At 72.9% G+C, this 55,693-nt stretch carries 52 protein-coding genes, 3 tRNA genes and 3 pseudogenes (2 of these 58 cut by a window edge); 24 read left to right on the top strand and 34 right to left on the bottom strand.

The features are described 5' to 3' along the window. The 4 genes in view from OG552_RS11180 to OG552_RS11165 are tightly spaced (each overlapping or abutting the next) and all read right to left on the bottom strand, a layout consistent with a single transcriptional unit that may run on beyond the window. Positions 1 to 1,649 carry the beginning of a DUF5682 family protein gene (locus OG552_RS11180; RefSeq protein ID WP_329131789.1) on the bottom strand. Its footprint begins 1,912 nt before the window's first position, so 1,649 of the gene's 3,561 nt are visible here — the first part of the coding sequence; it begins with the start codon at positions 1,647 to 1,649; the stop codon falls past the left edge of the window. Further along, positions 1,636 to 2,787: an ATP-binding protein gene (locus tag OG552_RS11175; protein WP_329131787.1), complete on the bottom strand. Its 1,152-nt coding sequence runs from the start codon at positions 2,785 to 2,787 to the stop codon at positions 1,636 to 1,638. Before OG552_RS11175 ends, OG552_RS11180 begins: the two co-directional genes overlap by 14 nt. Then, entirely contained in the window at positions 2,784 to 7,925 is a 5,142-nt protein-coding gene (locus OG552_RS11170) for a hypothetical protein (protein WP_329131785.1), read from the bottom strand. The genes OG552_RS11175 and OG552_RS11170 overlap by 4 nt, the downstream gene beginning before the upstream one ends. After that, positions 7,922 to 8,815, bottom strand: coding sequence for a DUF4132 domain-containing protein (locus tag OG552_RS11165; RefSeq protein ID WP_329131783.1), 894 nt, complete (start codon positions 8,813 to 8,815; stop codon positions 7,922 to 7,924). Before OG552_RS11165 ends, OG552_RS11170 begins: the two co-directional genes overlap by 4 nt. A 311-nt stretch (positions 8,816 to 9,126) precedes the next feature. Here OG552_RS11165 and OG552_RS11160 point away from each other — a divergent pair, with 311 nt between their 5' ends. The 4 genes from OG552_RS11160 (at position 9,127) to OG552_RS11145 (ending at position 13,215) form a co-directional block, all read left to right on the top strand. Continuing rightward, positions 9,127 to 9,873 (top strand): sirohydrochlorin chelatase, encoded by a 747-nt coding sequence (locus OG552_RS11160; RefSeq protein WP_329131781.1) that lies wholly within the window; start codon positions 9,127 to 9,129, stop codon positions 9,871 to 9,873. Between the two features lie 58 nt (positions 9,874 to 9,931). Further along, positions 9,932 to 11,260, top strand: a complete 1,329-nt coding sequence (locus OG552_RS11155) for a deoxyguanosinetriphosphate triphosphohydrolase (RefSeq protein WP_329131779.1) — start codon at positions 9,932 to 9,934, stop codon at positions 11,258 to 11,260. Positions 11,261 to 11,491: 231 nt separating this feature from the next. Further along, positions 11,492 to 12,754 carry an NAD(P)/FAD-dependent oxidoreductase gene (locus tag OG552_RS11150; protein WP_329131777.1) on the top strand — a complete coding sequence of 421 codons (1,263 nt, stop codon included), beginning with the start codon at positions 11,492 to 11,494 and terminating at the stop codon, positions 12,752 to 12,754. 17 nt (positions 12,755 to 12,771) lie between these two features. After that, positions 12,772 to 13,215 (top strand): GNAT family N-acetyltransferase, encoded by a 444-nt coding sequence (locus OG552_RS11145; protein WP_329131775.1) that lies wholly within the window; start codon positions 12,772 to 12,774, stop codon positions 13,213 to 13,215. Here the strand turns inward: OG552_RS11145 and OG552_RS11140 are convergent. After that, positions 13,212 to 15,158 carry a glycoside hydrolase family 9 protein gene (locus OG552_RS11140; RefSeq protein ID WP_329131773.1) on the bottom strand — a complete coding sequence of 649 codons (1,947 nt, stop codon included), beginning with the start codon at positions 15,156 to 15,158 and terminating at the stop codon, positions 13,212 to 13,214. The genes OG552_RS11145 and OG552_RS11140 overlap by 4 nt on opposite strands. A 131-nt stretch (positions 15,159 to 15,289) precedes the next feature. On the opposite strand from OG552_RS11140, the gene dnaG reads away from it, so the two are divergent. Both dnaG and OG552_RS11130 read left to right on the top strand, forming a co-directional pair. After that, complete coding sequence (dnaG, locus tag OG552_RS11135) at positions 15,290 to 17,209, top strand: DNA primase (RefSeq protein ID WP_329131771.1); 1,920 nt, start codon at positions 15,290 to 15,292, stop codon at positions 17,207 to 17,209. Positions 17,210 to 17,478: 269 nt separating this feature from the next. Further along, on the top strand, positions 17,479 to 18,735 hold the full coding sequence (locus OG552_RS11130) for an RNA polymerase sigma factor (protein WP_443070910.1): 1,257 nt from the start codon (positions 17,479 to 17,481) through the stop codon (positions 18,733 to 18,735). A gap of 56 nt (positions 18,736 to 18,791) precedes the next feature. Here OG552_RS11130 and OG552_RS11125 read toward each other — a convergent pair whose 3' ends face one another. The 4 genes from OG552_RS11125 to OG552_RS11110 form a co-directional block, all read right to left on the bottom strand. Continuing rightward, positions 18,792 to 20,708: an ABC transporter ATP-binding protein gene (locus tag OG552_RS11125; RefSeq protein WP_329140721.1), complete on the bottom strand. Its 1,917-nt coding sequence runs from the start codon at positions 20,706 to 20,708 to the stop codon at positions 18,792 to 18,794. Between the two features lie 44 nt (positions 20,709 to 20,752). Beyond that, complete coding sequence (locus OG552_RS11120; protein WP_329131769.1) at positions 20,753 to 22,489, bottom strand: ABC transporter ATP-binding protein; 1,737 nt, start codon at positions 22,487 to 22,489, stop codon at positions 20,753 to 20,755. A 353-nt stretch (positions 22,490 to 22,842) separates the two neighbouring features. Further along, complete coding sequence (locus tag OG552_RS11115; RefSeq protein WP_329131767.1) at positions 22,843 to 24,288, bottom strand: FGGY family carbohydrate kinase; 1,446 nt, start codon at positions 24,286 to 24,288, stop codon at positions 22,843 to 22,845. 166 nt (positions 24,289 to 24,454) lie between these two features. Beyond that, positions 24,455 to 24,748, bottom strand: coding sequence for a YtxH domain-containing protein (locus OG552_RS11110; protein ID WP_329131766.1), 294 nt, complete (start codon positions 24,746 to 24,748; stop codon positions 24,455 to 24,457). Positions 24,749 to 24,925: 177 nt separating this feature from the next. Here OG552_RS11110 and OG552_RS11105 point away from each other — a divergent pair. From OG552_RS11105 to OG552_RS11095, 3 genes are all read left to right on the top strand, one after another. Further along, positions 24,926 to 24,998: transfer RNA gene (locus OG552_RS11105), tRNA-Asn, on the top strand. Positions 24,999 to 25,003: 5 nt separating this feature from the next. Next, a tRNA-Asn gene (locus tag OG552_RS11100) sits at positions 25,004 to 25,076 on the top strand. Between the two features lie 156 nt (positions 25,077 to 25,232). Beyond that, positions 25,233 to 25,309 (top strand) — tRNA-Ile (locus OG552_RS11095). Positions 25,310 to 25,607: 298 nt separating this feature from the next. On the opposite strand, the gene OG552_RS11090 is transcribed toward OG552_RS11095, so the two are convergent. Then, on the bottom strand, positions 25,608 to 25,748 hold the full coding sequence (locus OG552_RS11090; protein ID WP_329131764.1) for a hypothetical protein: 141 nt from the start codon (positions 25,746 to 25,748) through the stop codon (positions 25,608 to 25,610). Positions 25,749 to 25,790: 42 nt separating this feature from the next. Continuing rightward, positions 25,791 to 26,285 carry a hypothetical protein gene (locus tag OG552_RS11085; protein ID WP_329131762.1) on the bottom strand — a complete coding sequence of 165 codons (495 nt, stop codon included), beginning with the start codon at positions 26,283 to 26,285 and terminating at the stop codon, positions 25,791 to 25,793. A gap of 369 nt (positions 26,286 to 26,654) precedes the next feature. Here OG552_RS11085 and OG552_RS11080 point away from each other — a divergent pair, with 369 nt between their 5' ends. Further along, positions 26,655 to 27,413: an XRE family transcriptional regulator gene (locus OG552_RS11080; RefSeq protein ID WP_329131760.1), complete on the top strand. Its 759-nt coding sequence runs from the start codon at positions 26,655 to 26,657 to the stop codon at positions 27,411 to 27,413. A 153-nt stretch (positions 27,414 to 27,566) separates the two neighbouring features. Here OG552_RS11080 and OG552_RS11075 read toward each other — a convergent pair whose 3' ends face one another. The 7 genes and pseudogenes from OG552_RS11075 to OG552_RS36420 all read right to left on the bottom strand — a co-directional run. After that, the gene (locus OG552_RS11075; RefSeq protein WP_329131758.1) at positions 27,567 to 27,878 is read right to left on the bottom strand and encodes a putative phage holin; all 312 of its coding nucleotides are present in this window, start codon (positions 27,876 to 27,878) and stop codon (positions 27,567 to 27,569) included. Further along, positions 27,878 to 28,096: a DUF7620 family protein gene (locus OG552_RS11070; RefSeq protein WP_329131756.1), complete on the bottom strand. Its 219-nt coding sequence runs from the start codon at positions 28,094 to 28,096 to the stop codon at positions 27,878 to 27,880. The genes OG552_RS11075 and OG552_RS11070 overlap by 1 nt, the downstream gene beginning before the upstream one ends. After that, entirely contained in the window at positions 28,056 to 28,364 is a 309-nt protein-coding gene (locus tag OG552_RS11065) for a hypothetical protein (protein ID WP_329131754.1), read from the bottom strand. The genes OG552_RS11070 and OG552_RS11065 overlap by 41 nt, the downstream gene beginning before the upstream one ends. Continuing rightward, positions 28,357 to 28,728, bottom strand: coding sequence for a hypothetical protein (locus tag OG552_RS11060; protein WP_329131752.1), 372 nt, complete (start codon positions 28,726 to 28,728; stop codon positions 28,357 to 28,359). Before OG552_RS11060 ends, OG552_RS11065 begins: the two co-directional genes overlap by 8 nt. Positions 28,729 to 28,764: 36 nt before the next feature. Next, positions 28,765 to 29,625, bottom strand: a complete 861-nt coding sequence (locus tag OG552_RS11055; RefSeq protein WP_329131750.1) for a GH25 family lysozyme — start codon at positions 29,623 to 29,625, stop codon at positions 28,765 to 28,767. 54 nt (positions 29,626 to 29,679) lie between these two features. After that, positions 29,680 to 29,973: a sialidase family protein gene (locus OG552_RS11050; RefSeq protein ID WP_329131747.1), complete on the bottom strand. Its 294-nt coding sequence runs from the start codon at positions 29,971 to 29,973 to the stop codon at positions 29,680 to 29,682. Between the two features lie 82 nt (positions 29,974 to 30,055). Then, positions 30,056 to 30,328, bottom strand: a pseudogene (locus OG552_RS36420) (exo-alpha-sialidase); the annotation flags it as partial. On the opposite strand from OG552_RS36420, the gene OG552_RS11045 reads away from it, so the two are divergent. The 3 genes from OG552_RS11045 (at position 30,270) to OG552_RS11035 (ending at position 31,546) form a co-directional block, all read left to right on the top strand. Next, positions 30,270 to 30,437, top strand: coding sequence for a hypothetical protein (locus OG552_RS11045; RefSeq protein WP_329131745.1), 168 nt, complete (start codon positions 30,270 to 30,272; stop codon positions 30,435 to 30,437). The pseudogene OG552_RS36420 and the gene OG552_RS11045 overlap by 59 nt on opposite strands. 390 nt (positions 30,438 to 30,827) lie before the next feature. Further along, positions 30,828 to 31,211 (top strand): type II toxin-antitoxin system RelE/ParE family toxin, encoded by a 384-nt coding sequence (locus OG552_RS11040; protein WP_329131743.1) that lies wholly within the window; start codon positions 30,828 to 30,830, stop codon positions 31,209 to 31,211. Continuing rightward, positions 31,208 to 31,546: a helix-turn-helix domain-containing protein gene (locus tag OG552_RS11035; protein WP_329131741.1), complete on the top strand. Its 339-nt coding sequence runs from the start codon at positions 31,208 to 31,210 to the stop codon at positions 31,544 to 31,546. Before OG552_RS11040 ends, OG552_RS11035 begins: the two co-directional genes overlap by 4 nt. A gap of 92 nt (positions 31,547 to 31,638) precedes the next feature. On the opposite strand, the gene OG552_RS11030 is transcribed toward OG552_RS11035, so the two are convergent. The 5 genes from OG552_RS11030 to efeU all read right to left on the bottom strand — a co-directional run bounded on the left by OG552_RS11030 (position 31,639) and on the right by efeU (position 37,845). After that, the gene (locus tag OG552_RS11030) at positions 31,639 to 32,814 is read right to left on the bottom strand and encodes a sialidase family protein (protein WP_329131739.1); all 1,176 of its coding nucleotides are present in this window, start codon (positions 32,812 to 32,814) and stop codon (positions 31,639 to 31,641) included. Positions 32,815 to 32,911: 97 nt separating this feature from the next. After that, a complete protein-coding gene (locus tag OG552_RS11025; protein ID WP_329131737.1) occupies positions 32,912 to 34,081 on the bottom strand; it encodes a sialidase family protein in 1,170 nt (389 codons plus the stop codon). Between the two features lie 197 nt (positions 34,082 to 34,278). Then, a complete protein-coding gene (gene efeB / locus OG552_RS11020) occupies positions 34,279 to 35,595 on the bottom strand; it encodes an iron uptake transporter deferrochelatase/peroxidase subunit (RefSeq protein WP_329131735.1) in 1,317 nt (438 codons plus the stop codon). Between the two features lie 92 nt (positions 35,596 to 35,687). Further along, complete coding sequence (gene efeO / locus OG552_RS11015; RefSeq protein ID WP_329131733.1) at positions 35,688 to 36,872, bottom strand: iron uptake system protein EfeO; 1,185 nt, start codon at positions 36,870 to 36,872, stop codon at positions 35,688 to 35,690. 112 nt (positions 36,873 to 36,984) lie between these two features. Next, the gene (efeU, locus tag OG552_RS11010; protein ID WP_329131731.1) at positions 36,985 to 37,845 is read right to left on the bottom strand and encodes an iron uptake transporter permease EfeU; all 861 of its coding nucleotides are present in this window, start codon (positions 37,843 to 37,845) and stop codon (positions 36,985 to 36,987) included. Positions 37,846 to 38,071: 226 nt separating this feature from the next. Here efeU and OG552_RS36415 point away from each other — a divergent pair. After that, positions 38,072 to 38,368: pseudogene (locus tag OG552_RS36415) on the top strand (SCO2400 family protein); the annotation flags it as partial. A 2-nt stretch (positions 38,369 to 38,370) separates the two neighbouring features. Here OG552_RS36415 and OG552_RS11005 read toward each other — a convergent pair. Both OG552_RS11005 and OG552_RS11000 read right to left on the bottom strand, forming a co-directional pair. Further along, on the bottom strand, positions 38,371 to 38,772 hold the full coding sequence (locus OG552_RS11005) for a hypothetical protein (protein ID WP_329131729.1): 402 nt from the start codon (positions 38,770 to 38,772) through the stop codon (positions 38,371 to 38,373). 54 nt (positions 38,773 to 38,826) lie between these two features. Continuing rightward, on the bottom strand, positions 38,827 to 39,258 hold the full coding sequence (locus tag OG552_RS11000; protein ID WP_329131727.1) for a MarR family winged helix-turn-helix transcriptional regulator: 432 nt from the start codon (positions 39,256 to 39,258) through the stop codon (positions 38,827 to 38,829). Positions 39,259 to 39,368: 110 nt separating this feature from the next. Here OG552_RS11000 and OG552_RS10995 point away from each other — a divergent pair, with 110 nt between their 5' ends. Both OG552_RS10995 and OG552_RS10990 read left to right on the top strand, forming a co-directional pair. Continuing rightward, the gene (locus OG552_RS10995) at positions 39,369 to 40,376 is read left to right on the top strand and encodes an NADP-dependent oxidoreductase (protein WP_329131725.1); all 1,008 of its coding nucleotides are present in this window, start codon (positions 39,369 to 39,371) and stop codon (positions 40,374 to 40,376) included. A gap of 76 nt (positions 40,377 to 40,452) precedes the next feature. Continuing rightward, a complete protein-coding gene (locus OG552_RS10990; RefSeq protein ID WP_329131723.1) occupies positions 40,453 to 40,881 on the top strand; it encodes an organic hydroperoxide resistance protein in 429 nt (142 codons plus the stop codon). Positions 40,882 to 40,997: 116 nt separating this feature from the next. Here the strand turns inward: OG552_RS10990 and OG552_RS10985 are convergent, their stop codons facing one another. Then, positions 40,998 to 41,624, bottom strand: a complete 627-nt coding sequence (locus OG552_RS10985) for a TetR/AcrR family transcriptional regulator (protein WP_329131721.1) — start codon at positions 41,622 to 41,624, stop codon at positions 40,998 to 41,000. 147 nt (positions 41,625 to 41,771) lie between these two features. Here OG552_RS10985 and OG552_RS10980 point away from each other — a divergent pair. Further along, positions 41,772 to 44,263 (top strand): annotated as a pseudogene (locus OG552_RS10980) (glycoside hydrolase family 3 protein). Between the two features lie 41 nt (positions 44,264 to 44,304). Continuing rightward, positions 44,305 to 44,955 carry a hypothetical protein gene (locus OG552_RS10975; protein WP_329131719.1) on the top strand — a complete coding sequence of 217 codons (651 nt, stop codon included), beginning with the start codon at positions 44,305 to 44,307 and terminating at the stop codon, positions 44,953 to 44,955. Positions 44,956 to 44,985: 30 nt separating this feature from the next. On the opposite strand, the gene OG552_RS10970 is transcribed toward OG552_RS10975, so the two are convergent. Further along, positions 44,986 to 45,933, bottom strand: coding sequence for an SGNH/GDSL hydrolase family protein (locus OG552_RS10970; RefSeq protein ID WP_443070909.1), 948 nt, complete (start codon positions 45,931 to 45,933; stop codon positions 44,986 to 44,988). Between the two features lie 257 nt (positions 45,934 to 46,190). Here OG552_RS10970 and OG552_RS10965 point away from each other — a divergent pair, with 257 nt between their 5' ends. Continuing rightward, on the top strand, positions 46,191 to 46,685 hold the full coding sequence (locus OG552_RS10965) for a DUF3145 domain-containing protein (protein WP_329131716.1): 495 nt from the start codon (positions 46,191 to 46,193) through the stop codon (positions 46,683 to 46,685). Between the two features lie 22 nt (positions 46,686 to 46,707). Continuing rightward, a complete protein-coding gene (locus OG552_RS10960; protein WP_329131714.1) occupies positions 46,708 to 47,616 on the top strand; it encodes an NAD(P)-dependent oxidoreductase in 909 nt (302 codons plus the stop codon). 60 nt (positions 47,617 to 47,676) lie between these two features. Here OG552_RS10960 and fabF read toward each other — a convergent pair whose 3' ends face one another. The 5 genes from fabF to OG552_RS10935 form a co-directional block, all read right to left on the bottom strand. Then, on the bottom strand, positions 47,677 to 48,945 hold the full coding sequence (gene fabF, locus OG552_RS10955; protein WP_329131713.1) for a beta-ketoacyl-ACP synthase II: 1,269 nt from the start codon (positions 48,943 to 48,945) through the stop codon (positions 47,677 to 47,679). 82 nt (positions 48,946 to 49,027) lie between these two features. Continuing rightward, positions 49,028 to 49,273: an acyl carrier protein gene (locus tag OG552_RS10950; protein ID WP_311296563.1), complete on the bottom strand. Its 246-nt coding sequence runs from the start codon at positions 49,271 to 49,273 to the stop codon at positions 49,028 to 49,030. A gap of 92 nt (positions 49,274 to 49,365) precedes the next feature. Continuing rightward, a complete protein-coding gene (locus OG552_RS10945; RefSeq protein WP_329131707.1) occupies positions 49,366 to 50,400 on the bottom strand; it encodes a ketoacyl-ACP synthase III in 1,035 nt (344 codons plus the stop codon). A gap of 12 nt (positions 50,401 to 50,412) precedes the next feature. Then, positions 50,413 to 51,342 (bottom strand): ACP S-malonyltransferase, encoded by a 930-nt coding sequence (locus tag OG552_RS10940; protein WP_329131705.1) that lies wholly within the window; start codon positions 51,340 to 51,342, stop codon positions 50,413 to 50,415. 89 nt (positions 51,343 to 51,431) lie between these two features. After that, entirely contained in the window at positions 51,432 to 52,637 is a 1,206-nt protein-coding gene (locus tag OG552_RS10935) for a PucR family transcriptional regulator (RefSeq protein ID WP_329131703.1), read from the bottom strand. A 104-nt stretch (positions 52,638 to 52,741) separates the two neighbouring features. On the opposite strand from OG552_RS10935, the gene OG552_RS10930 reads away from it, so the two are divergent. Beyond that, a complete protein-coding gene (locus OG552_RS10930) occupies positions 52,742 to 53,392 on the top strand; it encodes a pirin family protein (protein WP_329131701.1) in 651 nt (216 codons plus the stop codon). On the opposite strand, the gene OG552_RS10925 is transcribed toward OG552_RS10930, so the two are convergent. After that, positions 53,304 to 53,492, bottom strand: coding sequence for a hypothetical protein (locus OG552_RS10925; RefSeq protein ID WP_329140719.1), 189 nt, complete (start codon positions 53,490 to 53,492; stop codon positions 53,304 to 53,306). The two genes, OG552_RS10930 and OG552_RS10925, sit on opposite strands and share 89 nt — an antisense overlap. Here OG552_RS10925 and OG552_RS10920 point away from each other — a divergent pair. Next, the gene (locus OG552_RS10920; protein WP_329141387.1) at positions 53,454 to 53,936 is read left to right on the top strand and encodes a hypothetical protein; all 483 of its coding nucleotides are present in this window, start codon (positions 53,454 to 53,456) and stop codon (positions 53,934 to 53,936) included. The two genes, OG552_RS10925 and OG552_RS10920, sit on opposite strands and share 39 nt — an antisense overlap. Positions 53,937 to 53,964: 28 nt before the next feature. On the opposite strand, the gene OG552_RS10915 is transcribed toward OG552_RS10920, so the two are convergent. Then, on the bottom strand, positions 53,965 to 54,780 hold the full coding sequence (locus OG552_RS10915; RefSeq protein WP_329131700.1) for a serine hydrolase domain-containing protein: 816 nt from the start codon (positions 54,778 to 54,780) through the stop codon (positions 53,965 to 53,967). Between the two features lie 81 nt (positions 54,781 to 54,861). Here OG552_RS10915 and OG552_RS10910 point away from each other — a divergent pair, with 81 nt between their 5' ends. Both OG552_RS10910 and OG552_RS10905 read left to right on the top strand, forming a co-directional pair. Beyond that, positions 54,862 to 55,332 carry a MerR family transcriptional regulator gene (locus OG552_RS10910; RefSeq protein ID WP_329131698.1) on the top strand — a complete coding sequence of 157 codons (471 nt, stop codon included), beginning with the start codon at positions 54,862 to 54,864 and terminating at the stop codon, positions 55,330 to 55,332. Next, positions 55,332 to 55,693, top strand: the beginning of a protein-coding gene (locus OG552_RS10905; protein ID WP_329131697.1) for an aldo/keto reductase. Its footprint extends 664 nt past the window's final position; 362 of the gene's 1,026 nt are visible here — the first part of the coding sequence; it begins with the start codon at positions 55,332 to 55,334; its stop codon lies beyond the right edge, outside the window. The genes OG552_RS10910 and OG552_RS10905 overlap by 1 nt, the downstream gene beginning before the upstream one ends.

Raw genomic sequence — 55,693 nt, 5'->3', positions numbered from 1 at the left:
TCCGCGGCCGGTCCCGGCAGGCCGCAGGAGGCCGCGTCGGTCAGCCCGGTCAGCACCTCCGCCGCCGCCGGGCCGCCGTCCCGCCGCTCGTTGCGGGCCCGCTGCCGCAGCAACCCCTCGGCGGCGAAGGGGAGTTCGGAGCCGTGCACAGCGGTCGCCTCCAGCATCGCCGCGGTGGCGGGCGTCCACTCCACCGTCCAGCGGGTGCCGATGCCGGCGGTGCCGCCGGTCCCCGCGGTGGGCGCCGGTTCGCCGTACGGCACCCCGCAGACCACGAGCTGCCGCAGTGCCAGCTCCCGGCGGCGGTCCAGCGGCGAACGGTACGGGTCAAGCCGCAGCTCCCGCCGTTCCGGTGCCCCGGGCGCCGGCAGACCCAGCTCGGCCAGCAGGCTCTCCACGGCCGGTCCGAGCCCTGACCGCGGGGTGCCGGGAGCGGGCCTGCCGTGCCGGGTGCCGACCAGTACCTCCTCCAGCGCCCGCGCCACCACCCGGCCCCGCCCGAGCAACTGGCCTTGCGTCAGCACCGTCCGCACGGCCTCCAGCAGCTCACCGCGCCCGGCTGCGGGCAGCCCGCGCAGCGAGGCCAGGTCCCGGGCATGCCGGACCACCTCACGGGCGTCGGGCGGCCCGCACGGGTGACCCGCGGCCCGGACCGCGGCGCAGATCCGCACCGCGGTCCCCAGCAGCAGCGCGTCCAGCCGCTCCGGGTCACCCGCCGCCCGCACCACGCCCAACTGCCACTCCGGGTCGCGGATGCCCGCCGGATAGCCGGACCGCTCGTCCAGCAGCGGGTAGGTGTACGGCACCAGGGAGGTGGCCACCTCCGCGACGTCATCCGGCCCGGCAGGATCGTCCGGCTCCGTGCCGCCCGCGCCCGGCACCAGCGCCGGGCCGTGGAACGCCCCCACCACCGCTGCCGCCCTGACCCCGGGCCTGGCGGCCAGCAGCCGCCGCATGTGGGCCTCGCGCCGCAGGTCGTACGGGTCGAGCCGGCCGCCGCGCGCCGCGTCCTGGCGCAGCGCCCACCCCAGCAGCAGCGCCGCCCGGCGCAGGGCCTCCGCCGTACCGCCCGGTGCCGCGGCCTCCACCAGCCGGTTCCACAGGTCGTCCTCGGCGCGCCCCCCGGCCCGCTCCCGCAGTGCCCGCTCCAACGCCCGCTCGGGCCACGCCCCTTGCGCCCCTTGTCCTCCTTGCTGCCCTTGCTCTCCTTGCTCTTGCTGCCCGCCGTCCGCCTCCCCCTGGCCTGCCCGGCCGTCCCCCCGGGCGCCCAGCGGCAGGTCGAACGGCACCACCGGCACCCCCGCCTCCGCGGCCCAGCGGATCGCCACCAGCTCCGGCGAGAAGTCGGCGAACGGCAGGAACACCAGCCCGCGCGGCCCGTGCCCGGCCAGCGCGACCGGCTGAACGGTCGCCGGGTCGGCCAGATACGGCAGCCACCGCGCGAACTCCCCCGGCAGCTCCACGAAGAGCACCTCGGGTGCCGCCGCGGCCAGCAGCTGCGGCACCGCGGCGGCCAGCGCGGGGGAGTGGTGCCGCACCCCGATCAGATACGGCGCACGGCACCCCGCCAGCGCCTCCGCGGCGTCGGCGGGTGCACCCCCCTCCGGTGCACCCGCCTCCAGCGCACCGGGCCCGTCAGCCGAGCGCATCGCGCAGCTCCCACAGCGTGCGCCACAGTGGCGCGCCCTGCTCGGCCCGGCGGCGGACCGGCCCGTCCCAATAGGCCAGCAGCCTCGGGTGGTCCGCCGGGTCGTCCTTGCGGACCGTCCCCAGCAGGTGCCCCGGCAGGGTGCGCAGGGCGTCCCGGCCGTCGGGCAGATACGCGGCGGCCAGCCCCATCGAGGTGGCGACGTGCACCGCTTCCGCCGTGCTCATCACCGTCGAAGGCCGCTCGACGTCCCACCCCTCGGCGCTGCGTCCGGTCCGCAGGTCCCGGAAGGCGGTGACCAGTGCTTCGAGCACCGCCCGGTCGACGGTGAACCGCGCTCCCGAGCGGGCCAGCGCGGTCACCGCCTGCCCGCGTACCAGTTCGGTCTCCGCGTCCAGGTCGGTGATCGGGCCGACCGTCTCGAAGTTGAAGCGGCGTTTGAGGGCCGCGGACATCTCCGAGACCCCGCGGTCGCGGAGGTTGGCGGTGGCGATGACGGTGAAGCCGGGCACCGCGTGCACGGTCCCGCCGTCCGCCTCCGCGGTGCCGGCCAGCTCCGGCACCGCCATCCGCCGCTCGGAGAGGATCGACACCAGCGCGTCCTGCACCTCCGGCAGGCAGCGGGTGACCTCCTCGATCCGGGCCACCGCGCCGCGGGTCATGGCGGTGAGCACCGGGGACGGCACCAGCGCCGCGCTGCTGGGGCCGGCGGCGAGCAGCATCGCGTAGTTCCAGCCGTACCGCAGCTGGTCCTCGGTGGTGCCCGCGGTGCCCTGCACGGTGAGCCCGCTGGTGCCGCAGACCGCGGCTGCCAGCAGCTCCGACAGCATCGACTTGGCGGTGCCCGGCTCGCCCACCAGCAGCAGCCCGCGCTCCCCGGCGAGGGTCACCACGCACCGCTCCACCACCGCCCGGTCGCCGACGAACTTGCGTGCCACGGTGAGCCGGGCACCGTCCGAGGCGCGCAGCAGCGGTTCGCCGCCCGACCCGCAGACGAAGGTCACCACGGCCCGCGGGGTCAGCCGCCAGCCCGGCGGCCGGGGCCCGTCTTCATAGCCGGCCAGGAAGGCCAGCTCCGCGGCGTACCGGTCCTCGGCCGGCTCGATCTGCCGGGCGCCGCTTCCGTCCGCGCCGCTCATCGCCGTCCCCCTCGCGGTCCGGTCCGCCGGGCCGCGAACTCCTCGAAACCGGGCGCGTCCCCGTCGGCCACCCGCTGCCACGCCTGCCGGAACAGCTCGGGCACCGGGCAGTCCGGCACCACGAAGCCGTCGTCCGCGCCCGGCGCGGACCGGAAGAGCGCGGTCTTCCAGGTCTCCAGCGGCAGTTGCGGCGCCTTGTGGTCCAGCCAGCCGCCGGGCAGGAACAGGGTGCGGCCGGCCCGGGGCCGCCGGGCCTCCACCACCAGGTCACCGGCGGCCAGTTCGGCCCGGGCCTGCTTGCTCCGGGCCGGCTTCCAGCCGGTCCAGGCGGTGACATTGCGGTCCGTCGGGTCGGGCAGCGCCAGCAGCATCAGGTAGAGCGCGGCGGCGTCCTGCGACAGACCGAGCCGCTGCGCCGCCGCCGTGACCAGCTCCGGCGCGCTGTGCGCCGGGTACTGCGCGGCGCCCGCCGGGCCGTCCGCCGCCACCAGTGCGTCCAGGCCGTCGCCGAGCACCTCCCGCAGTGCCCACAGCAGCGGGCCGGGGTTGAGGCCGGTGAGCAGGGTCAGCGCCGAGTGGCCGGGGCCGCCTTCGGGGGACGCCCCGGGCAGCAGCGCGGCCGGCCGCACCCACACGTCGTCGTGCTCGCGCCCGTAGCGCGCCGGGACCAGCACGATCGCCGGCCCGGCCGGCAGGGTGCCGTCCGGCCCGTGACCACCGGTCCGCGGCAGCCCGTAGGCCTCCCGGACCCGGTGCGAGGACGGTTTGCCCTCCGAGGTCCAGTCCACCGACAGGTCGAGCAGCAGCTGCTCGTCCGCCAGCCGGGAGCGCAGCGCCGTCAGGGTCTCGGGCAGCGCCGCCCGCAGCGGGTCACCGTACGGCAGCCGGTAGGCGAGCCAGCGCAGCGCCGAGACGTAACCCATCAGCTCCCGGCCCGACAGCAGCTGGGCCGGGTCGTCGGCCACCAGGGCCCGGTTCGCGTCGAGCCGCTGCCGGGTGCGGCCGGTCAGCTCGGGGCGCGACCGGGGGTTGAGGGCCGCGGTCAGCTGTTCGCCGATGGACGTCTCCCGCTCGGCGCGCTCCAGCAGTTCGATCGGGACCGGCCGCAGCCGGCCGTGGATGGCGATCCACTCGTCGGCCAGGGCGTCCGGGTCGAAGCCGTCGGCCCACAGCCGTTCGACGGCCGCCGGGTCGGCGGGCATCAGCCGGGCCAGCAGGCGGATGCGGTGTTCCCCGCTGAGCCGTCGCAGGGCGTCGCGGGCGGTGACCGCCCGGGTGGGGCGCAGTCCCGCGAGGGCCAGCGTCTCCGGTCCCGGGATGCCGTCCCTGCCGTAGCCGGTGATCTCGGGCAGGCCGAGCAGCAGCAGCGCCGCCAGTGACACGTCCACCCCGGTCAGGGCCGCGAAGCGCTCGGCCGCTCCGTGCCGGTACGGCACCGGGCCGCGCTCCGCGGTGAGCGTGATCAGCCGGGCCAGGGCGGCGGTCCCCGCCGGGTCGCCGGGGGCGCCGATGACCGTCGACTCCTTGAGGTCGAAGCCCTCCCAGGCCCCGAACCCCTGCTCCGGGTCGTGTTCGACGCCCTGCCAGTGCCGCCCGTTGTCGTGGACGTGGGTGCAGGTCAGGAGCAGCAGGGTGCGGTCACCGGCCCGGAGCACCTGGCCGGCCCGCTCCACGCGGGTGTCGCCCGGCTCGCAGAGCGACACCACCCGCAGCCGGCCGCGCGGATCGGCGTACGGGGCCGGGCCGTCGAGCACCGCCTGCAGGAACTCCAGCACCGCCGCCCGGTCCTGGTCCGAGGTACCGGCCGCCGCGGCCCGCGCCGCCGCGGCGGTGAAGCCGTGGCCGAGCAGCGGCAGCCAGTTGACGTTGGTGCCCCGCATCGCCGTGAACGGGGGGTGCCCGTCCGCGGTTTCCGCGGGGACCGCGGCGGCGCCGCTCAGTGCCCGGTGCAGGGCCAGGACCTGCCCGATCGCGGCGGTGCTCTGATCGGTGTCGCTGCCGTAGTAGCCGTAACGGCCGCCGCTCGCCAGGCCCCTGAGCGCATGGTTCAGCGCGCCGTCGTGCGCGTGCCGCACCCGGGGCGCGGCGTCCTGCGCGGACGCCGGCGCGGCGGCCTTCTCCTTCTTGCCGGCGAAGGCGGCGACCCAGCGGGTGAGCCGGGCGGCCTCCATGGCGAGTGCGGCGATGCCCTCGACCAGGGCCGGGTGGCTGATGCCAGGCAGCAACGCCCGTACCGCCGTGGCGGCGGTCTCCTCCTGCGGGGTCGGGAAGGGAGTCGGGACCCGGACCGGTTCCGTGGGCGGGCCGGGCATCGCCGCGATCAGCGCGGCGGCCTGGGCGTCGGTGACCGTCCGGAGCACCGCGGAGCCGGCCTCGTCCCGCGCCCGCAGCGCGTGCCAGTACCAGACCGGCGGCACGATCGCGGTCCCCCTGGCGTACCGGCCGCCGGCCGCACCGCCCTCCACATGGGCGAGTTCGAGGCCCTCGGCGTCGTACAGCCAGACCGAGTCCGTCCGGTGGCCGGAAACCCGTGCGTGCAGGGCCGCGCCGCCGGGCAGCCGCAGCGGCGGCAGCGGCGAGCCGCCGCTGATCACCGGGGTGCCGTCCGGGAGTTCCTCGCAGGGCCAGTCCGGGCCGTGGGTGCCGTCGACCGAGCAGGCGGTCATCGTGCGGGCCGCCGGGTCGTACCGCACCCACCAGCCCAGCAGGCCGTCCTTGCTGCCGAACGGCGAGCCCTCAAGGCCGGGCCGGACCGGCAGCAGCCGGCAGGACGGCGGCAGCAGCCGGGCACCCCGCGGTCCTTCGGCGAGTGCGCCGTCGAAGAAGGCGGGCACCGAGGCGCGGCCCCGGGTGGCGGTCGCCGGGTCGTACTCGTACCAGTGGTCCTCGTGCAGCACCCAGTAGGAGATGCCGTCCGAGGCGACCGGCCGGCGGTCGCCGAAGGAGGTGTCGCCCACCTGCATCGGCCGGGTGCCGTAGAACCGGCCGCCGCCGGGCAGGGGCACCGACACCGTGCCGGAACCCTGGGCCGGGGCTTCCAGCGTGCCCTTGGGCCGGAAGGTGTCCGCGGGCCGGCCGGACCAGACGGCCCGCCGCGCGTCGCCGTGCCCGGAGGCGACCAGCCACTGACCGTCCAGCCAGCGGAAGACCGGCGGCATCCAGCTGTACGGGTTCGGCGCCGGCAGCGTCAGCGTCCGGTCGTCCAGCACGCCCTCCGGGCCGATCGCGAGCACCCGGGTGTCCTCCGCGACGATCAGCGCGGGCCAGGCGTCCTCCAGCCGGTACCCGTGGTCGCGGTTGGTACGGCCGGGGCGGAGCCGGGCCGGCGCTTGGTCCAGGGCGGGCCAGCCCAGTTCGTCGAGGATGCCGGCCCGCAGGGTGCGGGCGAGCACCGGAGCCACGTCGAATGCCGCGATCCGGGCGGCGGCCACGGGCGCGGCGGCCAGGGCCGAGGGGATGGTGAAGCCGCTCACCCGGGACAGCAGCCGGTCAAGGCCCGGGAGCCCGAGCGGCTGTTCCAGCTCCGCCGCCCGGTCGGTGAGCCACTGCCCGACCACCGGGCCGAGCACCGGGCCCGACGCCAGCCGGTGCAGGGCCGCGGCGGCACCGCGGCCACCGGCCGCCTTCTCCACCGCGGCCGGCAGCAGCGGACCGAACCGCGGATCGGCGACCACCGCGGCCAGATCACGGCGGCCGGGCGTCGCGTCGTCCAGCCATTTCCGCAGATTGAGCGTGGTGCCCCGGCCCGGGCCGGTGACCGGCACGCCGTGTGCCAGGCACGCGTCCAGCAGGTCCAGGTCCACCTCGGTGTGCCCGCGGTCCCCGCCGAGCCGCACCGGCTCCCGCTCCGCGGCCAGTTGGGCGGCGAACCGCTCGACCAGCTCCAGCTCGCGGGGCATCCGCTCCTGCCGCCGCCAGTAGCCGCGCTGCCGGTGCGCCGCCCAGGTGCCGAACCAAGCGGCGGCGGTGGGCGGCTGCTCCCCTGTGGCAGCCGCCCCCGCGCCTCCCCCCGTCCGGGCGAGCAGCGTGAACGCGCCCGCGGCTTCCAGGATCTCCAGCCACGTCTCGTCGAACGCGGCCGTGTGCTCGCCGCCCGCGGTCGGCAGCAGGTGCAGCAGCCGGACCCGGACCGCCGGGTCCTGCCGGGCCGCGGTGACCAGCGCGCCGCGGGCGCTCTTCCAGAAGGACATCGCGGCGCGGGCCACCGCCGACGACTTCAGCAGCTCCGAGACCAGCGACACCTCCTCGGCGGCGGCGTCGCGCCCGGCCGCCTTCGCCAGCCGCCGCAGATCCTCCAGCAGGCCCGCGTACGGGCTCAGACCGGCCGCGCCGCGCTCCACGCAGAGCAGCCGGAACTCCTCAAGAGCCGTCTGCGGGGTGAGGCGTTCGGCCAGGCCCTTCGCCTGCTCCCGGAGCGTCTTGCCGCTGAGCGCGCCGGCCGCGGCGAACTCCAGGAACACCTCGCGCAGCCGCTCCTCGTCCACCGCCAGCGCGTGCCGCCGCTCGGCGTCGCGCGCCTTGCCGAAGAACGCCGACGCATAGGTGGTGGCCTCCGCGCCCAGGAAGTGCCGGGCCACCTCCTCGTAGTACGTGGGCAGGAAGTGCGGTACGGAACGGTCGAGCCGGGTGGCCAGTTCCTCGAAGCCGTCCTTGGCGTGGCCGGGCTTGGTGACCGCGATGCGGGCCAGCCGCTCCATCTCCTTGACCACGGCCAGCGCGTGCCGGCCGTTGGCCGGGTCGTGGACCAGGGCCCAGGCCGGGAAGCCGAGCGCCTGCCGCTTCACCCGCCCGACCCGCACGCCCCGCCCGCCGGAGCCACCGGCCGCCGCCGCAGAGCCGGCGCCTGACGTGAAGTCACCTGCCGTGGCGTCACCGCCCGACCCTGAGTCACTGCCTGCCCCAGAGCCGTCGCCCGACCCGGAGTCACCCGCCGCCGCGGGCTCCCCGCCGAACCCGAGGAATTCCAGCGCGAGATCCTCCGCCTCGCCCAGCGCCTCCGGAACCAGCCGCACCACGACCCGGTCGTCCAGTGCCGGGTGCCGGTACCCCCGGGCCACCAGCACATCCCCGGCGGCCGCCTCCGGTGCGCCGCCGAGCGGCAGCACCGCCCCCGCTTCCAGCAGATCCCGCTCGTTCACCGGTCCCCCGCCTCTTCCTCGTCCTTGTCCACGACCCGCCCCGCGTACAGCAGCGACGCCATCCGTTCCCCCTCCGACCAGGCCACCGGGCCGACCTCGCCGAGCCGCAGCCGGTTGCCGTCCGGCCCGCGCCACTCCAGGTCACCGGTCACCGCTTCGGCCTCCGGATAGTCGGCGCCGAGCCACAAGGACGCCTCCACCGTCCGGCCGGCCTCGGTCACCTGGCAGGTGGCGTTGCCACCGCGCACCCGGTAACCGTGCTGGACCGCGCGGGCCGTGGCGTGCCGCAACTGGTCGAACCGGCCGCCCGCGTACGCCGTCAGCGCGTACGCCGCCGGATCCACGTCGTCGGCCCGCCGCCACACCTCGCGGAAGAGCTGCCCGAGGCTCTGGCGTACGTCCAGCTCGGCCGCGAACTCCCGGAGTTCGTCCAGCCCGGCCGGCTCCACCAGCAGCACCGGGTGCGGGATCAGCACCGATTCCGCTTCCAGCCGCACCGAGTCCCCGTCGAGGTCCACCACCCCGAGCCCCCGCTCGCGGTCGGCGTCCCGCAGGAATCCCGCCCTGGCCAGATCCGGGGTGCCGTCCGCGGCCACCGGGGCGACCACCAGATCGCGGAGCACCTGCTGCCAGGCGGCATCCGGCCAGACCTCGGCCAGCAGGACGGCGGGCACCGGCAGCGAACGCACCAACCAGCCGTCCACCTGCGCCAGACACTCCCGCTCGTGCCGCTGCAACCACTCCGCGAGCTGCCGCAGCCGCAGCACCTCGGGGTCGTCCCGCAGCTTCCCCGGCACCTGCTTCAGTGCCCGTCCGGCGGCGTTCCGGCACACCACCTTCACGCCCTCCAGCGTGACGGCGTATCCGTCCGCCGTCTCGATCCACCCCATGACCCGCGCCCCTCCCCGGTCCCGCGCAGCCGTCACCTCGACGGCCTTCAAGCGGTTCCGTTCACGGTCCCGCCTGCGATGTCGATCACACTAGAACCCCCCACTGACAACGGCCCTCCGCCCGCCTGCTGACCCCTCGTCACCTGCGGTTTCTCCGCTGATCCCGGCGGCACCCGGCCCCGGCCGCGCAGCCGCGCGGCCCCCGCCGCCCACGGAACTCACAGCCGTCCCGGCCCGCCGCTGAGCCCACCGATACGCGCTGTCGCCCACCCCGCAACGGCCCGGCAACCGCGCCCGTCCACGCTCACCCCATGACCTTCCGCCGTCCCGCCCTGGTCGCCGTCGCGCACGGCAGCCGCGACCCGCAGGCGCTGCGGACCGTACGCGCGCTGCTCGACCGGGTACGGGCCCGCCGCCCCGGCCTCGACGTCCGCCTCGGCCACATCGAGCTGAACGAGCCGCTGCTCGCCGACACGCTCGCCGGACTGCGCGGCGGCGCCGTCCTCGTACCGCTGCTGCTCGGCCGCGGCCACCACGTCACGGTGGACCTGCCGCGGGCGCTGGCCGCGGCCGCCCACCTGCGGGGCACGGTCGCCGCGCCGCTCGGCCCGCATCCGCTGCTGGCGCAGGTGCTGCACGCCCGCCTGCTGGAGGCGGCCAAGCCCGGCGAAGGACCGCCCGAGGCCGTGGTGCTGGCCGCCGCCGGGTCCCGCAGTCCCGGGTCGGCCGCCGGCACCGCCCGTACCGCCGCCCTGCTCGGCGCCCTGCTCGGCGGCATCCCGGTACGGCCGGCCTTCGCCTCCGCCGCCGCCCCGACCGTCCCCGAAGCGGTCGCCGCGTTCGAGGCCCGCGGTCTGCGCCGGATCGCCGTCGCGAGCTGTTTCACCGCCCCCGGCCGGTTCGCCGCCCAGGTCCGGGCCGCCGCCCCCTGGATCGCCGCGGCGCCGCTGGGCGACCACGAGGCCATGGCCCGGCTGGTCCTGCACCGCTACGACCGGGCGGCCGGCGCCCCGCTGCCTCCGGCCGCGCCCGCTGCGGGGGTTTACGTCCGGATGTGACCCATCCGTACACGTACGCGTCGCCGCGACGTCAGTGCGGGCGGTTACCGTCGTGATTATGGAACGCGAGAACCGACCGGCCGCCGTGGCCACCGCGCACCCCGGACCGTACGAGCGCTACGGACCGTACGGCTCGGCGGACCTGGAGCGCTATGTGCCCGAGCCGGACAAACGCCCCGGGCGCACCGCGTTCCAGCGTGACCGGGCCAGGGTGCTGCACTCCGCCGCGCTGCGCCGGCTGGCCGGCAAGACCCAGGTGGTCGACCCCGGGGCGAGCGGCGCCGCGGTCACCGACACCAGCCCGCGGACCCGGCTCACCCACTCGCTGGAGTGCGCGCAGGTCGGCCGCGAGCTGGGCGCGGCGCTCGGCTGCGACCCGGACCTGGTGGAGACCGCCTGCCTGGCGCACGACCTCGGGCACCCGCCCTTCGGGCACAACGGCGAACTGGTGCTGGCCGAATTCGCCGCGGACTGCGGGGGGTTCGAGGGGAACGCGCAGAGCCTGCGGCTGCTGACCCGCATCGAGCCCAAGCGGTTCGTGGCCGCGCCCGAGGGCGGCGTGGTCAGCGTCGGCCTCAATCTCACCCGGGCCGCGCTGGACGCGGCCACCAAATACCCCTGGCCGCGCGGCGGGCACCCGACCGCGCCGGGCAGCCCCAAGTTCGGGGTGTACGAGGACGACCTGCCGGTCTTCGGCTGGCTGCGGGACGGCGCACCCGGCGACCGGCGCTGCTTCGAGGCGCAGGTCATGGACTGGGCGGACGATGTCGCCTACTGCGCGCACGACGTGGAGGACGCCCTCCAGGCGGGACACATCGACCCCCGGGCGCTGCGCTCGGCCGCCGACCGCGCCGAGGTGTTCGGCTGCGCCGCCGCGCGGTACGCCCCGCCCGGCACCGACCCGGCCGAGCTGGCCGCCGCCCTCGACCGGCTGCTCGACCAGCCCTGGTGGCCGCACCGCTACGACGGCAGCGCGCTGGACCAGGCGCGCCTGAAGGACGCCGCCTCCCAGCTCATCGGCCGTTTCTGCCTCGCCGCAGAGAGCGCCACCCGCGAGCGGTACGGCACCGCCCGGCTCACCCGGTACGGCGCCGAGCTGGTCGTCCCGCACGAGCAGCGCCTGGAGTCCGCGGTGCTCAAGGCGGTCGCCGACCGGTATGTGATGCAGCGCGCCGCGCAGGCACGGCGGCGCGCCGAGCAGCGGGTCGTCATCGGGGAGCTGGCGCAGACCCTGCTGGAGCGGGCACCGTACGGGCTCGACCCGCAGTTCCGCGCCCTGTTCGAAGCTGCCGCCGACGACCGGGGACGCCGTCGCGCGGTGGTGGACCAGATCGCCTCGCTGACGGACGCGGCGGCGACCGCGCTGCACGCCAGACTCACCGACTGAAGTCACGCACGCCTCTTGCGCCCCGGCGGTTTCGGTGCCCGCCGGGCGGGATGCGATGATCACCGGGTGCCCACGCGACCCGTCCGCGGTGCTCCGCTGAACTGGACACAGCGCTTGCGGCATATGAACGGCGCACAAACGGAACGGCGCGGCGCTCTTCCGGACGGACCTGACGTGCGGGACGCTCGCGTGTAACGAACGACCGGCAAAAACCGGCAGGGGAGGCGCACAGTGGTGGACGCACACCAGACCTTCGTGATCGTCGGAGCGGGGCTCGCCGGGGCGAAGGCCGCGGAGACGCTCCGGTCCGAGGGATTCACCGGCCGGGTGATACTGATCGGCGACGAACGCGACCACCCCTACGAACGCCCACTGCTCTCCAAGGGCTATCTCACCGGCGGCTCCGAGCGGGACGCCGTCTTCGTCCAGCAGACCGGCTGGTACGCCGAGCACGACGTCGAGCTGCACCTCGGCCAGCCGGTGGTGCACCTGGACCGCGCCGCGCACACCGTCACCCTCGGCGACGGCACCACGCTGCAGTACGACAAGCTGCTGCTCGCCACCGGTGCCGAGCCGCGCCGGCTGGACATCCCCGGCACCGACCTGGCCGGCGTGCACCACCTGCGCCGCCTCGCGCACGCCGACCGGCTGAAGAACGTGCTGACCAACCTCGGCCGGGAGAACGGCCACCTGGTGATCGCCGGGGGCGGCTGGATCGGCCTGGAGGTGGCCGCCGCCGCCCGCGGTTACGGCGCCGAGGTGACCATCGTCGAGCCCTCCCCGACGCCCCTGCACGCGGTGCTCGGCCCGGAGCTGGGGTCGGTCTTCACCGATCTGCACGCCGAGCACGGCGTCCGCTTCCAGTTCGGCCGCAGGCTCACCGAGATCACCGGCCAGGACGGCATGGTGCTGGCCGCGATCACCGACGACGGCGAGGAGCACCCGGCCCACGACGTGCTCGCCGCGATCGGCGCCGCGCCGCGTACCGCGCTCGCCGAGTCCGCAGGACTGACGCTGGCCGACAGGTCCCAGGGCGGCGGCATCGCGGTCGACGCGTCGCTGCGCACCTCCGACCCCGACATCTACGCCGCCGGTGACGTGGCCAACGCCGAGCACCCGCTGCTGGGGGAGAGGCTGCGCGTCGAGCACTGGGCGAACGCCCTCAACGGCGGCCCGGCCGCCGCCCGCGCCATGCTCGGCCAGGAGGTGGCGTACGACAGGATTCCGTACTTCTTCTCCGACCAGTACGACCTCGGCATGGAGTTCTCCGGGCACGCCGCCCCGGGCGGCTACGACCAGGTGGTCTGCCGCGGGGACGTCGGAAAGCGGCAGTTCATCGCCTTCTGGCTGCGCGACGGCCGGGTGCTGGCCGGGATGAACGTCAATGTGTGGGACGTCACCGAGGCGATCCAGCAGCTGATCCGCTCCGGGCGCCCGGTGGACCCCGACGCCCTGGCCGATCCCTCGGTCGCGCTAGCCTCTCTCCTGGACTGACCAGGAAGGACACCCCCATGCGGACCGCCGTCGTACCCGTCGAGGAGATCTTCGCCCTGCGGTGGGCGGTGCTGCGCACCGGGATGCCGCGCGAGACCGCCGTCTATCCGGAGGACTCGCGCGGCGACACCTTCCACATAGCGGTGTACGACGACGCCGGAGCGGTCAAGGGCTGTGTGACCTTCTTCCCCGACCCGCTGCCCGGCGACACCGCCCTCGCCTACCGCTTCCGCGGCATGGGCAGCTCACCCGAGGTCCGCGGCCAGGGCTTCGGCGCCGCCGCCCTCAACGCCGGCCTGCGCGAGGCCGCCGCCCGCGGCGCCGCACTCGGCTGGTGCAACGGCCGCGTCTCCGCCACCGGCTTCTACGAGCACCTGGGCTTCACCGCGACCGGCGAGGAGTTCAGCATCCAGCCGAGCGGCCCGCACTACGTCTTCGTCACCAAGGACCTCGACCGCTAACTCCGGTACCCCCGGCTCAGCGCGAAGGCCAGCAGGCCCGACGCGTCCATGTCCAGCGCCGGCTCCGAGCTCTGCCAGGACCTGACGTCGTCCACGTAGGTGCTGCCGTGGCCGGTGAAGGCGCCGAACGGGTCCCCGGCCGGCGGGCAGGGCCGCATCCCGTCCAGGTAGTCGCCGAGGCCGTCGGCGAACTGCCCGGAGCCGTTGGGCCCGTTGACGATCGCGCCCACTTCCAGCGGCCGCTTCCCGTTCAGGCTGCCCGCGAGGTTGCCCAGCTCGCCAGCGGTGCACTCCGGGAAGGTGCTGCCCTCGCCGACCATGAAGGACGTGCCCCAGGCGTTCGCGCCCAGCAGCCAGTCGAGCTGCTGCGTACCGAACCGGTCGTACGAGCTGTCGCCGGTCACCGCCTGGTACAGCCGCACGGTCGCCGCCAGACCCATCGTGTGCGAGTCCGCGTCGAAGTCGTCGTAGACGGCGCCCGCGTGGAAGGGATCGGCCGCCGCCCGGTCCCGCCCGGTGTCCAGCTGCCCCCGCACGAAGCCGATCAGCCCGCCGTACGACACCGCCAGGCCCTTCGGCTTGCCCGCCGCCTTCACCGCGCGGGCCAGATCGAGGTCGGCGAGCGCGCTGGTGTCGTACATGTTGAGGGTGTCCGCGCCGTCCTCGCGCTGGTGGCCCTTCGCCCAGCCCGCCGCCTGTGCCAGCCAGGCCGAGGCCCGGTGGTCGCCCAGCCGCTGGGCCGCGAGGGCCAGTTCGGCGCCGCCGAAGGCCAGGTCGTCCTGCCAGCTGGTCTCCGGGTAGTAGCCGTACGGGACGGTGGTGACGAGCTGCCCAGGCCGGGTGTCGGCCAGGCCGTAGATCTGCGCGGCCGTCGCCAGATAGCCGCGGGCCCTGGTCCGGTCGCTCGCAGCGAACCGCTGCGCGGCCAGCGCGAAGTCGGCGGCGAGCCGCCCGGCCTGGTTGGGGCTGATCAGCGAGCCGGGGGCGGCGGCCCGGAAGACCGGACGGTTCCGCAGCAGCGGATCGGCGCTGTCGGTGTCGTCGAGTTCCGGCAGCCGCCACACGTCGTGGTCGCCGACGACGCTGCCGTCCTCGGTGCCCGAGCCGATGCCGACCTGGATGTAGAGGGTGCGGGTCTTCTCGTCCCACATCTTGTCCAGCCAGTCCAGACCGTGCTGCGCCTCCTCGCCCAGCGCGGACTTCGGGCCGGCGCCGGTGCGCAGCGCGGCGATCTGGAGCGCCGCGACGGCGTACGAGGTGGTCTCGGTGAACTTCAGGTAGTCGCCCGCGTCGAACCAGCCGCCCGAGACGTCCACCGGCCCGCCGAGCTTCCGCGGCGCGGCGGTGATCGTGTCGCTGTCCGGATCGGTGAAGGACGGCCAGGCGTAGACCGATGCCCTGGCGTCGTTCAGGTGCGACGGTTCGCGCCGCAACTGCCCGGGGATCGTGTCCGCGCCGTCCCGCTGGGCCTGGAAGAAGGCGGTGGCGTCGGCGGCCGGCTTCCCGGACACCTCGGCGGGGGAGCCGATGGTGAACCGCGGGGAGGTGCCGGTGGCGGCGCCGCTGACCACCAGGTGGTAGGTGCCCGGGGTCCGTACCGCGCTGAAGTCGATCAGGTAGACGGCCCGGTACGCGGTGTTCCACGTCCCCAGGCTCGCCGTGGTCCGCCCCGACGCGACCGCCCGCCCATGGCTGTCCACCAGCCGCCAGGCCGCCCCCGACACGGCCGAACCGGCGAGCAGGAAGGCTTCCTTCGCGCCGTCGCCGGCGTACCCGACCTGATTGACCCGGACCAGCCCCGCGGTGGTGACCTCGCCGGCCTCCGCGCGGCCCGCCCCGCCGGTCAGCGAGAGGCCGGCCAGCAGGGCGGCGGCGGTCAGCCCGGTCAGTACGGCCCTGGCCCCGCGGTTCGCCCTGCTGCCGGCGCTACGACGGAACGGCATGCGACTGCCTCTCCTCGCTCCCCACATTAGGAAAGGTTCCTAACGATTGGACGAAAGCTAGCCGCTGCCCACCCCTTGGTCAATGCATCCGGCCGAACCGGCCTGTCCCACCTGGGCCGTAGACTGCCCCTGTGGCAGGCAGGATCAGAGACGACGACGTAAGGGCGGTACGCGACGCCGTCCCGATCGACTCCGTCGTCTCCGAATACCTCCATCTCCGCCCGGCCGGCGGCGGCAACCTCAAGGGCCTGTGCCCCTTCCACGACGAGAAGTCCCCCTCCTTCCAGGTCAGTCCGAGCAAGGGCCTCTACCACTGCTTCGGATGCGGTGAAGGCGGGGACACCCTCGCCTTCGTGATGAAGCTGGACCACCTGACCTTCACCGAGGCGGTGGAGCGGCTGGCCGGGCAGGCCGGGATCACGCTGCGGTACGAAGAGGGCAGCCATGTCCCCGGCCGGCAGCAGGGGGAGCGCATCCGGCTGGTGGAGGCGCACCGGGCCGCAGCGCTCTTCTACCAGGAGCAGATGGGCTCGGCCGAGGCGGAGATCGGGCGGAAGTTCCTCGCCGAGCGGGGCTTCGACCAGGCCGCGGCCGAGCACTTCAGCGTCGGGTACTCACCGGCCGGCTGGGACCACCTGGTGCGGTTCCTGCGCGGGAAGGGCTTCACCGACAGGGAGCTGATCGTCTCCGGACTGGCCTCGGAGAGCCGGCGCGGCGGTGTGATCGACCGGTTCCGGGGACGGCTGATGTGGCCGATCCGCGACATCACCGGCGAGGTGATCGGCTTCGGCGCGCGCAAGCTCCGTGAGGACGACCAGGGCCCGAAGTACTTCAACACCGCCGAGACACCGCTCTACAAGAAGTCCCAGGTGCTCTACGGGATCGACCTGGCCAAGAAGGAGATCGCGAAGACCGGCCGGGCGGTGGTGGTCGAGGGCTACACCGACGTGATGGCCTGCCACCTCGCCGGGGTGACCACGGCGATCGCCACCTGCGGCACGGCCTTCGGCGGCGAGCACATCAAGATCCTGCGCCGGCTGCTGATGGACAACTCCACCGCCGAGGTGGTGTTCACCTTCGACGGCGACGACGCCGGGCAGAAGGCGGCGCTGCGCGCGTTCGAGGACGACCAGAAGTTCGCCGCCGAGACGTCCATCGCGATCACCCCGGGCGGTATGGACCCCTGTGAACTGCGGCTCGCCGAGGGCGACGCGGCGGTCCAGCGGCTGATGGACGCCCGCACCCCGCTCTTCGCCTTCGCCCTGCGCTCGATCGTCAGCCGCTACAACCTGGACACCGACGAGGGCCGGGTGGCGGCGGTGGACGCGGCGGTCCCGGTGGTCGCCGCGATCAAGAACCAGGCGCTGCGCGACCGTTACGCGATCCGGCTGGTCGGCATGGCCGGCATGGCCACCCAGTCAGAGGAGCAGTCGATCATCCGCCGGGTACGGGCGATGTCGCGGGCCCGGGCGGCCGGCCAGGCCCCCGAGCGCGACCGCCGGGTCCGCCCGGGGTACGGCGCCGCGCCCGAGACCCGGTCCGCCGCCCCGGCCGGTCCTCGCGGCCCCCGCCTCGACCTGCGCAGCCCCGCCCACCGGGTGGAGCGCGAGCTGCTGAAACTGGCCCTGCAGTACCCGCAGTTGGTCTCGCCGGCTTTCGACGCCTATGGCGAGGACGAGTTCACCGGCCCGCCCTATGCCGCGGTGCGCCGGGTGATCGCCGAGGCCGGCGGGGTGGAGCGGGCCGACGGCGACTATCTGGTCCGGGTCCGCGAGGCGGCGCCGGACGACACCGTACGGATGATGGTGACCGAGCTGGCGGTCGAGCCGGTGATGCACAAGGTGCCGGAGATCTACGCGGGCGAGGTGCTGGTACGCGTCCGGATGCTCGCCGTCGACCGCCGGGCCGCCGAGGTCCAGGCCACCCTGGCCCGTCTCGGGGCCCAGGGCGTCCGCGCGGACGCCCCCGAGGCCATCGCGGTCCGGGACGAGCTGTGGGCGCTCCAGCAGTACAGCCAGCGCCTGCGGCTGCAGGGCGCGGCAGGTCTCTGACGGTCCGCTGCCACGGGCGGTCGGCCGTGCCCGTCGCGGCGCCGTCCCGCCCGTCCCGCCCGCGCCGCCGGTCGGCACCGGGTCACCAGGCGGACGCGTGTGGTGACGTGGTGTGAAAAAGGCCACGCACGCCCCTCGTGGCGAAGGCGCGTCGTGGGCCACACTGGGTGACGGCGCCCGGGGGCCAGGCTTACCCGCAGCTTCGACGATCCGCTCGGCCCCAGCCCGTCTCCGAGCCCATCGACGCGCTCACCGCGGAGGTCGCTTCCGTGCAGACCCGAAGCCAGATCCAGGCAGAGACCGATTATCCGACGTTGCCGGCCGTGGCCGAGGTGGTCGCCATGGAGCCTCCGCCGCTGCCGGAGCAGCCCGGGGACCCGGCCGCGCCCAGGGTGCCGGGGGAGCGCCGGGACGCCGCGGACGAGCCGGCCGGCCTGTCCGGTGAGGTGCCCGGGGACGGCCCCGGCGAGGACGTGATCCCCGAGGCCGCCGCCGCTCTCGGCACCCCCGAGGCCCTCGCCGCTCTCGGCACCGGCATCCCCGAGTCCCTCGGCACCCTCGGCATCCTCGACACCGCCCCGCCGGTCAGTCCCCCGCGCCCGGAGACCGCAGGACCGTCGGCCGACCTCTTCCGCCAGTACCTCCGGGAGATCGGCCGGATCCCGCTGCTCACCGCCGAGGAGGAGGTCGACCTGGCCCGCCGGGTCGAAGCCGGCCTCTTCGCCGAGGAGAAGCTGGCCGCCTTCCCCGACCTGGACGACTCGCAGCTCGCCGTCGACCTCGACCGGCTCGTGGTGCTCGGCCGGATGGCCAAACGCCGCCTGATCGAGGCCAACCTGCGGCTGGTCGTCTCGGTGGCGAAACGCTACGTCGGCCGCGGCCTGACCATGCTCGACCTGGTCCAGGAGGGCAACCTCGGCCTGATCCGCGCGGTCGAGAAGTTCGACTACGCCCGCGGCTACAAGTTCTCCACCTATGCCACCTGGTGGATCCGCCAGGCCATGTCCCGCGCGCTCGCCGACCAGGCCCGTACGATCCGCGTCCCGGTGCACGTGGTCGAGCTGATCAACCGGGTGGTACGGGTCCAGCGCCGCCTGCTCCAGGAACGCGGTTACGAGCCCAGCCCCGAAGAGGTGGCGGTCCAGCTCGACCTGACCGAGGAGCGGGTCTGCGAGGTGCTGCGGCTGGCCCAGGAGCCGGTGTCGCTGCACGCGCCGGTCGGCGAGGAGGACGACGTCGCGCTCGGCGACCTCATCGAGGACGGCGACGCCACCTCGCCCGTGGAGTCCGCCGCCTTCCTTCTGCTGCGCGAACACCTGGAGGCGGTGCTCTCCACGCTCGGTGAGCGCGAACGCAAGGTCGTCCAGCTGCGGTACGGGCTCGCCGACGGCCGGCCCCGCACGCTGGAGGAGATCGGCCGGATCTTCGGGGTCACCCGGGAACGTATCCGCCAGATCGAGTCCAAGACGCTGAGCAAGCTCCGCGACCACGCCTTCGCCGACCAGTTGCGCGGCTACCTCGACTGACCGCCGGCCGGCCCGTCCGGGTCCGGGGCGCGCGCCCCGGACCCCGGCGGCGGTCCTCAGTCGACCTCCACCACCGCCTGCGCGAACTGCGCCGCGTACAGCCGCGCGTACGCCCCCTGCGCGGCCAGCAGTTCCTCGTGCGTGCCCTGCTCCACGATCGACCCGGACTCCATCACCAGGATGACGTCGGCGTCGCGGATGGTGGACAGCCGGTGCGCGATGACGAAACTGGTCCGGCCGTGGCTGAGCTTGGCCATCGCCCGCTGGATCAGCACCTCGGTGCGGGTGTCGACGGAGCTGGTCGCCTCGTCCAGCACCAGGATCACCGGGTCGGACAGGAACGCCCGGGCGATGGTGATGAGCTGCTTCTCGCCCGCGCTGACTCCGCTGCCCTCGTCGTCGATGACCGTGTCGTACCCGTCCGGCAGGGTGCGGATGAAGCGGTCCGCGTGCGCCGCCCGCGCCGCCGCCTCGATGTCCTCGCGGCTCGCGCCCTCCCGGCCGTACCCGATGTTCTCGGCGATGGTGCCGCCGAAGAGCCAGGTGTCCTGGAGCACCATCCCTATCGAGGACCGCAGCTCCTCCCGGGAGATCGCCGAGACGTCGGTGCCGTCCAGGGTGATCCGGCCGCCGGAGACCTCGTAGAACCGCATCAGCAGATTGACCAGCGTGGTCTTGCCGGCGCCGGTCGGGCCGACGATCGCCACCGTGTGGCCGGGCTCGACCGTCAGCGACAGGTCGTCGATGAGCGGCCGGTCCGGGTCGTAGCGGAAGGCGACCTTCTCCAGCGCCACCCGTCCCCGCAGCCCGGCCGGGCGGGCCAGCGCGGTGGGCTCGGGCGACTGCTCCCCGGCGTCGAGGAGTTCGAAGACCCGCTCGGCCGAGGCGACCCCGGACTGGATCAGGTTCGCCATGCTCGCGACCTGCGTCAGCGGCTGGCTGAACTGCCGCGAGTACTGCACGAACGCCTGCACGTCACCGATGGACAGCGCGCCCGAGGCGACCCGCAGGCCGCCGATCACCGCGACCAGCACGTAGTTGATGTTGCCGATGAACATCATCATCGGCTGGATCATGCCGGAGATGAACTGGGCGCGGAAACCTGTCCGGTACAGCGCGCTGTTCTCCCGTTCGAAGATCTCCGCGGACTCCTTCGCCCGGCCGAAGACCTTCACCAGCGAGTGACCGGTGTACATCTCCTCGATGTGCGCGTTGAGCGCCCCGGTGGTCTTCCACTGCTGGACGAACTGCGGCTGGGCCCGCTTGCCGATCCTCGTCGCCACCAGCAGCGTCACCGGGACGGTCACCAGCGCGACCAGCGCGAGCAGCCAGGAGATCCAGAACATCATCGCCAGCACGCCGATGATGGTGAGCAGCGAGTTGACCAGCTGGCCCATGGTCTGCTGCATCGTCTGGCCGATGTTGTCGATGTCGTTGGTGGCCCGGCTGAGCACCTCGCCGCGCGGTTGCTGGTCGAAGTACGACAGCGGCAGCCGGGAGAGCTTCGCCTCGACGTCCTTGCGCATCCGGTAGACAGCGCGGTTGATGACCTTGGTGGCGGTACGCATCTGGAAGACGCTGAGCACCGCGGCGACCACGTAGACGCCGAGCGCGAGCAGCAGCACCTTTCCGATGGCGTCGAAGTCCATGCCCTGGCCGGGGGTGAAGTCGATGCCCGACACCACGTCGGCGATCTTGCCCTGGCCGTGGGCTCGCAGCGAGTCCAGGGCCTGCTCCTTGGAGCCGCCCCTGATCTGCCGGCCGATCACCCCGGCGAAGATCAGGTCGGTGGCGTGCCCGAGGATCCGCGGTCCGGTCACCGACAGGCCGACGCTGACGATGCCCAGCACCAGCATCGTGTACAGGAGGAACCGGTCCGGCCGCATCATCCGCAACAGCCGCTTCAGCGACCCCTGGAAGTCCATCGACCGCTCGACCGGCCCGCCGCTCATGAACCGCCCGGGCCCCGGCATCGGCCGCGGCCCCCGCTGCACCGCCGGTTTTCCCTCCCCCTCGCTCACGCTGCGGCCTCCTGCTCGGTCAGCTGCGACAACACGATCTCCCGGTACGTCTCGTTGTTCAGCATCAGTTCGGCGTGGGTGCCGGTGCCGACCACCCGGCCCTCGTCGAGGACGACGATCCGGTGCGCGTCGCGGATGGTGGACACCCGCTGGGCGACGATCACCACGGTCGCCTCCGAGGTCTCCCGGGCCAGCGCCCGGCGCAGCGCCGCGTCGGTCGCGTAGTCCAGCGCGGAGAAGGAGTCGTCGAAGAGGTAGATCTCCGGCCGCCGTACCAGCACCCGCGCGATGGCCAGCCGCTGTCGCTGACCGCCGGAGACATTGGTGCCGCCCTGCGCGATCGGCGCGTCCAGGCCGCCTTCCAGCGCGCTGACGAAGTCCTTGGCCTGCGCCACCTCCAGCGCGTGCCACAGTTCCTCGTCGGTCGCCTCCGGCTTGCCGTACCGGAGGTTGGAGGCGACCGTGCCGGAGAAGAGGTACGGCTTCTGCGGCACCAGACCCACCGTCTGCGACAGCAGCGCCGCGTCGAGCCGCGAGACGTCCTCGCCGTCCACCAGCACCCGGCCGCCGGTGGCGTCGTACAGCCGCGGGATCAGGCCCAGCAGCGTCGACTTGCCGCTGCCGGTGGAGCCGATCACCGCGGTGGTCTGCCCGGGCCTGGCCACCAGGTCCACCCCGCGCAGCACCGCCGCCTCGGCGCCCGGATAGGCGAAGTCCACGGCGGACAGCTCCAGTTCGCCGTGCCGCCGCAGGGTGGTGACCGGATGGGCCGGGAGGACGACGCTGGACTCGGTGTCCAGCACCTCCTCGATGCGCTCGGCGCAGACCTCGGCCCGCGGCACCATCATGAACATGAAGGTGGCCATCATCACCGACATCAGGATCTGCATCAGATAGCTGAGGAACGCGGTGAGCGCGCCGATCTGCATCCCGCCGCTGTCGATGCGGTGCGCGCCGAACCAGAGCACCGCCACGCTGGAGACGTTGACCACCGCCATCACCACCGGGAACATCAGCGCCAGCAGGCGCCCGGTGGCCAGCGACACCGAGGTCAGCTCGTCGTTGGCGGCGCCGAACCGCTGCTGCTCGTAGTCGTCCTTGACGAACGCCCGGATCACCCGGATACCGGTGATCTGCTCGCGCAGCACCCGGTTCACCGTGTCCACCCGGGTCTGCATGGTGCGGAAGAGCGGCCGCAGCCTGCGGATGATCAGGCTCACCGAGATGCCCAGTACCGGCACCACCACCAGCAGCAGCGCGGAGAGCGGGACGTCCTGGCCGAGCGCCAGCACGATGCCGCCGACGCACATGATCGGCGCCGAGACCATCAGCGTGAAGGTCATCAGCACCAGCATCTGCACCTGCTGGACGTCATTGGTGGTGCGGGTGATCAGCGACGGCGCCCCGAACTGGCCGACCTCGCGGGCGGAGAACGTCTGCACCTTGTTGAAGACGGCCGCGCGGATGTCCCGGCCGATCGCCATCGCGGTCCTGGCGCCGAAGAAGACCGCGCCGATCGCACAGCACACCTGGACGACGGTCACCCCGAGCATGATGCCGCCGGTGCTCATGATGTAGCCGGTGTCGCCCTTGACGACGCCGTTGTCGATGATGTCCGCGTTGAGGGTGGGCAGGTAGAGGGTGGCGATGGTCTGCACGAGCTGGAGCAGCACCAGCAGACCGATGGGGCGTTTGTACGGCCCCAGATGGGACCGCAGGAGTCGGATCAGCACAACGCAATACCTCGGGACTTCGGACGGCGGGGTCGGCGGGAGCGCGGGGGTTTTGACCGGCAGGACGCGTGACGCCCGTCGGAGGTTGACACGGCAGGCGGGTCCGGCCCGCTGCGTCCGCCCGCAACCGGCGGGCAACCCTATCTTCCGCCGGGCCCGGGGCGCAGGTGATTAACCCGGGGCCGGGACATGCCGGTGGCCCGGGGGTGGAGGAGGGGCGGCGGGGCGGCCTCCGCGGTGCCGTCCGCCGGGGGGCCGGCGTTCACCGAGCCGCGGGGGGTGGCTTCCGCGGGCATGCCGTCCGCCGGGGGCCCGGCGGTCATCGCGCGGCGAAGGCCCCCGGGGCCCGGCGCTCACCGCGTGGCGAAGGCCCCCGGGTGGGTGTGCTCGCGGACCGCGGTGAACTGCTGCCGCACCGCGGACCCGACGGCCGCCTCGTCCCCCGGGTCCAGCAGCGTGGCGTTCTCCTGCTCCCAGTGCGGCGGCTCGGACTGCGACTGCGACCCCAGCACCGCGCCCAGCGACCAGGCCGCCTGCCGGGCGGCGCCGATCGCCGCGTACTCAGCCGCCGCGGGGACGACCACCGGCGCGCCCAGCAGCGCGGGTGCGATGGCCTGTACCGCGGGCAGTTCGGCGGCCGGCCCGAGCAGGAACACCCGGTGCACCTGCACACCCTTGTCCCGCAGCACGTCCAGCGCGTCCGTGAGCCCGCAGAGCATGCCCTCGAACGCGGCCCGCGCCAGGTGCTCGCGCTTCATCGAGTCCCGCCGCAGCCCGGCCAGGGTGCCCGCGGTGTGCGGCAGGTCGGGGGTCCGCTCGCCCTCCAGGTACGGCAGCAGCACCAGCCCGTACGCACCCGGCGTCGACTGCAGCGCCAGCTCGGAGAGGCCCTCCAGGTCGGTGCCCAGCAGCTCGGCGGTGGCGCGCAGCGTCCGTACCGCGTTCCTGACGTGCACCAGCGGCAGATGGCGGCCGGTGGCGTCGGCGAAGGCGGTGACCGTACCGGTGGGGTCCGTCAGCGCCTCCTGGTGCACCGCGAAGACGGTGCCGCCGGCGCCCAGCGAGACCACCGCGTCCCCGGGCCGCAGACCGAGGCCGAGCGCGGCGGCCATGGTGTCGCCGGTGCCGGCGCTGATCAGCAGGCCCTCCGGGGTCTGCCCGGCGGGCTCGGCGGGGGCCAGCACCTCGGGCAGCGCCACCTGGTGGCCGAGCGCCCGCTCGACCAGGTCGGTGCGGTACTCGCCGGTGGCCGCCGACCAGTAGCCGGTGCCGGAGGCGTCACCGCGGTCGGTGGTACGGCGGGCCGGCCGGCCCAGCAGCTGCCACACCAGCCAGTCGTGCGGCAGCATCACCTGCGCGGTCCGCTGGGCGGTGGCCGGCTCGTGCTGCGCCAGCCAGCGCAGCTTGGCGATCGGGTACGAGGCCAGCGGGACGCCGCCGACCGCCTCCATCCAGGCGCCGGTCCCGCCCAGTTCCTCGGTCAGGTCCGCGGCCTGCACCTGCGCCCGCTTGTCCCCGCGCAGCAGCGCCGCCCGTACGGTCACGCCGCCCGCGTCCAGCGCGAGCAGGCCGTGCTGCTGGCCGGAGATCCCGATCGCCTGTACGCCCTCCAGCACGCCGTTCTTGGCCGCCTCGCCGAGCGAGAGCAGCCACGCCTGCGGATCGATCTCGGTCGGCTTCTCGCCTTCGCCGATCGGATGCGGGGCATGGCCCTGCCGCAGCACCTCCCCGGTGTCGCTGTCGCACACGACGACGGTGGTGCCTGCGCTGGAGCTGTCTATGCCGGCCACTTTGCCCATGCCGCAGATGATGCCGCACCGGGGGCGCCGTGTGTCTCACGGAATGATCTCGGTCAGCGATCTGCGGGGCGATCCCCGGGCCGATTTCCGGGCAGATCCGCAGGCCGATCTCCGGGCCGTGGCGGCCCGGAGATCGCCGGGGTTTCACCGGGGTGACCGGGCGGCCTCAGGTGTTCGAGGTCCCCCAGTCGTCCTGCGGCGCGTTGCCGTTGTGCAGCGACCGGACCTTCCCGGCCAGTGCCTCCGGCAGGCGGTCGCCGAACTTCGCGGTGACCGAGCCGGCCGCCTTCGAGGCGGCGCTGCGGCCCTGCTGCACGGCGCTCTCCGCGGTGTTGCGGACCGCCGGATTCTGCGCGATCTTCTGCGCGCCCTTGCGCAGCTGCTCGTACCGCTCCCGGCCGGCCCGTGCGCCGAGCACGTAGCCGACGAGGGCTCCTGTGATGAACGTAAGCCGGTGCATGGCTCCACCCTTCTCCGTCCCTGTCGGACTTCTTCGGCGCCTACCCTGCGCACCCGGGTGGCAACCCCGGCACAAGTGGTTGGCGGAGCACCCCTCCACTTGCGCTAATGTATGTGTCGCACCGAGCGCGCGCCTCCCGGGATCACCCTGGGCGGGTGCATTCGGTGCACAGAGCGATCCCCTGTAGCTCAATTGGCAGAGCAGCCGGCTGTTAACCGGCAGGTTACTGGTTCGAGTCCAGTCGGGGGAGCTCGGTCCCCTGTAGCTCAATTGGCAGAGCAGCCGGCTGTTAACCGGCAGGTTACTGGTTCGAGTCCAGTCGGGGGAGCGCAGGATCAGGACCCCGTTGGGGTCCTTTTTCATGCCTGTCGGAACCGCGATCTCACCCCCACGAGTCCACCGGATGACGCGTCTGTGACCCGCGAGGGCGACAGATCGTATGAGCAGCTATGCTGCGGCAGACGGCGCGCACGGCGCGCCGTACGGGGCGGTAGCTCAGCCGGTTAGAGCAGCGGACTCATAATCCGTCGGTCGTGGGTTCGAGTCCCACCCGCCCCACCATGGGCAGAATCGGGGGCGGCCCTCTGAGCAGGGCCAGCGCGGTTCGCGCCCGCCAGTCGGGTCGCGCAGACATCCTTGAGTGATCGTCAGCTCGGCCATTGCTCGGCCGAAGTGCAAACGATCATGCCCGCCAAGGGTGCTCACGATCTGAGTACCCCTTTGCGGCCGAGTCCGACTCGGTCACAAGGGTCAGCACCAAGCGCGGACCCTTTGTGGGGGACAGCCTGTCCCTCACAAATGACGAAGGCCCGCACCGCCTGGTGTGACGGTGCGGGCCTGTGGGCGCCGGGGCTTGGGGTCAGCTGGGTTCGGACGGGGCGGGGAGCAGGAACCCGCGTACCGGCGGGTGGTCGCCCTCCGGCTGGTCCTCGCTGCGCTCGGCGTCTGTCCGCTTCATGGCCGCGAGAATGTCCGCGTACTTGGGGTTGATCCACTCCATGACCGCCTCCTTCGTGGCGACCAGGCTACCGGTGCAGCGCCATTAGGAGGCGAAAGCGCCGGACGGCGGCTTCGGCCGGGGTTCGATGGGGCTGCACCCGCCGGGCTTGGGGCTGTGTTTGCAGTTCGCGCGGACGGGGATCCGGTCGTCGGTCGGGGGCGTCCACAGCGGCATGTGCGGCTGGTGGCCGGTCTCCCGGATGAGAATGAGGGTCTTCTCCATCTCCCCGTCGTCGTGCCGGGTCGGGTCGGGGCGCTCAGGGTAGTGGTGGATGAACGTGCCCAGCTGCTCGCACAGCTTCGCGTAGAGGGCGGTGTGGAGGATCAGGGCGTGCCACCCCTCGTCCACGGTGCGGGACGGCGCCATGTACGTGTAGGGGTGGCGGGCCGCGGCGGCGACGTAGGCCAGGGCGTCGGTGACGATCAGCTCGGCGGTCGTCTCGTCCATGCCGGGGTTGTTGTCCAGCACGGTGGCGACGACACCCGCGAACGCTTCCTGGTCGAGTAAGCGGCGGACGTCGAGGACATCTGTGGTCATGTGAGTTCCTTCCGGTATCGAGGGGCAGTTGCAGCACGGCCGGGGCCGGCGCCACGGGGTGTCGTCCCACATCGGCATCAGGTCCTCCGTCCTGTGCACCGGTTGCACCCGCATGGGGGCCATGCAGAGGTGGTCAGTGGTGCGTTGGCGACTACTGAGGTGCGCTCCATGACGGTCGTGCGCAGCCCTATGGCCGGGTTGATCCTGTAGACCCGGATCGTCAGCCCCGGGTGAGCGCGTGGTGCAACCATGCAGTTACGATGACGTCGCAATGTCGCCTGACGCGGCGTCATGCGAGGCGTCATACCGGCGACATACGGGGCGTCAAAAAGGTGTCGCCCCGAACCCGATCGCAGCTACCGTGATCGCATGGCCGCACCCAACGCGACTCTTCGCGCCATCCGCATGGGCATGCTCCTGTCCCAGGACGACATGGCCCGCGCTATCCGTGAGGCCGGCGACCGCGCCGGAGAACCCAACGACGCCAACAAACGACTCGTCCAGCGCTGGGAGTCCGGTCAGATCGCCAGCCCCCGCCCCGTCTACGCCCGAGCCCTCGAAGCCGTCACTGGCCTGCCCATTGAGTCCCTTGGGTTCACCGTGCTCATGCCCCAGGCCCGCGTCGCGGACGATGGACGCGGCGGCCACGACGTCAGCCCAGAGCCAACGGTCATCGCGGCCCCGGGCGGGCAGTCATCAACCCGCACCCGCGCCGAACACGGCAACTTCTCCGGGGTCTGGCTCAGCCGGTACGAATACTTCTCCTCCGGCCGTGACGGCTCCTTCATCGGCGTCCACCACGTAGTGATCCTCCAGCACGGCGACCGCCTCACCGTGCGCTCCCTGCCCGGGTCGTCGGACTCCCCGCTGACGATGGACCTGGAGATCGACCGGAACATCGTCACCGGCACCTGGACCGAGCAGACCGCTACCGACGGCTACTACCGGGGAGCCCGGTATCACGGGGCGATTCAGCTGCTCGTAGAGCCGACCGGCCGGCGCATGTCCGGGAAGTGGGTCGGCTTCGGGAAGGAGTTCGACGTGAACACCGGACCATGGGAACTGGTCCTGCAGGACGCCTCGACCACCCGGAACACCCTCGACGCCTACAACCGGCGCCCGGAGTAGAAGCGCTAAGGCCCCGCCTGCTCAACCAGACGGGGCGGCCCCCAGCAGCAGCATGGATGGGATACCCGCCAGCCTACGGGCAGGGTCTGACACCGGGCACACAAAAAGGCCCCCGCCCGGACCGTGAGGTCCAGACGGGGGCAGGTCGATCGATCAGCGGGTCTTGCGTTTCCCGAGCTGGGTACGGACCACCATCACGGTGCGCTGCACGAGCAGGCCGGCCAGGGCCAGGATCACCACCGCGCGCGACACCCGCAGCACCGCGGCCACAGCCCCGCCGGGCCACACGGTGATGAGCACCGTGTACATCCCCAGCCAGCCCATCGCCGCGGTCACCGCCATCACGTGACGGCCCACCAGCGACCGCCACCACGGGGCCGTCACCGCGTAGGCCACCACGAACGCCAGTGACGCCAGCGCGACCAGTCCGGATCCGGCAACGTTGACCCACTGAGCCCAGCCCATCACCCACCACCCCCACCGAAAATCTCGTCGAACCGCTCGGCGAAATGGTTCTGCTGGCGGATCTCCCGCAGCCGGGCCACTGCCCGGTCGACCTCTGTGGCCCGCCCCCGGATCTCCTTGAGGTCGCTCTCCGCCCGTTGCAGCGCCGCCTCCGCCTCGCCGTTGGCGGGACGGCGCTCACCCTTGTGGCGACACAGGTGCCTGATCCACCGGGGCATGGCTCACCTCCCGCCCGCCGTGCGGCAGCGCGCTGAGGACGTGGTTCGCGGTGTGGACGACTTCGAGCATTTCGCCGTTCTGCCGCTGTGCCTCGTGCCGGGCCTCTTCGCTGCGGGCGTGTGCCCGTTCCCACTTGTCAGCGGTGCGCTGCGCGTCGTCGAGGAACCGGCGGGAAACGATGTCCCCGCGCAGCATCATCACCACGGCGAGGGCCACGATCGCCCAGGGGCCGCCGATCGTCAGTGCGCGGGACGCCAGCTCATCCACTCACGCTCCCCGCGGCTGCCGGCGCGGCCGGGACCTTGGCGGTCACCTGGGTGCGGGTCCACATGGCGACCAGGGCGGATGCCAGGGACAGGACGACGGCCTGCTGGTCGGCGGACCAGTCGAGGCCGAAGCCGACGGCGAGGGCGACACCAGCCTGGACCAGGCCGAGGATCGCGGCGCTGATGCCGTCGTGCACCAGGAACGCGACGATCACGCCGACGAGGGCGGCGGCCACCGCGTTGATGACGGCCTGCTGGTCGGTGGTGACGTCGAGTCCGAACGCGGTGGCGAGCTTCACCGCGACGGCCACGAGGGCGAGCCACAGGGCGGGCTCGCGGCCGAAGATGACGGGTGTGGTCTTCATGGCAGTACCGTTTCTGCTGGTTGGGATGGGGCGGGCTCAGGCGACGACGGTGAAGCCATGCTTCGTGCCGAGCTTGGTGAGGCTGGTCTTGCCGGGGATGCCGTCGGCGTCCGCGCCGGTGTAGCCGAGGCGGCGCTGGTACGCGGCGTAGGCCGCGACGGTCTTGGAGCCGAAGGAGCCGTCGCCGGCGTACTGGGCGTCGAGCAGCTTCTCCGCCTTGAGGGCGCCTTCGACCAGGCGGACGTCGGCTGCGTGGGTCTGGTGGCCCTGCTTCGCCTTCGGGTCGGCCTTCGCCGCCGCGATGACGTTGGACAGGTCGACCTTCGGCTTGCCCGCGGGCTTCGGCGTTGCGCCGGCCCACGCCGCGAGCTCCGCCTTGCTGGCGAACTGGGCCACGTTGTGGTCGACGCCGCCGGCCTCGCTGTACTGGTGCATCAGCCAGGCGTGCTCGACCCGGGGCTTGCCGGTCGGCGCGGACGGGTCGGCGATCCACAGGCCGTCGCCGGCGAAGGAGGTGTGGTCGCGGTTGAGCCAGAAGTCGCGGTTGCAGTAGAGCAGCACCCGGTGGCCCGGCGCGGCCTTCTGCACGGCGCGGATGAAGGCGTCCTTGTCCTCGTCGGGGACGCCGGTGTCCTCCCAGTCGCACGCCAGGATGTCCCCGGCCTTGGGGGCGGCGTGCTGGAGGAAGTACGCGGCCTGCGCGGCCGGGCTGCCGGGGCGCTGGAAGTGGTAGTGGCCGATCACCAGGCCCCGGGACCTGCCCGTGTTGACCTGCGCGTCGTGCTTGGGGTTGACGTAGTTGGTGCCCTCGGTGGCCTTGACGAGGACGAAGCCCAGCCCCGCGGTGTCGTAGGCGGTGGACTGGTAGGAGGCGACGTCGATTCCGTTGACGGTCATGGGTGCCTTCCAGGGCATGGGGAAGCCCCGGCCGGTTGGCGCGGGGCGAGGTGGTCAGGGGCAGGTGACGGTGGCGGTCGTCCAGGCGATCCGCTCATACGGGCCGCTGGTGCCGGTCTCGTAGGCGATGCCGACGTGGGTGCGGTCCGCCTTCGTGATGTCGGAGTAGGCGGCGGGGGTGGTGGGGCCGGTGATCTGGGTGACGGTGTGCCAGTGCAGGCCGCGGTCGGTGCTGCGGCGCAGCGTCAGGTGCTGCCGGGTGGAGGGGTCCTGGGGGCCGGAGTAGAGGAGCGGGGCGCAGGTGACGCCGGTGGGGGAGCCCGGGTCCTGGAGGAGGGCGCCTTCCACCGGGGGGGCTGGTGCCGTAGGTCTGGCGGGAGCTGAAGTAGACGCTGCCGTCGGGGAGTTCCGCCGCGGTGGTCTCGTCCGCCTGGATCACTCCGTCGGTGTGGTCGTCGACGGCTCCCAGCCGCCACGTGCGGCCGCTGTCGTCGGAGAGCAGTGTGTTGCCGCCGTGCAGGGGCCCGGCGAGGCTGTGGTCGGCCGGGGCGACCAGGCGCCCGGCGGCCCGGCCGCGGGTGATGGTCAGGCCGTGTCCGGGGCCGGTCGCGTACCAGCGCCAGGTCCGGTGTTTCACTGAGGCGGTGATCTCGCGGCGTGCGGACCAGGTGGCGCCCGCGTCCCGGCTGGTCTGGACGAACACCCGGCGCGAGTCGGCAGCCGGCACCGTGCCGGCCTGGATCTGCGCCGAGGTGAACCTGGCACTCGCCCGGCGCGGCGACACACCCACCCACCAAACCGAAACGAGGTGACCACAGGGCCACCAGACGAGCCAGCGCCAGTGACGCGAAGCCAGCGCGGACTCGTCGCGGCCCCGGGAGAGTCTGCGGATCCGCCCCAGGGCCGTGTCCGACCGTTGTGCGCCTGATGATCTGGAAGCGAGACAACGGATCTTCGGTCCCGCCCGCCCGCCGCCCGGCCGGTCCTCCGACGCCCTCGCACGGGCAGCCCACGCCTACTCGTCCAGGTGGCCTTCCCTTTCGGCCTGTGCAGCCCCGGTAGGGGTCCTCGGGGCCGTAAATGAGGGGGCGGCCGCTCCTGTGAGGCGGACCGGCCGGCTGCGCGGGGCTGGCCGATGCCCGCGACAAATATTACACAGGTGGTGTATGCTATCCATGTAATAATGTGCAGATGGGGGCGCGGTGGCTTGGGAAATCGTAGTGGTCGAACCGGCTCTCTCATGGCTTCACGAGTTGCGCCGCACTGACCGCGACACTCTTGTTCAGGTCAGTCAGGCCATCACCGCCCTCAAAGAGGAGGGCCCTGCCCTGGGACGGCCGCTGGTCGACACGATCAAAGGCTCGGCGTTGCCCAACCTCAAGGAACTCCGACCCGGCTCGGCCGGCGTCACGGAGATGCGGTTGCTGTTCGTATTCGACCCCCAACGGCAAGCGGTGATCCTTGTTGGCGGGGACAAGGCGGGTAACTGGTCCGGCTGGTACCGAGTGGCAGTACCGCTGGCCGAGCAGGCGTACGAGGATCACCTCAAGCGAATCGAAGGCGAAGGAGAGGACCGGAAGCGATGACTGATCACCTGAAGGACCCGCAGAGCGCCTCCTGGGAGGACCTGGCCGAGGAGTTCGCCTTTACTGATGCGGAGAAGGACAGGATCGCGCAGGGCGCACAGGTGATGATCGCTGCCTCCCGGGTGCACCGCCTGGCTGAACTGCGCAAGCGGCAGCACACCACTCAGGTGGAAGTCGCCAAGGCCATGGGAGTCACTCAGGCTCGCGTTTCGCGGATCGAGAGGGGGCAGTTGGAACGCAGCGAGGTCGACACCTTGGCTGCATACGTCAAGGCACTCGGTGGCAAGATGAAGATCGTTGCTGACTTCGGTGATGAGACCTACGTCCTTGGGTGACGTGAGCCGCGCTCCTGGCCCCAGGACTCCGCTGCTGCGGCAGTGCCGGGCCAACGTCGTGGTTCGACGGGTGCGCAGCCGGGCTGCGGGGGTCAGGGGCAGGTGACGGTGGCGGTTGTCCAGGCGATCCGCTCATACGGGCCGCTGGTGCCGGTCTCGTAGGCGATGCCGACGTGGGTGCGGTCCGCCTTCGTGATGTCGGAGTAGGCGGCGGGGGTCGTGGGGCCGGTGATCTGGGTGACGGTGCGCCAGTGCAGGCCGCGGTCGGTGCTGCGGCGCAGTGTCAGGTGCTGCCGGGTGGAGGGGTCCTGGGGGCCGGAGTAGAGGAGCGGGGCGCAGGTGACGCCGGTGGGGGAGCCCGGGTCCTGGAGGAGGGCGCCTTCCACCGGCGGGGTCACGATCCCTGGCATCGGTCTGAATGGTGCCGTGTATGTGCTGCCTGAGGTGGTCGAGTATGTGTAGGACCGGTTGGCGGGGCTGGTGCCGTAGGTCTGGCGGGAGCTGAAGTAGACGCTGCCGTCGGGGAGTTCCGCCGCGGTGGTCTCGTCCGCCTGGATCACTCCGTCGGTGTGGTCGTCGACGGCCCCCAGCCGCCACGTACGGCCGCTGTCGTCCGAGAGCAGTGTGTTGCCGCCGTGCAGGGGCCCGGCGAGGCTGTGGTCGGCCGGGGCGACCAGGCGCCCGGCGGCCCGGCCGCGGGTGATGGTCAGGCCGTGTCCGGGGCCGGTCGCGTACCAGCGCCAGGTCCGGCGTTTCACTGAGGCGGTGATCTCCCGGCGTGCGGACCAGGTGGCGCCCGCGTCCCGGCTGGTCTGGACGAACACCCGGCGTGAGTCGGCAGCCGGCACCGTGCCGGCCTGGATCTGCGCCGAGGTGACCGACCCCTTCTGCCGGTTGGTCAGCAGGACCAGGCCCCCGCCGGCCGTCACCAGCGGAGTCGGGTTGCCGACGGTGTCGGCGCCGTCCGCGGCCACCACCTTCTGCGGCGACCAGGTGCAGCCGCCGTCGGCCGACCGGCGCTGCACGACGTCGATGTCCCCGTTGTCGGCGGCACTGTGCTTCCTCGCCTCGGCGAAGGCGACCAGGGTGCCGCGGACGTTCACCACGGCCGGGATCCGGTAGGAGGCGTAGCCACCGGTGCCGGCCGTCCACAGCGTGGTCGCGCACGCGGTCGGCGCGGTGGCGGTCCGCGGCGCGGCGCCGGTGGTCAGTGCGGTCAGGGCGAGAACGGCCGCCGTCATCGCGGCGGTTCGCATCGGTACGGGCATGCGGCAGCATCGCGCCCGACCGCGGCCGGATGGTGGTCAATCGTCATGGTTCACCCCGGAGGGGTACGTTATGAACACTCGTCCGATATCGCCCCGGTCAAGGGCAGTTGAGCGTGACCGAGCGCCAGGCGATCCGCTGATAAGGGTTCGAGGTGCCGGTCTCGTAGGCGACGCCGACCTTGGTGCGGGAGATCTTCGTCATGTCGGAGTACGCCGCCGGGCCGGTGGCCGGCGTCAGGTCGGTGACGGTGCGCCAGCTGCCGCCCCCGTCGTCGGAGCGGCGAAGGGTGAGGTGGCGGCGGGCGGTGGGGTCCTGAGGCCCGGCGTAGAGCAGGGGCGCGCAGGTGACACCGGCCGGGTAGCCGGGGTCCTGGAGGACGGTGCCCTGGACCGGGGGAGTGGTGATGGCGGGGAGCGGGCGGAAGGGGCCGGTGAAGGTACGGCCGGCCGTCTCGGAGTACGCCGCCGCCCGGTTGACGCCGGACGATCCGCCGCTGTTGCGGGCCGATACGTAGATCCGGCCGTCGGGCAGCTGCGCGGCGCTGGACTCGCCGGGATTGATCACCTTGTTGTTGCGGGTCTCCGAGGCGCCGAGCCGCCAGCTCCTGCCGTCGTCGTCGGAGAGCAGCAGGTCCACCCCCTGCTTGCCCGGCTCGGAGTGGTAGGCCGCGGCCACCAGCCGCCCCCGGTCGGGCCCCTGGGTGAGCGTCAGGCCGTGACCGGGACCGGTGGCGTACCACCGCCAGGCCGCCTTCTTCACCGAGGAGGTGATCTCGCGCCGCGCGGACCAGCTGCCGCCGGCGTCCTGTGAGGTCTGTACGTAGACCCGGCGCCCGTCGGCGACGGTGACCGTGCCGGCCTCGATCTGGCCGATGGTGACCGCGCCCTTCTGCCGGTTGGTGAGCAGCACGAGGGTGCCGGACGCGGTGACCAGCGGGGTCGGGTTGCCGATCGTGTCGTGCCCCTCGTCGGCCACCACCCGCTGCGGCGACCAGGTGCAGCCGCCGTCGGTCGAGCGCCGCTGGACCACCTCGATGTCGCCGTTGTCCGCGGCGCTGTCCCGCCGCGCCTCGGCGAAGGCGACGAGGGTGCCGCGGACGTTCACCACGGCCGGGATGCGGTACGTGTGGTAGCCGTCGGTGCCGGACGTCCACAAGGTGCCCGTGCAGCCCGGGGCGGGTGCGGCGGCGGCCCGGCCGGCCGGCAGCAGCAGCGTCGACAGCAGGCAGGTGGTGGTGATCAGGGCGGCACGTGTACGTCGGGGCATGACCAAGCGTTGCCTCGCGGTGCGCCCTCCGCGTCCCACCGGCGCGCGCGCTCACCGTAACGAGTGAGCCGGGGACCGGCCGCCCGGCGCAGTACGGCCCGTGCAGGGCCCGGCGCCGCCCGCGAAGGTGCCGCCCGCAGAGGCGCCGCCCGCCAAGGCGCCGCGGGCCGCGTCAGCCGAAGGCGCCCCAGGACGCGTCAGCCGAAGAGCTGCGTACCCCAGTCCCGCCCCGCCGCGAGCCCCGGCGGCGTCACGAAGAGCCCGCTGGCGATGTGCTGGATGTACTCGTTGAGCGCGTCGTGCTGCCCCAGGATCCGCTGCAGCGTGACGAACTGGTCCGGACTCTTCATGAAGGCCACGAAGAACAGACCGCCCATCAGGTCGCCGGTCTCCGGGTTGATCCCGTCGGTGTACGAGTAGCCGCGCCGCAGGATGCGCAGGCCCTTGTTGTTCTCGTGGGCGGCCAGCCGGATGTGCGCGGTGGCGGGGATGACGTACTCGCCGCCGGCGTCCTTCGCCCCGAAGTCGGGGGTGTCGAACTCCTTGTGACCCGTCATCGGGGCGCCGCTGTTCTTGAGCCGGCCGAAGACGTCCTGCTGGTCGCCGAGCCGGTCACGGTCCCACTGTTCCAGCCGCATCTGGATCTTCCGGCTGACCAGGTACGAGCCGCCGCGCACCCACCGCTGGGGCTCCTCGTCGCCGATCCACACATGCTCGCTCATCAGCGAGCCGTCAGTGGCGTCGATGTTGCGGGTGCCGTCCTTGAAGCCCATCAGATTGCGCGGGGTGGCCTGCTGCGGGGAGGTGGAGGAGGTGCGGCCGAAGCCCAGCTCCATCCAGCGCGGCACGACGGTGCCGAAGCCGAGCCGCCGCAGGTTCCGTACCGCGTGGAAGGCCACCTGGGGGTCGTCGGCGCAGGCCTGGACGCACAGGTCACCGTCGGAGTTGCCGGCGTCCAGGTCCTCGCCGGGCAACTGCGGGAGCCGCTTGAGCAGCGACGGGCGGCGGGCGGCGAGCCCGAACCGGTCGTCGAAGAGGGAGGGGCCGTAGCCGATGGTGATGGTCAGCCGGCCCGGGGTGAGGCCCATGGCCTCGCCGGTGTCGTCCGGTGGGGTGTTGAGGTCCCCCGCGTCGCCGGGCACCGGCCGGCCGGCCGTCATCGCCTCGGCCGCGGTGGTCCAGGTCTTGAGCAGTTCGGTGAGGTCGGCGCGGGACGCGGTCGGGGCCACGTCGAAGGTGGCGAAGCAGAGCCGGTCCTGGGACGGGGTGGCTATGCCGGCCTGGTGCGCGTCCCGGAACGGCACCGTGGCGTCCTGGGCGGCGGAGGCTCCGCCGCCGGAGCTGTCGTCGTTCCTGGTGACCAGGACGGCGCCGCCGGCGCCGAGGGCGGCGCCCGCCACGGCCGCTCCGGCGCCCACCGCCCCGAGGAGACGTCGCCGGCTGACGGTGGGGGCCGGCTCGGAACCGCGGGGGTCGGGCGTGATGTCCGGAGTGTCGTTCACAGGATCAGACATTCTCTCTCGGGCCGCTGGGACCGCTCGGATCGGGGCGCGCGGAGCGCTGGGGCGAGGGCACGCGGGGGATTCCGCGTGCCCTCGCCGGGCGCTCAGGCGATCTCGCCGGCGATCTTGGAGACGGCCTCGGCGTAGGCGTTCACGGTCTGCGACAGCGTACGCCGCTGCTCGTCGGTGACCTTGCTGTAGTCCACGTAGCCGGTCTGCTCGTAACCGGGCTTGGCGACGTACTTGGCCAGCGCGTCCGCGGTCTGCTGGTAACGCTCGGCCAGGGTGGCGACCAGCGCCGGGTCCTTCGCCTTCAGCGTCGGGAGCAGCACGGTGACCGCTTCGTTGGCGCCGGCCAGGTTGCCCTCGAAGTCCAGCAGGTCGATGTGCGAGTAACGCTCCTCCTCGCCGGTGATCTTGGAGGACTGGATCTCGTTGACCAGGTCGGTGGCGCCGTTGGCGATCTCCGCGGGCTGGTACTCGACCGTCTGGACCTTGCTGTAGAGGTCGTGGGTGTCGGTGCTCAACTGGTCGGCCAGCGGGCCCATGCCGGCCAGCGACTTCTTCTGCCAGATCGCCTGCTCGATGCGGTGGAAGCCGGTGAAGTCCGCCGGGGTGGCGGCGTCGTCCGCGCGGCCGTCGATCCGGCCGTCCAGGTCGCCCCAGATCTCGGCGGTCGGCTCGATGCGCTCGTAGTAGATACGGGCCTTGCCGTAGAGCAGCCGGGCGTCGTCCAGCTTGCCGGCCTTGACCGCGGCGGTGAACGCGTCGGTGGCGGTCACCTCCTGCTTGACCTCGCTGTCGATCCAGGCCGCGTAGCTCTGGGTGGCGGCGACCAGCTGCGGGTCGTCCTTCCAGCTCTTCGCGGCGGAACCGGTGACGGTGAAGGCGGTCTTGTCGGTGTCCGCGCCGGGGCAGTAGACCTGGTACTTGCCCGCGTCCAGGGTGAGCGAGAAGTCGCCGGACAGGCCCGGGGTCAGGTTCTCCTTCTCCCCGAGCATCTTGCCGCCGTCGAGGAGTTCGGCCTCGGTGACCTTGGCGGAGTCCTTGTTCTTCACCGTGAACTTGACCGCGCCGGCCGGGACGGTGGCCGGGCTCGGCGCGCAGTCCTTGTCGGTGATGGTGATGGCGACGGTCGAGGACTTGGCACCGGCGTTCGCGCCGGTCGCGCCCGGGGAGCTCTTCGCGTCGTCGCCCTTGTCGCCGCCGCAGGCGGTCAGCAGCAGGCCCGCGGACATCACGGTCGCGGCACAGGCCAGGACTCGGCGGTGGTTGGCAAGGGGGTTCACGGTCAGCTCCTAGGGATGACCCGCGCGGGCGCACGGGGACAGAGAGGGGTCGTACGGGGGTGAAGGACGATGAGGGGGCGTGCGGGGGTGCGGGGGGTGCGGGCCCTGCGGGTCAACGGGCCTGCGCGGCCTCGGTTTCGGTCTGCGCCGCGGGCACGCCCGCCGGGGCCTTGCGTCGCTTGGCCGGCCAGAGCACGACGGAGAGCATCACGGCGGTGTACGCGAGCCAGCCGATGACCATGATCCAGGTCGGGAAGGGCTGGATGCCGAGCACGCCGGTGACCACCGAGGAGGTCGGGGTGCCGGGGCGGACCAGCCAGGACAGGTCGAACGCCTCCTGGCCCTGGTTGAGCCAGCCGCCTTCGGCGGCGGTCATGAACGCGGTGGACACCAGGCCGGCCGCGACCAGGACGAGCACGACGCCGGTGGCGCGGAAGAAGCGGGAGAGGTTGAGCTTCACGCCACCGCGGTAGATGCCGTAGCCGATGACCGCGGCGAGCACGATGCCGAGGGCGGCGCCGGTGCCGCCGTACGCCGGGTTGCTGCTCTCGTTGAAGGTGGCGAGCAGGAAGACCGAGGTCTCGAAGCCCTCCCGGAGCACCGCCAGGAAGGCCATCGTGACCAGTGCGGAGGCGGAGCCCTCGGAGAGCGCGCGGCCGGCCATGCCCTCCAGGTCCTTGCGCAGGTCGCGGGAGTGACGGCGCATCCACAGCACCATGTAGCTGACCATCACCACGGCGATCACACCGATCACCGTCTCCAGCTGCTCCTGCTGGCGCTGCGGGAGGTCACTGGAGAAGATCTGCAGACCGACCGCGACCACGACGCAGATGCCCACCGCGAGGGCGACCCCGAGCCACACCTTCTTCAGCGCGTCCCGGCGACCCTGCTGGCCGAGGAAGGAGGCGATGATGCCCACGATGAGGGCCGCCTCCAGACCTTCGCGGAGCCCGATGACGAACGTTGGAAGCATGAGGGTCCTTCTCGTACGGATCGACGCGGTTAGCGAAGCCTGCCCTTGGTTAGGTCAACCTCATTAGAATCGTGAAGCCCTGGGGGGCGTCAAGCCACGTGCGCGTACAAATCGGGCGAACTGGCCTGCCGGGCGCGGAAAATCAATGTGATTTGACGCTCTCTTTACCTTCGGTGCCAGGCGAGGGTTCCCCTTGGCCTCAGCCGTCCCATAGGGTCCATCCGCCATGGATTACTGCCAGACGTGCAGGCGCCACCTCAACGGTGCTTACTCCTGCCCAGGTTGCGGGACGCTCGCGGACCGGTCCGCCCTGTCCGAGGTCGCCGACACGGCGCAGCTGCCCATCGTCGCGGACGAGCCGGCGGGCGGTGCGCTGCCCGAGGGGGCGAGCGAGCCGGGGCCGTCCGAGCCGGTACTGGACGAGCCGGATCCCGGCCCCCTCCCGTATGAGCCCGTTCCGTACGCGGCCGGGCGGCCGGCGCCCAGGAAGCGGTCCCGGCGCAGCAGCAGGCAGCGGGCGGCGGTTTACGGCGTCGGCGCGGTGGCCGTGGTCGGCGCGCTGACGATGTTCTCCCTGGCCGCCTTCTCCGGCGCTTCCGGCGGGACCCCGGCGCCCGGCTCCGGTGTGCACGACCTGCCGCCGCCGCCCAGTTCCCGTTCGGACACGCCGGCCCCGGACGACGCGGGCCTGTCCTCGACCACTCCCGGGACGAAGACCCCGTCGAAGTCCGCCTCGGCCTCCGCGTCCCCCTCCGCCTCCACCGAGCGGCCGGCCACGTCGGCGCCCACCACGGCCGCGCCGCCCGCTACTTCGGCGTCCGCGCACCCGCACACCACCCAGCCGACCGTGCGTCCCACGCACACCGCGAGCACCACCCCGACGCACACCACGTCGCCCTCCACGAAGCCGACCGGCTGCGTGCTCATCTTCTGCTCGTAACCGCCCGGTTCGGCCCGTGGGGCGCCCCGGTGGCGGTGCCCTCAGTCCTGCTCCGGCGTCAGCATCCGCTGCAGCAGATCCCGCAGCGCCGTCCGCTCGTCCACCGACAGCGCGGCCAGCGGTTCGCGGGCGAAGTCCAGCGAGTCGCGGAGTTCGGCGGCGGTGCTCCGCCCCTTCGCGGTGGCCGCGGCGAGCTTCACCCGGCGGTCGGAGGGGTCCGCGAGCCGCTCGGCCAGGCCCTGCGCCTCCAGCCGGTCCACGATCCCGGTCACATTCGACGGCTCGCACTTGAGCCGCTGGGCGATCTGCCGCATCGGCATCGGACCGCCGGAGAGCAGCGCCAGCACCCTGGCCTGGGCGCCGGTCAGATGATGGACGGCCGCGGCGGCGTCGTACTCCTGGTAGTAGCGGGCCACCACGGTGCCGATCAGGTCGACGACCTCGGTGGTCAAAGGATCCATGCGGCGGTTCATGGGTTTGAGGCTACCCCGTTGCTTGACAAGGTGAAACATCAAGGTTCATGGTTGATTAAGAAGATGAACATTTGCCATGGTCCAGCTGTGGCGGAAGGAGAGACACCCGCATGCCGAAGAGCCGCGCCTGGCATCTGGTCGCCCGCCCCAAGGGCTGGCCCCTTCCCGGGGACTTCGCGCTGGTCGAGTCGGAGGTGCCCGAGCCGGGCCCCGGTCAGATACTCGTCCGCAACCTCTATCTGTCGGTCGACCCGTACATGCGCGGGCGGATGAAGGACGCGAAGTCGTACGCACCGCCCTACGAGCTGGACCAGCCGATGACCGGTGGCGCGCTCGGCCGGGTGGTGGCCTCGGCCGCGGACGGCTTCGCAGTGGGCGACCATGTGCTGCACTCGCTCGGCTGGCGGGAGTACGCGCTGGTGGACGCGGCGCACGCCACCACGGTCGATCCGGCGGCGGGGCCGCTGACCGCCCACCTCGGGGTGCTCGGCATGACCGGGCTGACCGCGTACGTGGGCCTGCTGCGGATCGCCGCGATGGCCCCGGGCGATACGGTCTTCGTCTCCGGTGCGGCCGGCGCGGTCGGCAGCCAGGCCGGGCAGCTCGCCCGGCTCAAGGGCGCCGCCCGGGTGATCGGCAGTGCCGGCTCGGACGAGAAGGTCGAGCTGCTGACCGGGGAGTACGGCTTCGACGCCGCCTTCAACTACAAGAAGGCGCCGGTGGCCGAGCAGTTGAGGGCCGCGGCGCCCGACGGCATCGACGTCTACTTCGACAATGTGGGCGGCGACCACCTGGAGGCCGCCATCTCGGCGCTGCGGGTGCACGGCCGGGCCGCGCTCTGCGGGGCGATCGCCGGCTACAACGCCACCGAGCCGCAGCCCGGGCCGCGCAACCTCGGGCTGCTGGTCGGCAGACGGCTCACCCTGCGCGGATTCCTGGTCAGCGACCACCTTGACCTGCGGCCGGAGTTCCTCCGTGCGGCCGGTGGCTGGCTGCGGGACGGGGAACTGCACCACCACGAGACGGTGGTGACGGGAATCGGGAAGACCGTGGAGGCGTTTCTCGGTCTGTTGCGTGGCGAGAACACCGGGAAGATGATCGTCGCCCTCCCGGAGTGACCCGGGGCCGGCCGCCGGCCCCGCGCTCGACAAGATGTCGACGCGACACAGAAGTCCATCGATGGAGGACCTGCTCATGACCATCCAGAACGTTGACGTTCTGTACACCGCCGTGGCCACCGCGGAGAACGGCCGCGACGGCCGTGTCTCCAGTGACGACGGCAAGCTCGACGTCGTGGTCAACCCGCCCAAGGAACTGGGCGGCAGCGGCGCCGGCACCAACCCCGAGCAGCTCTTCGCGGCCGGTTACAGCGCCTGTTTCCAAAGTGCCCTCGGTGCCGTCGCCCGGCAGACCAAGGCCGACGTCTCCGGCTCCCGGGTGACCGCCAAGGTCGGCCTGGGCAAGACCGAGGCCGGCGGCTTCGGCCTCACCGTCGAACTCGCCGTCTCCATCCCGAACGTGGACGCGGCGACCGCCAAGGAGCTTGCCGAGAAGGCGCACGAGGTGTGCCCGTACTCCAACGCGACGCGCGGCAACATAGCCGTCGAGCTGACGGTCGTCTGACCGCACAACCGGTACAACCGCACAACGCCCGCCCGCACAACCGCACGCCGGCGCGACGGCGTCACCTGCGGACCGTCCCGGCAGGGGCGGTCCGCACCGTTGTGCGGCGGGCCCTTTCAGACCGGGGGCGGCGCCGGCGCGTCGGCCGCCGCTGCCTGCCGCGGCACGGGGGGCGGCGGCGCCAGCAGGGCGAGGAAGTCGCGGAAAGCGGCGGGCATGTCGACCGCTTCCGGGTCCAGCAGCCACTGCACCTGGAGGCCGTCCATCACCGCGGCCAGCAGCGTCGCGGCCCGCTCCGGGGTGAGCCCGCCGGGCAGCCGGTCGCCGTACTCCGCGCGCAGCGCCTGCGCGCCGCCGTCGCGGACGTGGGCGTAACGGTGCCTGAAGTACTCCTGGGCCGGGTGGTCCTCGGTGACGCTGTCACCCACCAGCACGGTGAACGCCTGCACGATGCCGGGCCGGGTGGCGTTGTACTCCACCAGATTCGCCACCACCTCCAGCGGCCAGGACCGGCCGTGCAGCGCCGCGGACGCCATGTCCCACTGGTCGCGGGCCTCCAGCACCGCCACCAGCAGTGCCTCCTTGGTCGGGAAGTGGTGCATCAGCCCCTGCTGGGTCAGCCCCACCCGTTCGGCGACGGCCGCCAGGGTGGCGCCCCGGTAGCCGCGCTCGGCGATCACCTCGGTCGCCGCCTGGATGATCCCGGTACGCCGTTCCCCGCGGTCGCCCCTGGTACGCGGCATGTCCCCGCCCCCTCTCCCTGGCCAGAACCTACAAGATAACGGAATGGCATCCATGCCTGTCGTACGACAGGTGATCCGGCCGGTTCCGGCGCACGATGGCAGCCCGGAAGGATCACACCGGGGTGACCCACAGGACGGGGACGGGACATGACGCCGTACGCACAGGGCGCGGACGCCGAACGGGAACGGGCGGTGGAAGCCGCGCTCGGCAAGCTCGATCTCGCCGCCAAGACCCGGCTGCTGGCCGGGCAGGACATGTGGACGCTGCCCGCGCTCGGCGAGATCGGCCTGGCCTCGCTGGTGATGTCCGACGGCCCGATCGGGGTACGCGGCCGCCGCTGGACCTCCGTCGACCCGTCCGTGGCGCTGCCCAGCCCCACCGCGCTGGCCGCCGCCTGGGACCCGCGGCTCGCCCGCCGGGCGGGCCGGCTGCTCGCCCAGGAGGCCCACCGCAAGGGCGTGCACGTGCTCCTCGCGCCCACCGTCAACCTGCACCGCAGCCCGCTCGGCGGCCGCCACTTCGAGGCGTACAGCGAGGACCCGTATCTGACCGGCGCGATCGGCACCGGATACGTGCTCGGCGTCCAGGACGGCGGCGTCGGGGTCACCGTGAAGCACTTCACCGGCAACGACGCCGAGACCGAGCGCTTCACCGTCGACAACCGGATCGGCGAGCGTGCCCTGCGGGAGCTGTACCTGGCCCCCTTCGAGGCGATCGTGGCCGGGCCCGCCCGTGGGGCGTGATGGCCGCCTACAACGCCGTCAACGGCGTCTCCATGACCGAGCACGACGCGCTGGTGAACGGCGTGCTGCGCGGCGAGTGGGGATTCGACGGGATCGTGGTCTCCGACTGGCTCGCCGCCCGCTCCACCACCGGCGCGGTGCACGGCGGCCTCGACATCGCGATGCCCGGCCCGCTGACCGTCTACGGGGAGGCGCTGGCCGCCGCCGTGCGGGCCGGTGAGGTCGCCGAGAGTGTGGTGGACGACGCGGCCCGCCGGGTGCTGCGGCTGGCCGCCAGGGCCGGGCTGCTCTCCGGCACCCCGGCGGCCGTCTCGGTCGCCGGACGGCCGGCCGGCATCGACGGGGACGCGCTGGCCAGGGAGATCGCGGTGCGCGGCTGCGTGCTGGTGCGCAACGCGGTCCGCGGGGCCGCGCCGGTCCTGCCGCTCGACGACTTCACCGGCGGGGTGGCACTGATCGGCGCCGCCGCCCGGGACGCCCGGATACTCGGCGGAGGTTCGGCGCAGGTCTTCCCCGACCGGGTGGTCTCCCCGCTCGACGGGCTCCGGGCGGCGCTGCCGGCCGGCGTACCGCTGACGTACGCGCTCGGCGCCGACCCCAGCGAGGAACTGGCCCCCGCCGGCGCCGGGTTCACCCTGCGCGCCGTCGTCCGGGACGCCGCAGGGCGTGAGCTGGGCGCCGAGCCGATGCCCGGCGGGCACCTGCAGTGGCTCGGCGACCTGCCGTCCGGTGTCTCCTACGAGCAGTTGCACACCGTCGAGACGGTGGGGACCTTCACCCCCCGGGTGAGCGGGGCGCACCGCTTCGGCACCCGGGGAACCGGCGCCTTCCGGCTCACCGTGGCAGGACAGGTGCTCTTCGACGGCCGCCAGCAGGACGCGAACGCCGACCCGTTCGAGGCGTTCTTCGGGCAGCCCACCGAACGCGGCACGGTGGAGCTGACCGCCGGGCAGCCGGTCGGGGTCAGCCTGCTCTGCACACCGCCGAAGTCGGCCGGGCTCCCCATCGAGGCGGTCGGGTTCGCCCTGCTGCACGGTGAACCCGAGCGGGACCCCGAGGAGTTGCTGGCGGAGGCGGTCCAAGCGGCGCGGGCCGCGCACACCGCGGTGGTGGTCGTCGCGACCACCGAGCGCGTCGAGTCCGAGGGCTTCGACCGCACCGATCTGCGACTGCCGGGCCGCCAGGACGAGTTGGTCGCCCGGGTCGCGGCGGTCAACCCGCGCACCGTGGTGATCGTCAACTCCGGCTCCCCGGTGGAACTTCCGTGGCGGGAGCAGGTCGCGGCGGTGCTGCTCGCCTGGTTCCCCGGTCAGGAGGCGGGCGCCGCCCTCGCGGACGTCCTGCTCGGCGCCGCGGAGCCGGGCGGCAGGCTCCCCACCACCTGGCCGGCCCGTCTGGCCGACGCCCCCGTCACCCGGGTCACCCCGGCCGACGGCGTACTCCCGTACGACGAGGGCCTGTTCATCGGCTACCGCGCCTGGGACCGCCGCCCGGGACCGGCGCCCGCCTACCCCTTCGGGCACGGGCTCGGCTACACGGAGTGGGAGTACCGGACGCTGACCGTCGAGCCGGGCGACCCGGAGGAGGGCACGCTCGCCACCGCCCGGGTCACCCTGCGCAACTCCGGTGCCCGCCCCGGCCGGGAGGTCGTCCAGCTCTACCTGGCGCCGGACGGGGACTTCCCGGTGGAACGGCCGGCCCGCTGGCTGGCCGGCTTCGGCGCGGTCACCGCCGCGCCGGGCGGCCTGGCCGAGGTCGAGGTGCCGATCCCCCGCCGGGCCGCGGAAGTCTGGGACGAGGCCGCGTCGGTCTGGCGGCTCCTGCCCGGCGACTACACCCTGACCGCCGCCCACAGCCTGGCCGACCCCCGGCTGTCCGTCCCGCTGACCGGCTGAGGGTATGCTCCTGCCCGCCGAACGGCAGGGGGAGGGACGCGGTGGAGGACGAACACAGCGGGGTCGAGGCGGGCGACAGGTCTTACGGGGCCGACGGATACGAAGCGGCCGACGAGCGCGAGTGGCACGAGGACGACGAAACGGACGGCCGGCGGCGGAACTTCGCCCCGCTGCTGCTCTTCGCGGTGCCCGCGGTGGTGATCCTCGTCCTCCTCGGCCTGCTCTTCGGCGACGACCTCTTCGGCGCGGACCACCCCTTCGGGGACTCCCGTGCCTGCGCCGGCAGCGACACCCCGCTGGTCCCGGCGCTGCAGAGCCAGGGGATTGGCCTGCCCGCCGTGGTCAAGGGCCTGCACTACGCGACGCACGAGGAGAACACCCAGGCGCCGGACGGGGTGCGGTTCACCGCGTTCTTCACCAGCACCCGGCAGGCGATGGAGGACTACCTGCGCCAACAGCGGCTGGTCGCTCCGGACCAGGCGGGCGACCCGCGCACCGACGCCTACGGGAACAGCCTGGACGGCGGCGACATCGGCGTCCCCCAGGCTCAGTGCGGCACGGGGCAGATCACCGGCGACTTCGCCTCCATCCCGAAGAGCCTGAACGGCAGCGAACAGCTGACGGTCAGCGTCGAGCGGACCGCCCTCGGCATCGACGCCCGGCCGCGGGTGCTCATCACCATTTCCGGCTGACGCCGGGGCGCCCGGACTCACGGTCACGGGTCAGCCCTTGGCGGTGAGTCCCGCCACCGAGGCGAGTATCCGGGCGAGTTCGGCCTGGCCCCGCTCATTGGGGTGGAACCAGTCCCAGTGGCTCAGTTCGTCCGTCCCGAACCGGTAGGCGAAGACCGCGCCGCCGTCGTAGCGGCAGCGGACGTACCCCGCACAGACCTGCCCCATCGCGGCGTTGTAGGCGATCACCCGGTCCCGTACCGTCGTCCGCCGCTGCTGGGCCGCGGCGGTCTGCGCGTCGGCGTCGCCCAGCATCGACGGGCACAGACCCAGCTTCCAGACCTGCTTGCCGAGCACGTTCGTCCGCCCCACCGACCACAGCCGCTGGAGGTCGGGAATGCTCGCCACCAGGATCTGGGTGGTGGGCAGGGTGCGGTGCAGATACGCCAGCGCGGCCGCGAACTCCGACCGGAACTCGGCGACCGGGGTCATGGCCGCGGTGGTGGCCGTGCAGGCGTCATTGGCGCCGATCAGCACCGTGACCATGGCCGGTCTGTGCGCCGCGGCGGCGCGCGCCTGCGCCATCAGGCCGGACACCCGCGCCCCGGACTCGGCGACGTTCCAGGTGGAGACCCCGGTGAGGCGGCTGCTGAGGCTGCCGACCTTCGTACGGGAGCCGGTCGCCCAGGAGACCTCGGGGCAGTCGGCGAGCGGATTGCACGCGTCGAATCCGCGGGTGATCGAGTCGCCGAGCGCGGCGACCGACGGCGGGTGCGCGTTCCACGGCCGGGCCGGCGGTTCGGGCGCGGGGCGGCGCTGGGGGCCGGTCGGCGCGCCGGTGGCGGAATGCGAGATCTGTGCGGACGGCGTCGGCCGCCGTCCGTCCGGCAGCGGGTCGCCGGCGCCGCACGCGGTGAGTCCTGCCAGGCCGGACAGGACGAGGGCAGCCACGACGGGCAGCAGACGGCGGCGGATGGGCGGTCGCAACGGCTGCCACATGGGGCACTCCCCTCCGACGACTGGGTGACATCTGGTACGAGGACGACGGTACGTCACTCCCTCCAGGACGCCGCACGGTAGCTTTTAGCCTGACACCCAAGGGAACTGACGGGAGGTCGGCGCCAGCCGGGCGTTTGGGACGAGAGTTGTCCTGTTTGTTGACAATGGTGCAGAATGTCGTACGTTGCCCCGGGAGCACCGGTTCGGGTGTTGAGGCCGCTGGGGAAGGCGAACCTCGTCCCACACTGGAGGTACCGGTGACGACACGTGGTGTTCTGTACGTGCACGCCGCGCCACGCGCGCTCTGCCCGCATGTCGAGTGGGCGGTCGCGGGTGTCCTCGGCGTGCGCGTCTCCCTGGACTGGATCCGCCAGCCCGCCGCCCCCGGCACCTGGCGCGCCGAGTTCTCCTGGCAGGGCGAACCCGGCACGGCCTCGAAGCTGGCGTCCGCGCTGCGCGGCTGGCACATGCTGCGCTTCGAGGTCACCGCGGAGCCCTGCGCGAGCGCCGAGGGCGAGCGCTACAGCGCCACCCCGGAACTCGGCATCTTCCACGCGGTCATCGGCATGCACGGGGACATCCTGATCCCGGAGGACCGGCTGCGCGCCGCGATGCTGCGGGCCCGCAAGGGCGAGGCCGATCTGGAGGGCGAGCTGGCGAAACTGCTCGGCAAGCCGTGGGACGACGAGCTGGAGCCGTTCCGCTACGCGGGCGAGGGCGCGCCGGTCCGCTGGCTCCACCAGGTGGTCTGAGCGCGGGCATAGCCTGGTGGTCATGTCCACCGACTCTCACGCCCCCCTCACCGTCGCGGTCCTCGGCACCGGCATCATGGGCGCCGGCATGGCCCGCAGTCTCGCCGCCGCCGGACACCGGGTCCGCGTTTGGAACCGTACGGTCTCCCGCGCCCAGCCACTGGCCGAGCACGGCATCGAGGTCGACGCCGACGCCGCCGAGGCGGTAAGGGACGCCGACGCGGTCCTCACGATGCTGCTCGACGGGCCCGCGGTGTTCCAGGTGATGCGGACCGCCGCTCCCGCGCTGAAGGACGGCGCGGTGTGGGCGCAGACCAGCACGGTGGGCCCCCAGGCCCAGAGCGAACTCGCCGCCTTCGCCGCCGAGCGCGGCATCCTCTTCCTCGACGCGCCCGTTCTCGGCACCAAATCGGTCGCCGAGGCCGGTCAGCTCACCGTCACCGCGGCCGGGCCGGCTGCCGCCCGGGGCGTCGCCGCCCGCGTTTTCGACGCGATCGGCGGCAAGACCATCTGGCTCGACGGCGAGGCCGCGCAGGCGCCGGCCAGCCGGCTCAAGCTCGTCCTCAACAACTGGGTGCTGGCGCTCACGCTCGCCACGGGCGAGACGCTGGCGCTGGCCCAGGGGCTCGGGGTGGCCCCCGAGCGCTTCTTCGAGGCCATCGACGGCGGGGCGATGGACGTCCCCTATCTCCGTCTGAAGGCAGGCGCCATCCTCGGCGGCGACTTCGCGCCCAACTTCACGCTGTCCGGTGCGGAGAAGGACCTCCGCCTCATCGTCGCCGCCGCGGAGTCGGCCGGTATCCGCCTCGACCTGGCCGCGGCCGGCGTGGAGCGCTTCCGCCGGGCGGCGGAACTCGGGCACGACGGGGAGGACATGGCCGCGGCGTACTTCGCCAGCTTCCCCGGCGGCGGTGCGCCCGCCGCCGGGTGACGTCGATGCTCCGGCCCTGCCCCGTCACCGTGACCGGGCAGGGCACCCCGCGAAGGAGCCTCAGCGGCTCGGGGTGCGCAAGGCGAGGACGACGTTGTGGCCGCCGAAGCCGAAGGAGTCGTTCAGCGCGGCGATGGTGCCCTCGGGAAGGGGGCGCGGGGCACCGGAGACGATGTCCGCGTCGACCTCGGGGTCCTGGTGGTCGAGGTTGATCGTCGGCGGGGCCAGCCGGTGGTGGAGGGCCAGCACCGTGGCGACCGTCTCGATACCGCCGGCGCCGCCCAAAAGGTGGCCGGTCATCGACTTGGTGGCGGAGACCGCCATGTGGTCGACGTCGTCCCCGAAGATGCGCCGCAGCGCCTTGATCTCCGCGACGTCACCCTGCGGGGTGGACGTGGCGTGCGCATTGACGTGCACGATCTCGGCCGGCTTGAGGTCGGAGTTCTCCAGCAGGTGCTGCAGCGCCGCCGCGATGCCCCGCCCGGACGGCTCCGGCTGGGTGATGTGGTGCGCGTCGGACGAGATGCCCTGGCCGACCGCCTCCACGTACACCCGGGCGCCGCGTGCCGCGGCGTGCTCCGCCGACTCCAGGACCACCACGCCGGCACCCTCGCCGAGCACGAAACCGTTGCGGTCCGCGTCGTACGGCCGGGAGGCGCCCTCGGGGTCGTCGTTGTTCTTGGACATCGCCATCATGTTGCCGAAGGCCACGATCGGCAGCGGGTGGATCGCCGCCTCGGTGCCGCCCGCGACGACCACGTCGGCGCGGCCGGTGCGGATCATCTCGATGGCGTAACCGATCGCCTCGGCGCCGGAGGCGCACGCGCTGACCGGGGTATGCACGCCGGCCCGCGCGTTGACGTCGATACCGACGTTCGCGGCCGGGCTGTTGGGCATCAGCATCGGCACGGTGTGCGGGGACACCTTGCGGACGCCCTGCTTGGTGAGCACGTCGTACTGGTCGAGCAGGGTGGTGACACCGCCGATGCCGGAGGCGATCACCGCGCCCAGCCGGTCGGGGTCGACCGCCGGGTCCTCGCCCGCCTTGGCGGTGAAGCCGGCATCGGCCCACGCCTCGCGGGCGGCGATGAGCGCGAACTGCGCGCTGCGGTCCAACTTCCGCGCGAGCGGCCGCGGCAGGATCTCGCCGGGCTCCACAGCCACCCGGGCGGCGATCCGCACCGGCAGCTCGGCCGCCCAGTCCTCCGTAAGCGTCCGCACGCCGGAACGGCCGGCGAGCAGCGCCTCCCAGGTCGACGCGCTGTCGCCACCCAGCGGTGTGGTTGCTCCGATACCGGTGACGACCACGGTGTGATTGGTCGGGCTCACAGGAATGTCTCTCCACGTCTGGCTAGAAGGGCGGGCGACAGACACGTCGTCCGGGGGGTTGGGGGCCCGTGAGGGGGCCTGCTCAGCCCTGAGCGTTCAGGATGTAGTCGACGGCGTCGCCGACCGTCTTGAGGTTCTTCACGTCGTCGTCCGGGATCTTCACGCTGAACTGCTCCTCGGCCGCCACGACGACCTCGACCATGGACAGCGAGTCGACATCCAGGTCGTCGGTGAAGGACTTGTCCAGCTGGACGTCCTCGGTGGGGATGCCGGCGATCTCGTTCACGATGTCGGCGAGACCGGCGACGATCTCTTCCTTGGTGGCCATTACGGCGCTCCTTGATGTGTGACCGGGTTGGGTAACCAGGTGTCTGACCGGGTGGTGCGGCGTGCTGGACTGCGGCGCCGCGTGGGATGTGCCTAGGGGAGAGTAACGACAGTCGCCGCGTAGACCAGACCCGCCCCGAACCCGATGACCAGCGCGGTGTCGCCGCTCTTGGCCTCACCGGTGGCGAGCAGCCGCTCCATGGCGAGCGGAATGGAGGCGGAGGAGGTGTTGCCGGTGGTCTCGATGTCGCGGGCGACCGCGACATGGGCCGGCAGCTTCAGCGCCTTGATCATCGAGTCGATGATCCGCATGTTCGCCTGGTGCGGGATGAACGCGTCGAGCTCGTCGGCGGTGATCCCGGCGGCGTCCAGCGCCTCCTGGGCGACCTTGGCCATCTCGAAGACCGCCCAGCGGAAGACCGCCTGGCCTTCCTGGGTGATCGCCGGGAACTTGACCGCGCCGCTCTCGTCGAGCGGCAGCTGGGCCACGTCGTCCACCCGGAAGCGGTCCCAGGCGATCGTCTGGGTGATGGTCTCGGACTTGTCACCCTCCGAACCCCAAACCGTCGGGCCTATGGCGGGCACCTCGGACGGGCCGACCACCACCGCGCCCGCGCCGTCGCCGAAGAGGAACGCGGTGGCCCGGTCGGTCTTGTCGGTGAGGTCGCTGAGCCGCTCCACGCCGATCACCAGCACATGCCGGGCGGAACCCTCGACCACCATGCTCTTGGCGAGCGTCAGGCCGTAGGTGAAGCCGGCGCAGCCCGCGGAGATGTCGAAGGCGGCCGGCTTGCCGGCGCCGATCCGGTGCGCGATGTCGGTGGCCACCGCCGGGGTCTGCTTGAAGTGCGAGACGGTGGCGACGATGACCGCGTCGACTTCGGAGGCGTCGATCCCGGCGTCCGCGATGGCCTTGCCGCCCGCGGCCAGCGACATCTCGGCGACGGTCTCGTCCGGTCCCGCCCAGTGCCGGGTGGCGATGCCGGAACGGGTCCTGATCCACTCGTCGCTGGAGTCGATGTGCTCCAGGATCACCTCGTTGGGCACCACGCGGGTCGGGCGGTAGCCGCCGACGCCGAGGATCCGCGCGTACGGCGCACCCTTGGTGGGGCTGATCTTCGCTGTCATCGGACAGGACTCCTATTCGGCTCGGTCTTCGGCGGGTTCGCTCACGTCGGCGATCAGCGCGCGGGCCGCTTCGAGGTCATCCGGCCTCTTCAGCGCCAGGGTCCGGACCCCGGGCAGCGCCCGCTTGGCCAGACCCACCAGCGTGCCGCCGGGTGCCACCTCAATGATCGCAGTGACCCCGCGCTGCTTGAACGTCTCCATGCACAGGTCCCAGCGCACCGGGTTCGACACCTGTGCGACCAGCCTGCGTACGACCTCCGCGCCGGTGTCCACCGTCTGCCCGTCGGCGTTGGAAACATACGGCAGCCGGGGGTCGGCGACCGACAACCGCGGTGCCAGTGCCTCCAGTGTCGCAACCGCGGGGGCCATATGGGCGGTGTGGAAGGCACCGGCCACCTTCAGCGGCATCACCCGGGTGCCTTCGGGCTTGTCGGCGGCGAGCGCGGCGAGTTGCTCCATCGTGCCGGCCGCGACGATCTGGCCGCCGCCGTTGATGTTCGCCGGGGTCAGGCCGAGACCTGCCAGGTGGGCCACGACCGCGTCCGGGTCGCCGCCGAGCACCGCGGACATGCCGGTCTCGGTGACCGCCGCCGCGTCGGCCATCGCCCGGCCGCGGGCGGCCACGAAGGTCATCGCGTCGGTCGGGTCGAGCACACCGGCCAGGGCGGCGGCGGTGATCTCGCCGACGCTGTGACCGGCCACCGCGGCGGGTGCCGCGTTCAGTGCGGTGGCGGTGAGCAGGCCGGCGGCCACCAGCAGCGGCTGGGCGACCTTGGTGTCCCGGATCTCGTCGGCGTCGGCCTTCGTCCCGTAACGGGCGAGGTCGAGGCCGGCCGCGGCCGAGTATTCGGCCAACTGGTCAGCGGCACCGGGGAGTTCGAGCCAGGGAGCGAGGAAGCCGGGCGTCTGTGCGCCCTGGCCGGGAGCGACGAGTACGAGCACCTTCACACTCTCTCTCGCGGGCGGGTGTCCCCGCCGGTGGGGACAGGGACCAAGAACTGTCAGGTGATTTGTGGGTGTCCCACAAATTGTCAGCGTGCACGATCCGCATCGGAGAGTCGGCCCAGGATGAGCGCGATGCGCAGGGTGAACGCGGAGCGTACATCAGAGGGTGACCACCCGGTGACATCGGTCACACGTCGCAGCCGGTAGCGAACGGTATTGGGGTGCACGAAGAGCATGCGTGCCGCTCCTTCGAGGGACGATGCCTGCTCCAGGTAGACACTCAGCGTCTCCAGCAGCGCCGAGCCCGCTTCTTCCAGCGGCCTGTAGATCTCCTCCACCAGTTGCTCGCGGGCGTGCCGGTCACCGGCCATCGCCCGCTCCGGCAGCAGATCGTCCGAGAGCACAGGGCGGGGCGCGTCCGGCCAGGCCGCGCAGGCCCGGAGACCGGCCGCCGCGGCCTGCGCCGAGCGGGTCGCGGAGAGCAGGTCGCCGACCACGGGACCGGCCACCACCGGGCCCGCCGCGAACGGCCCGATGAGCGCCTTCGCCACCCGGAGCGGATCGTCGTCCCCGCCGGCCACCACCACCAGCCGCTCGCCGAGCACCCCGGTGAGCACCTGCAGTTTGGCGTGCCGGGAGGCCCGGCGGATCGCCTCCACGGTGAGTTCGCTGTCCCCGTTGGGCGCGGTGCCGAGCACCACCACGATCTTGTCTGGCGAACTCCAGCCGAGCGCGGCGGCCCGGGACAGCACGCCCTCGTCCGCCTCGCCGGAGATCACCGCGTTGACCACCAGCGACTCCAGCCGGGCGTCCCACGCGCCGCGTGCCTCGGCGGCCTGCGCGTACACCTGGGCGGTGGCGAAGGCGATCTCCCGGGCGTAGACCAGCAGCGCCTCCCGCAGGACCGATTCGTCGCCGGGGGCGGCCACCTCGTCGATCGCCGCCTCCATCACCTCGATGGTGGTGCGGACCATCTCCACGGTCTGCCGCAGCGAGATGGCCCGGGTCAGCTCGCGCGGCGCGGTGCCGAACACGTCGGTGCTGATCGCCTGCGGCGCCCCGGGGTGGCGGAACCACTCGGTGAACGCGGCGATGCCCGCCTGCGCCACCAGTCCGATCCAGGACCGGTTCTCCGGCGGCATCGCCCGGTACCAGGGCAGCTGCTCGTCCATCCGCGCGATGGCGTTCGCGGCCAGCCGGCCGGCGGACTTCTCCAGCCGCTTGAGCGTCGCGGAGTGGTCCCCGCGGGAACGCTCGGCGGGCACCTTCGGGACTTGCGGGGCATCGGGCACGTGACAAGCCTGCCTTATCGCCTGCGGCGGGCTGTGCGGGGGTCTGCCGGGTTTGCCCGGCCACGGCGGGCGCTGCCCTGCGGCGGGGTGCGTACGGTGGTCCCGTGATCGACGTGACGCGGGCGGCGGACCGCTACCGGGGCGGTGAGCCGGCGGCCGGGATCGAGACCCGGCACGCCTTCTCCTTCGGCGGCCACTACGACCCGGCCAATGTCCGCTTCGGACTGCTGCTGGCCTGCAACGAGGAACGGCTGGCACCCGGCGCGGGGTTCGCCGCGCACCCGCACCGCGACACCGAGATCGTCACCTGGGTGGTGACGGGCGAGCTGACACACACCGACTCGGCCGGGCACGCGTCGGTGGTACGGCCCGGGGAGGTGCAGTGGCTCGGCGCGGGCGCCGGGGTGCGGCATGTCGAGCGCAACGCCGGCCCCGAACCGCTGACGTTCCTTCAGATGTGGCTGCACCCGGGCGAGTTCGGCGGCGAGCCGCGGTACGCCGTCCGGCGCGCCGACCGGTTCACGCCGCCGGGCCAGCCGCTCGCCACCCTCCATGTCGGCCGCGCGCCGGGGCCGTTGCCGGCCGCGCCCTTCGTGTACGTCCATGTCGTACGCGGGCAAGTGCGGCTCGGCGAACAGGTGTTGGCGGCCGGCGACGCGGCCAGGATCACGGCCGATGCGGGGCTGCGGGCAGAAACGAACGGTCCTGCGGAGTATCTGGTGTGGGAGATGCACGGGGAGCCGTCGTACGGCTGACCGGATCGGCCACGTGGGCCGGCAGCCACAGGCGTTCGTACGACGCGGAGCCCGGAGCGGCGTGGTAGGTGATCAGCATCTGGCCGGGTGCGCCGGGCAGCGCCAGCTTCTCGTACCGCAGGTCGAGCGGCCCGACCTGGGGGTGGATCCGCTCCCGGCGGGACCGCAGGAAGTCGCCGAGCCCGCTCCCGGTAGCCATGTCTCCAGGTACGGCGGCGCGGCCTGCGGAGCCTGTCCCCGCCGGTACCAGGGCCGGCCGGCCGTCCACCCGGGCGCCGTCCCCACCAACCTCCAGCAGCACACCGGCGGCATCAAGACCCCGCCCGAGCGCCGCAAGACCGCCGCCCAGGGCGCCGCCACCTCGGTGCTCGCCGCCGCCTCCCCGCTGCTCGACGGCATCGGGGGCCGCTATCCGGAGGACTGCGCCGAGGCCGAACCGCTCACCGAGCACCCGCCGCTCTTCCAGGGCGGGGTGGCGCCCTTCGCGCTGGACCCGGCGAACGCCGAGCGCCTGTGGGAGACGGCCCTGCGGCTCACCGCCTGACGCCGGGCCGCCCGGCCGCAGGACCAGGTCAGCCGCGCAGCTCCGTCAGCACCGCGTCGGTCAGCCGCGGCCACTGCGGCAGCGCCCACTCGCCGAAGTCGCGGTCGGTCAGCACCACCAGGGCCGCGGCCGCCGCCGGGTCCACCCACAAGAAGGTGCCGGACTGGCCGAAGTGGCCGAAGGTGGCGGGCGAGGACAGGGCGCCGGTCCAGTGCGGGGATTTGCTGTCCCGCAGCTCGAAGCCCAGGCCCCAGTCGTTGGGGTTCTGGTGGCCGTAGCCCGGCAGGACGCCCTTGAGGCCCGGGTACGCCACGGAGGTCGCCGTCGCCACGGTGGACGGGTGGAGCAGCTGCGGGGCCTGCAGCTCCGTGGCGAAGCGGGCCAGGTCGGCGGCGGTCGAGACGCCGTCCGCCGCCGGTGAGCCGGGCAGCGAGGTGCCCGTCATGCCCAGCGGCTCCAGCACGGCCTGCCGCAGGTACTCCGCGAACGGCATCCCGGCCGCCTTCGTCAGGGTCTCGCCCAGCACCTCGAAGCCCGCGTTGGAGTAGATCCGCCGGTTGCCGGGCGCGGCCACCACCTTGTGCTCGTCGAAAGCGAGCCCGGAGGCGTGCGCCAGCAGGTGCCGTACGGTCGATCCCGCGGGCCCGGCCGGGTCGTCCAGCTCGAAGACGCCCTCCTCGTAGCCGACCAGCACGGCGTACGCGGCCAGCGGCTTGGTCACCGAAGCGAGCCGGAACTGCCGCTCGACCGGCCCGTAGGTCCCGGCGAGCGTCCCGTCGCCCCGGACGACGGCCGCCGCCGCGTTCTGTACCGGCCAGCTCTCGATCAACTGCAGGCTCTCCATGGCGGCGAGCTTAGAGCGTGGGGCGGACCGGACCGCAGCCCGCTTGCCTGGAGTGCACTCCAAGGTCTTAGCGTGGAGGCCATGACGGTCGTGCACGCGACGAAGAGCAAACCGGTCGGCACGAGGAACTGCGAGGACGACGCACGACATCTGCGGCCCGACGGCCAGGACCAGTACACGATCAGTGAGGTCGCCGACTTCACCGGCCTCAGCGCGCACACCCTGCGCTGGTACGAGCGGATCGGGCTGATGCCGCACGTCGACCGCTCGCACACCGGGCAGCGGCGGTTCTCCAACCGGGACCTGGACTGGCTGGCGTTCGTCGGCAAGCTGCGGCTGACCGGGATGCCGGTCGCGGACATGGTGGCGTACGCGGAGATGGTCAGGGCCGGCGACCAGACGTATCCCGACCGGCAGGCGCTGCTGGAGTCGACCCGGCTGGGGGTCCTGCGGCGGATCGCCGAACTCCAGGACACCCTCACCGTGCTCGACAGCAAGATCGCAACGTACGCGGGGCCGCGTCCGGCACCCGTGGAGAGGACAGGCACGTGATGGCAGAAGACAGCGGCGCGCGGATCGGCACGGAGCGGCTCGGCAGGGGCGGCCCGGTGGTCGGCATCCAGGGTCTCGGGTGCATGGGCATCAGCGAGTTCTACGGGCAGACCGACGAGGCGGGCGCGCGGGAGACCCTGGAGGTCGCGCTGGACCTCGGGGTGACCCTCTACGACACCGCCGACATGTACGGGATCGGCGCCAACGAGGAGTTCCTCGCGCCCTTCGTCAAGGCACACCGTGACGAGATCGTGCTGGCCACGAAGTTCGCCAACGAGCGCAGGCCCGAGGACCCCTCCTACCGGGCGATCCGCAACGACCCGGCCTACATCCGGCAGGCGGTCGAGGGCAGCCTGCGGCG

Origin of the sequence: Streptomyces sp. NBC_01476, from assembly GCF_036227265.1 — a bacterium.
Lineage (GTDB): Bacteria > Actinomycetota > Actinomycetes > Streptomycetales > Streptomycetaceae > Actinacidiphila.
This window is presented reverse-complemented; position numbering and strand designations above follow the sequence as displayed.

Bases quoted from the DNA above. Each gene is read 5' to 3' on its own strand.
- OG552_RS11175 (WP_329131787.1), bottom strand. From the start codon at position 2,787: ATGAGCGGCGCGGACGGAAGCGGCGCCCGGCAGATCGAGCCGGCCGAG.
- OG552_RS11165 (WP_329131783.1), bottom strand. From the start codon at position 8,815: ATGGGGTGGATCGAGACGGCGGACGGATACGCCGTCACGCTGGAGGGC.
- OG552_RS11160 (WP_329131781.1), top strand. From the start codon at position 9,127: ATGACCTTCCGCCGTCCCGCCCTGGTCGCCGTCGCGCACGGCAGCCGC.
- OG552_RS11155 (WP_329131779.1), top strand. From the start codon at position 9,932: ATGGAACGCGAGAACCGACCGGCCGCCGTGGCCACCGCGCACCCCGGA.
- OG552_RS11145 (WP_329131775.1), top strand. From the start codon at position 12,772: ATGCGGACCGCCGTCGTACCCGTCGAGGAGATCTTCGCCCTGCGGTGG.
- OG552_RS11140 (WP_329131773.1), bottom strand. From the start codon at position 15,158: ATGCCGTTCCGTCGTAGCGCCGGCAGCAGGGCGAACCGCGGGGCCAGG.
- OG552_RS11125 (WP_329140721.1), bottom strand. From the start codon at position 20,708: ATGCCGGGGCCCGGGCGGTTCATGAGCGGCGGGCCGGTCGAGCGGTCG.
- OG552_RS11115 (WP_329131767.1), bottom strand. From the start codon at position 24,288: ATGGGCAAAGTGGCCGGCATAGACAGCTCCAGCGCAGGCACCACCGTC.
- OG552_RS11110 (WP_329131766.1), bottom strand. From the start codon at position 24,748: ATGCACCGGCTTACGTTCATCACAGGAGCCCTCGTCGGCTACGTGCTC.
- OG552_RS11090 (WP_329131764.1), bottom strand. From the start codon at position 25,748: ATGGAGTGGATCAACCCCAAGTACGCGGACATTCTCGCGGCCATGAAG.
- OG552_RS11085 (WP_329131762.1), bottom strand. From the start codon at position 26,285: ATGACCACAGATGTCCTCGACGTCCGCCGCTTACTCGACCAGGAAGCG.
- OG552_RS11080 (WP_329131760.1), top strand. From the start codon at position 26,655: ATGGCCGCACCCAACGCGACTCTTCGCGCCATCCGCATGGGCATGCTC.
- OG552_RS11075 (WP_329131758.1), bottom strand. From the start codon at position 27,878: ATGGGCTGGGCTCAGTGGGTCAACGTTGCCGGATCCGGACTGGTCGCG.
- OG552_RS11070 (WP_329131756.1), bottom strand. From the start codon at position 28,096: ATGCCCCGGTGGATCAGGCACCTGTGTCGCCACAAGGGTGAGCGCCGT.
- OG552_RS11060 (WP_329131752.1), bottom strand. From the start codon at position 28,728: ATGAAGACCACACCCGTCATCTTCGGCCGCGAGCCCGCCCTGTGGCTC.
- OG552_RS11055 (WP_329131750.1), bottom strand. From the start codon at position 29,625: ATGACCGTCAACGGAATCGACGTCGCCTCCTACCAGTCCACCGCCTAC.
- OG552_RS11035 (WP_329131741.1), top strand. From the start codon at position 31,208: ATGACTGATCACCTGAAGGACCCGCAGAGCGCCTCCTGGGAGGACCTG.
- OG552_RS11030 (WP_329131739.1), bottom strand. From the start codon at position 32,814: ATGCCCGTACCGATGCGAACCGCCGCGATGACGGCGGCCGTTCTCGCC.
- OG552_RS11025 (WP_329131737.1), bottom strand. From the start codon at position 34,081: ATGCCCCGACGTACACGTGCCGCCCTGATCACCACCACCTGCCTGCTG.
- efeB (WP_329131735.1), bottom strand. From the start codon at position 35,595: ATGTCTGATCCTGTGAACGACACTCCGGACATCACGCCCGACCCCCGC.
- efeU (WP_329131731.1), bottom strand. From the start codon at position 37,845: ATGCTTCCAACGTTCGTCATCGGGCTCCGCGAAGGTCTGGAGGCGGCC.
- OG552_RS11005 (WP_329131729.1), bottom strand. From the start codon at position 38,772: ATGAGCACGCAGCCGGTCGGCTTCGTGGAGGGCGACGTGGTGTGCGTC.
- OG552_RS11000 (WP_329131727.1), bottom strand. From the start codon at position 39,258: ATGAACCGCCGCATGGATCCTTTGACCACCGAGGTCGTCGACCTGATC.
- OG552_RS10995 (WP_329131725.1), top strand. From the start codon at position 39,369: ATGCCGAAGAGCCGCGCCTGGCATCTGGTCGCCCGCCCCAAGGGCTGG.
- OG552_RS10990 (WP_329131723.1), top strand. From the start codon at position 40,453: ATGACCATCCAGAACGTTGACGTTCTGTACACCGCCGTGGCCACCGCG.
- OG552_RS10985 (WP_329131721.1), bottom strand. From the start codon at position 41,624: ATGCCGCGTACCAGGGGCGACCGCGGGGAACGGCGTACCGGGATCATC.
- OG552_RS10970 (WP_443070909.1), bottom strand. From the start codon at position 45,933: ATGTGGCAGCCGTTGCGACCGCCCATCCGCCGCCGTCTGCTGCCCGTC.
- OG552_RS10960 (WP_329131714.1), top strand. From the start codon at position 46,708: ATGTCCACCGACTCTCACGCCCCCCTCACCGTCGCGGTCCTCGGCACC.
- OG552_RS10950 (WP_311296563.1), bottom strand. From the start codon at position 49,273: ATGGCCACCAAGGAAGAGATCGTCGCCGGTCTCGCCGACATCGTGAAC.
- OG552_RS10945 (WP_329131707.1), bottom strand. From the start codon at position 50,400: ATGACAGCGAAGATCAGCCCCACCAAGGGTGCGCCGTACGCGCGGATC.
- OG552_RS10915 (WP_329131700.1), bottom strand. From the start codon at position 54,780: ATGGAGAGCCTGCAGTTGATCGAGAGCTGGCCGGTACAGAACGCGGCG.
- OG552_RS10910 (WP_329131698.1), top strand. From the start codon at position 54,862: ATGACGGTCGTGCACGCGACGAAGAGCAAACCGGTCGGCACGAGGAAC.